This is a genomic window from Tabrizicola sp. YIM 78059, from assembly GCF_004959785.1.
Classification (GTDB): Bacteria; Pseudomonadota; Alphaproteobacteria; order Rhodobacterales; family Rhodobacteraceae; genus Tabrizicola; species Tabrizicola caldifontis.
In genome coordinates this window covers 112413-163788 of record NZ_SJZH01000007.1, presented here as the reverse complement: position 1 = coordinate 163788, position 51376 = coordinate 112413, and the positions used below count along the sequence as shown (strand labels likewise).

At 65.0% G+C, this 51376-nt stretch carries 47 protein-coding genes, 1 tRNA gene, 1 other RNA gene and 2 pseudogenes (1 of these 51 running past the window's edge); 26 read left to right on the top strand and 25 right to left on the bottom strand.

All coding sequences use genetic code 11. The annotated features are described in order from the left end of the window. From EZM81_RS11475 to EZM81_RS11465, 3 genes and pseudogenes are all read left to right on the top strand, one after another. Positions 1-610, top strand: a pseudogene (locus EZM81_RS11475) (recombinase family protein); the annotation flags it as partial. Continuing rightward, on the top strand, positions 610-996 hold the full coding sequence (locus EZM81_RS11470) for a hypothetical protein (protein ID WP_136645793.1): 387 nt from the start codon (positions 610-612) through the stop codon (positions 994-996). The pseudogene EZM81_RS11475 and the gene EZM81_RS11470, both read left to right, overlap by 1 nt. 133 nt (positions 997-1129) lie before the next feature. After that, positions 1130-2935, top strand: coding sequence for a DEAD/DEAH box helicase (locus tag EZM81_RS11465; RefSeq protein WP_136645792.1), 1806 nt, complete (start codon positions 1130-1132; stop codon positions 2933-2935). 824 nt (positions 2936-3759) lie between these two features. Here EZM81_RS11465 and EZM81_RS11460 read toward each other — a convergent pair. Further along, positions 3760-4146 (bottom strand): hypothetical protein, encoded by a 387-nt coding sequence (locus EZM81_RS11460; protein ID WP_136645791.1) that lies wholly within the window; start codon positions 4144-4146, stop codon positions 3760-3762. 94 nt (positions 4147-4240) lie between these two features. Here EZM81_RS11460 and EZM81_RS11455 point away from each other — a divergent pair, with 94 nt between their 5' ends. Genes EZM81_RS11455 through EZM81_RS11445 form a run of 3 tightly spaced genes read left to right on the top strand, consistent with a single transcriptional unit; the run spans position 4241 to position 7412 of the window. After that, complete coding sequence (locus tag EZM81_RS11455) at positions 4241-5815, top strand: recombinase family protein (protein ID WP_211195405.1); 1575 nt, start codon at positions 4241-4243, stop codon at positions 5813-5815. Further along, entirely contained in the window at positions 5815-6723 is a 909-nt protein-coding gene (locus tag EZM81_RS11450; RefSeq protein WP_136645790.1) for a plasmid partitioning protein RepB C-terminal domain-containing protein, read from the top strand. Before EZM81_RS11455 ends, EZM81_RS11450 begins: the two co-directional genes overlap by 1 nt. Next, entirely contained in the window at positions 6720-7412 is a 693-nt protein-coding gene (locus tag EZM81_RS11445; protein WP_248298204.1) for a plasmid partitioning protein RepB C-terminal domain-containing protein, read from the top strand. The genes EZM81_RS11450 and EZM81_RS11445 overlap by 4 nt, the downstream gene beginning before the upstream one ends. On the opposite strand, the gene EZM81_RS11440 is transcribed toward EZM81_RS11445, so the two are convergent. The 6 genes from EZM81_RS11440 to EZM81_RS11415 all read right to left on the bottom strand — a co-directional run bounded on the left by EZM81_RS11440 (position 7413) and on the right by EZM81_RS11415 (position 12611). Then, a tRNA-Ser gene (locus EZM81_RS11440) sits at positions 7413-7502 on the bottom strand. 104 nt (positions 7503-7606) lie between these two features. Beyond that, positions 7607-8092, bottom strand: coding sequence for a hydrogenase maturation protease (locus EZM81_RS11435; protein WP_136645789.1), 486 nt, complete (start codon positions 8090-8092; stop codon positions 7607-7609). Then, positions 8083-9522 carry a Ni/Fe hydrogenase subunit alpha gene (locus EZM81_RS11430; protein ID WP_136645788.1) on the bottom strand — a complete coding sequence of 480 codons (1440 nt, stop codon included), beginning with the start codon at positions 9520-9522 and terminating at the stop codon, positions 8083-8085. The genes EZM81_RS11435 and EZM81_RS11430 overlap by 10 nt, the downstream gene beginning before the upstream one ends. A gap of 10 nt (positions 9523-9532) precedes the next feature. Then, a complete protein-coding gene (locus tag EZM81_RS11425) occupies positions 9533-10093 on the bottom strand; it encodes an NADP oxidoreductase (protein ID WP_169052357.1) in 561 nt (186 codons plus the stop codon). Further along, positions 10090-10797: a 2Fe-2S iron-sulfur cluster-binding protein gene (locus tag EZM81_RS11420; RefSeq protein ID WP_136645787.1), complete on the bottom strand. Its 708-nt coding sequence runs from the start codon at positions 10795-10797 to the stop codon at positions 10090-10092. Before EZM81_RS11420 ends, EZM81_RS11425 begins: the two co-directional genes overlap by 4 nt. Continuing rightward, complete coding sequence (locus EZM81_RS11415) at positions 10794-12611, bottom strand: NAD(P)H-dependent oxidoreductase subunit E (RefSeq protein WP_136645786.1); 1818 nt, start codon at positions 12609-12611, stop codon at positions 10794-10796. The genes EZM81_RS11420 and EZM81_RS11415 overlap by 4 nt, the downstream gene beginning before the upstream one ends. A gap of 260 nt (positions 12612-12871) precedes the next feature. Here EZM81_RS11415 and ftsH point away from each other — a divergent pair, with 260 nt between their 5' ends. Continuing rightward, on the top strand, positions 12872-14689 hold the full coding sequence (gene ftsH / locus EZM81_RS11410) for an ATP-dependent zinc metalloprotease FtsH (protein WP_136645804.1): 1818 nt from the start codon (positions 12872-12874) through the stop codon (positions 14687-14689). Beyond that, on the top strand, positions 14686-16512 hold the full coding sequence (locus EZM81_RS11405; protein WP_136645785.1) for an alpha/beta hydrolase: 1827 nt from the start codon (positions 14686-14688) through the stop codon (positions 16510-16512). The genes ftsH and EZM81_RS11405 overlap by 4 nt, the downstream gene beginning before the upstream one ends. Before the next feature lie 212 nt (positions 16513-16724). Here the strand turns inward: EZM81_RS11405 and EZM81_RS11400 are convergent, their stop codons facing one another. The 7 genes from EZM81_RS11400 to EZM81_RS11370 form a co-directional block, all read right to left on the bottom strand. Beyond that, positions 16725-16973 carry a hypothetical protein gene (locus EZM81_RS11400; protein WP_169052356.1) on the bottom strand — a complete coding sequence of 83 codons (249 nt, stop codon included), beginning with the start codon at positions 16971-16973 and terminating at the stop codon, positions 16725-16727. A gap of 218 nt (positions 16974-17191) precedes the next feature. Continuing rightward, on the bottom strand, positions 17192-17914 hold the full coding sequence (locus EZM81_RS11395) for an alanyl-tRNA editing protein (protein WP_136645783.1): 723 nt from the start codon (positions 17912-17914) through the stop codon (positions 17192-17194). Beyond that, the gene (locus EZM81_RS11390) at positions 17911-20361 is read right to left on the bottom strand and encodes a DUF3772 domain-containing protein (RefSeq protein ID WP_135451011.1); all 2451 of its coding nucleotides are present in this window, start codon (positions 20359-20361) and stop codon (positions 17911-17913) included. The genes EZM81_RS11395 and EZM81_RS11390 overlap by 4 nt, the downstream gene beginning before the upstream one ends. Then, positions 20358-21392 (bottom strand): cysteine synthase A, encoded by a 1035-nt coding sequence (locus EZM81_RS11385; RefSeq protein ID WP_135451012.1) that lies wholly within the window; start codon positions 21390-21392, stop codon positions 20358-20360. Before EZM81_RS11385 ends, EZM81_RS11390 begins: the two co-directional genes overlap by 4 nt. Positions 21393-21443: 51 nt before the next feature. Next, positions 21444-22148 carry a DUF5765 domain-containing protein gene (locus EZM81_RS11380; protein WP_248298203.1) on the bottom strand — a complete coding sequence of 235 codons (705 nt, stop codon included), beginning with the start codon at positions 22146-22148 and terminating at the stop codon, positions 21444-21446. Between the two features lie 135 nt (positions 22149-22283). Beyond that, positions 22284-23678, bottom strand: a complete 1395-nt coding sequence (locus tag EZM81_RS11375) for an aspartate aminotransferase family protein (RefSeq protein ID WP_135451013.1) — start codon at positions 23676-23678, stop codon at positions 22284-22286. A gap of 341 nt (positions 23679-24019) precedes the next feature. Next, positions 24020-24676 (bottom strand): GntR family transcriptional regulator, encoded by a 657-nt coding sequence (locus EZM81_RS11370; RefSeq protein ID WP_136645782.1) that lies wholly within the window; start codon positions 24674-24676, stop codon positions 24020-24022. A gap of 906 nt (positions 24677-25582) precedes the next feature. Between EZM81_RS11370 and EZM81_RS11365 the strand changes: the two genes are divergently transcribed. The 3 genes from EZM81_RS11365 to EZM81_RS11355 all read left to right on the top strand — a co-directional run bounded on the left by EZM81_RS11365 (position 25583) and on the right by EZM81_RS11355 (position 28884). Further along, the gene (locus tag EZM81_RS11365; RefSeq protein WP_136645781.1) at positions 25583-26590 is read left to right on the top strand and encodes a LacI family DNA-binding transcriptional regulator; all 1008 of its coding nucleotides are present in this window, start codon (positions 25583-25585) and stop codon (positions 26588-26590) included. Beyond that, positions 26587-27645, top strand: coding sequence for a sugar phosphate isomerase/epimerase (locus EZM81_RS11360; protein ID WP_135451016.1), 1059 nt, complete (start codon positions 26587-26589; stop codon positions 27643-27645). Before EZM81_RS11365 ends, EZM81_RS11360 begins: the two co-directional genes overlap by 4 nt. Positions 27646-27723: 78 nt before the next feature. Beyond that, positions 27724-28884, top strand: a complete 1161-nt coding sequence (locus EZM81_RS11355; protein WP_248298202.1) for a Gfo/Idh/MocA family protein — start codon at positions 27724-27726, stop codon at positions 28882-28884. A 236-nt stretch (positions 28885-29120) separates the two neighbouring features. Here the strand turns inward: EZM81_RS11355 and EZM81_RS11350 are convergent, their stop codons facing one another. From EZM81_RS11350 to EZM81_RS11330, 5 genes are all read right to left on the bottom strand, one after another. Further along, positions 29121-30029, bottom strand: coding sequence for an NUDIX domain-containing protein (locus EZM81_RS11350; RefSeq protein WP_136645780.1), 909 nt, complete (start codon positions 30027-30029; stop codon positions 29121-29123). Next, positions 30029-30481, bottom strand: a complete 453-nt coding sequence (locus EZM81_RS11345; protein ID WP_136645779.1) for a TrgA family protein — start codon at positions 30479-30481, stop codon at positions 30029-30031. The genes EZM81_RS11350 and EZM81_RS11345 overlap by 1 nt, the downstream gene beginning before the upstream one ends. Positions 30482-30490: 9 nt before the next feature. Further along, a complete protein-coding gene (locus EZM81_RS11340) occupies positions 30491-31705 on the bottom strand; it encodes a cyclopropane-fatty-acyl-phospholipid synthase family protein (RefSeq protein ID WP_135451019.1) in 1215 nt (404 codons plus the stop codon). A 55-nt stretch (positions 31706-31760) separates the two neighbouring features. Then, positions 31761-33173, bottom strand: coding sequence for a deoxyribodipyrimidine photo-lyase (locus tag EZM81_RS11335; RefSeq protein ID WP_136645778.1), 1413 nt, complete (start codon positions 33171-33173; stop codon positions 31761-31763). Between the two features lie 184 nt (positions 33174-33357). After that, entirely contained in the window at positions 33358-34584 is a 1227-nt protein-coding gene (locus EZM81_RS11330) for an aminotransferase class V-fold PLP-dependent enzyme (RefSeq protein WP_169052354.1), read from the bottom strand. 371 nt (positions 34585-34955) lie between these two features. Between EZM81_RS11330 and EZM81_RS11325 the strand changes: the two genes are divergently transcribed. From EZM81_RS11325 to EZM81_RS11275, 11 genes and pseudogenes are all read left to right on the top strand, one after another. After that, positions 34956-36002 (top strand): PotD/PotF family extracellular solute-binding protein, encoded by a 1047-nt coding sequence (locus EZM81_RS11325; protein WP_136645776.1) that lies wholly within the window; start codon positions 34956-34958, stop codon positions 36000-36002. 601 nt (positions 36003-36603) lie between these two features. Further along, positions 36604-36957: a transfer-messenger RNA gene (gene ssrA / locus EZM81_RS11320) on the top strand. A 120-nt stretch (positions 36958-37077) separates the two neighbouring features. Next, positions 37078-37727, top strand: a pseudogene (locus tag EZM81_RS11315) (DUF1194 domain-containing protein). A gap of 81 nt (positions 37728-37808) precedes the next feature. Next, complete coding sequence (locus tag EZM81_RS11310; protein WP_135451024.1) at positions 37809-38549, top strand: phytochelatin synthase family protein; 741 nt, start codon at positions 37809-37811, stop codon at positions 38547-38549. Positions 38550-38559: 10 nt separating this feature from the next. After that, positions 38560-39816, top strand: coding sequence for a chromate efflux transporter (chrA, locus tag EZM81_RS11305; RefSeq protein WP_248298201.1), 1257 nt, complete (start codon positions 38560-38562; stop codon positions 39814-39816). An 81-nt stretch (positions 39817-39897) separates the two neighbouring features. Continuing rightward, complete coding sequence (locus EZM81_RS11300) at positions 39898-40362, top strand: SspB family protein (RefSeq protein ID WP_136645774.1); 465 nt, start codon at positions 39898-39900, stop codon at positions 40360-40362. 3 nt (positions 40363-40365) lie between these two features. After that, positions 40366-40920, top strand: coding sequence for a class I SAM-dependent methyltransferase (locus EZM81_RS11295; protein WP_240784113.1), 555 nt, complete (start codon positions 40366-40368; stop codon positions 40918-40920). Between the two features lie 112 nt (positions 40921-41032). Then, positions 41033-42427 (top strand): class II fumarate hydratase, encoded by a 1395-nt coding sequence (fumC, locus tag EZM81_RS11290; protein ID WP_135450199.1) that lies wholly within the window; start codon positions 41033-41035, stop codon positions 42425-42427. Beyond that, entirely contained in the window at positions 42427-42606 is a 180-nt protein-coding gene (locus EZM81_RS11285) for a DUF4169 family protein (protein WP_136645773.1), read from the top strand. The genes fumC and EZM81_RS11285 overlap by 1 nt, the downstream gene beginning before the upstream one ends. A 276-nt stretch (positions 42607-42882) precedes the next feature. Continuing rightward, positions 42883-43101: a ribbon-helix-helix domain-containing protein gene (locus EZM81_RS11280; RefSeq protein WP_135450201.1), complete on the top strand. Its 219-nt coding sequence runs from the start codon at positions 42883-42885 to the stop codon at positions 43099-43101. After that, positions 43101-44138 carry an alcohol dehydrogenase catalytic domain-containing protein gene (locus EZM81_RS11275; protein ID WP_136645772.1) on the top strand — a complete coding sequence of 346 codons (1038 nt, stop codon included), beginning with the start codon at positions 43101-43103 and terminating at the stop codon, positions 44136-44138. Before EZM81_RS11280 ends, EZM81_RS11275 begins: the two co-directional genes overlap by 1 nt. On the opposite strand, the gene EZM81_RS11270 is transcribed toward EZM81_RS11275, so the two are convergent. The 3 genes from EZM81_RS11270 to EZM81_RS11265 all read right to left on the bottom strand — a co-directional run bounded on the left by EZM81_RS11270 (position 44135) and on the right by EZM81_RS11265 (position 45727). Further along, positions 44135-44767 carry a DUF1638 domain-containing protein gene (locus EZM81_RS11270; RefSeq protein ID WP_136645771.1) on the bottom strand — a complete coding sequence of 211 codons (633 nt, stop codon included), beginning with the start codon at positions 44765-44767 and terminating at the stop codon, positions 44135-44137. The genes EZM81_RS11275 and EZM81_RS11270 overlap by 4 nt on opposite strands. A 30-nt stretch (positions 44768-44797) precedes the next feature. Then, positions 44798-44956: a hypothetical protein gene (locus EZM81_RS18320; protein ID WP_167851001.1), complete on the bottom strand. Its 159-nt coding sequence runs from the start codon at positions 44954-44956 to the stop codon at positions 44798-44800. 75 nt (positions 44957-45031) lie between these two features. Continuing rightward, complete coding sequence (locus EZM81_RS11265) at positions 45032-45727, bottom strand: B12-binding domain-containing protein (protein ID WP_135450204.1); 696 nt, start codon at positions 45725-45727, stop codon at positions 45032-45034. A 157-nt stretch (positions 45728-45884) separates the two neighbouring features. On the opposite strand from EZM81_RS11265, the gene EZM81_RS11260 reads away from it, so the two are divergent. After that, on the top strand, positions 45885-46964 hold the full coding sequence (locus EZM81_RS11260) for a PA0069 family radical SAM protein (RefSeq protein WP_136645770.1): 1080 nt from the start codon (positions 45885-45887) through the stop codon (positions 46962-46964). 41 nt (positions 46965-47005) lie between these two features. Here EZM81_RS11260 and bmt read toward each other — a convergent pair whose 3' ends face one another. Beyond that, positions 47006-48019, bottom strand: coding sequence for a betaine--homocysteine S-methyltransferase (gene bmt / locus EZM81_RS11255; protein ID WP_136645769.1), 1014 nt, complete (start codon positions 48017-48019; stop codon positions 47006-47008). 124 nt (positions 48020-48143) lie between these two features. Continuing rightward, entirely contained in the window at positions 48144-48458 is a 315-nt protein-coding gene (locus EZM81_RS11250) for a DUF1476 domain-containing protein (RefSeq protein ID WP_135450207.1), read from the bottom strand. Between the two features lie 172 nt (positions 48459-48630). Between EZM81_RS11250 and EZM81_RS11245 the strand changes: the two genes are divergently transcribed. The 3 genes from EZM81_RS11245 to purS all read left to right on the top strand — a co-directional run bounded on the left by EZM81_RS11245 (position 48631) and on the right by purS (position 51007). Continuing rightward, a complete protein-coding gene (locus EZM81_RS11245; protein WP_135450208.1) occupies positions 48631-49383 on the top strand; it encodes a phosphoribosylaminoimidazolesuccinocarboxamide synthase in 753 nt (250 codons plus the stop codon). Between the two features lie 96 nt (positions 49384-49479). Then, on the top strand, positions 49480-50736 hold the full coding sequence (locus EZM81_RS11240; RefSeq protein ID WP_136645768.1) for an MFS transporter: 1257 nt from the start codon (positions 49480-49482) through the stop codon (positions 50734-50736). A 31-nt stretch (positions 50737-50767) separates the two neighbouring features. Beyond that, positions 50768-51007, top strand: coding sequence for a phosphoribosylformylglycinamidine synthase subunit PurS (gene purS, locus EZM81_RS11235; protein ID WP_135450210.1), 240 nt, complete (start codon positions 50768-50770; stop codon positions 51005-51007). Between the two features lie 14 nt (positions 51008-51021). Here purS and EZM81_RS11230 read toward each other — a convergent pair whose 3' ends face one another. Further along, positions 51022-51376, bottom strand: partial view of a cytochrome P450 gene (locus EZM81_RS11230; RefSeq protein ID WP_136645767.1) — the end only. The gene runs 1001 nt beyond the window's last position; 355 of the gene's 1356 nt are visible here — the last part of the coding sequence; its start codon lies off the right edge, out of view; the stop codon is at positions 51022-51024.

The window sequence follows — 51376 nt, the reverse complement described above, 5'->3', positions numbered from 1 at the left end:
GGTCTATCTCGGCCTCGCCGTGCACAAGGACGAGGTCTATCCCGGCGAGCACGCCGCGATCATCGACCAGAAGCTGTGGGACGAGGTCCACGCGGTCATCGCCAACAACCGGGTCGCGCGGGCGGCGGTGGCGCGAGCGGCCCAGCCAGCGCTTCTGCGCGGGCTGATCTTCACCGAGACCGGCGCCGCCATGACGCAGCACCACACCAGGCGGAAGGGCAAGCGCTACTGCTACTACACGTCGATGGACGTGATCCGGAAACGCCCCGCAGCCGAACTGCGCGGGCCGCAGCGGCTGCCGGGTGCCATGGTCGAGGAGGCCGTCATCGGCGAAATCTGCCGGATGCTGCGCGCGCCCGAGGTCGCGGCGCGCACGGCGCGGGCGGTGCGGAAGGACCGCCCCGATCTCGACGAGGCCACCGTCGTCGCCGCGCTGGCGCAGTTCGACGACATGTGGAAGGCGCTGATCCCGGCCGAGCAGGCACGCATCGTCCAGCTGCTGGTCGCGCGGATCACGGTGAGCGAGGCGGGCCTCGCCATCGACCTGCGCCATGACGGCCTCGGCGCCATCGCCGCGCTGATGGCTCCGCCGAGGAAGGAGGTCGCCTGATGCCCACGCCCGACACCCTGCGCGTCCACATCCCGCTCGAGCTTCGTCGCCGCGGCGGCCGCCCCCGGATCCTGCCGCCGAAGCACATCGAGGCGGCCATGGGCCGTGGGCAGGATCCGCACCTCCTGCGCGCCATCGGCCGGGCATGGGGCTGGCGGCAGCGGCTGGAGCGCGGCGACGTTGCCACGCTCGCCGATCTCGCCGCCGACGAGGGCCTGTCCGACCGCTACGTCAGCCGCCTCCTGCGCCTCGCGTGGCTCGCGCCGGCCGTCCTCGAGCGGCTGGTTGTCCATCGCGAACCCTCGACGATCAGCATCTACGACCTGTGCTTCGTGGCGTCGCTGCCGTGGGACGAGCAGCCGGGGCGGGTGTTTGATCCTGACTGAACTTTCTGTCGATCAGATCCTTGAAAGAACGCAGATACCGTTCTTCTTTTGATTGCGATGACTTGCGATCCCGCACTATCCTGCCGTCAAGACGGGGCTCGTGCTGGCCCTTTTGCTCCAAGTCGGGATATTGATGGCTATCACTGCGGACAAGATTCTGTCTGCTCTTGAGGACGAGCGAACAGCGGCGCAGCGCGGGCTGCCGTTCAAGGTCTTGTCGTCACGGCGGCAAGCAAATCTTGTCGTTCTTGCCGTCGAACCCATGCGCGATGGACGTTCCAGTGCTGCGCTTGATGAAAGCCTCGAGGGTTCGCGCGCAGTTTGGTCCGGTGAGGCCAGCGGCAGGGGGGAGGTCGTTGTTGTCGACCCCGACAAAGGCGAGTTTGCCCTTCGCTTCGTCCAGGGCCCACCGCCGGACGCGGATGAACGCGTCACACTTTATCCCCAGGACTTCATCACGCCACTCATTGAACTATGGCAGCGGGAGGCAACGAGGAAGAAAGCTGCAGCGGCTCTACGCCGGAGTGAGAAAGAGCCCGCAGCGGAAAGGAAGGCACTTCCCGCCGACTTTTCCATGCTCCGCGCTCGGCAGGAGCAGGCTGTGTCGTTGCCCTTGAATCGCTTGGGATTGCTTCATGGGCCGCCTGGCACTGGCAAGACGTTCACGATTGGGGGCATGATAGCGTATCTGCTTACCAGGTTCAGGAACGCGAAGATCCTTGTCAGCGGCCCAACAAACACGGCGGTTGATTCAGCGCTGATTGCCGCGGATGACTGGCTGAATCGAATTGGGCGTGACGATCTCCGACAATCGATGAAGCGGATCGGTTCCCGTTTCGACACGCAAAAATTCCGCGGTCGTGAACATTTGCTCGCGCAGGGCATCTATGAGGCGTCGCTGGAAATCAGCATGCTGGAGCTCGAGGAGCCTTCGAAGAACGACATCGAGCGCTACGTTGCGTGGAAAGAGAAGCTTGAAGCTGCTCGCGCCAAGCTGAAGACTGATGTCGGGCACATTGCGGCGTCTTCACGCGTCGTCGCAATTACGACCAACTCCCTTTTCCGGCACTTCGACAGCATCGCAAAGCCAGGCGGTGGGGTTTGGCATTTTACAATCGCTGACGAGGCCAGCCAGATCATGTTGCCGGCGGCTCTGATGGTCGCCAGCATCGCGCAATGCGCCACGTTCGCTGGAGATCCGCAACAGCTGGCTCCAATCGTCCAGAGCGACGATCCGTCAACGCAAGCGATCCTCGGCAAGACAGCGTTTGACGTCTTCAAGGATGCCCCCAGCGTCTTCCTCAATGAGCAATCGCGGATGTGCCAAGGCGTCTGCGATATCGTCTCGCACACATTCTACAGTGGCGAGCTCATTGTATGCCGAAAAGCCGCTCGTGATCCGGAATGGAAGCGAGTTCGTTCTCCATGGTATCTCGACGGTCGAGAGATACCGCGTGTGCTCATAGACGACCGCGCAGGCGACGCGAGCTGGTCGAAGAACTACAATGGCAAGATCCGTTTCGCATCCGCCGAGATCATCGCCGCCTTGGTCCACGAGCTGCTCGGATCCTACGTTGACGCGGACGATATCCTGATACTTACACCGTTCCGCGCTCAGCGCGCGCTCATCAGGTCGATGCTTGGACGCCAGGGGCAGAAGGAAGTTCGTGTGAGTACAGTCCATCGAGCACAGGGTAGCGAGCGAAAGATCGTGATTTTCGATCCAGTCGATGCTGGGAGCGCGTTTCTGAACAGCGAGACCGGTCGTCGGCTAATCAACGTTGCCGCGTCCCGTGCTCAAGCGCACCTCATCATCCTCGCTGGTGAAGCCGATCTGCGGAACCCGTTCCTTTCCGCCATATCTGATCGCGCACGACGGCTTTGGGATCGAAACGGTGAGTACGCAAACCCGCTTCGAGTTCGCCTCCGGCAAGCTTAGAGCACCGTCACCGCTACGCGCCATTCGGCCAGCGCACCCACCGGCTGCGCCTCTTGCGTCTTGCGGCTCTGTTCCCCTCGAAGGCGATGGACACAGGGGCCGAAGTTTTGGCGGGGTTGAAACTCAGACCATTGGAAAAGCGTGAAAAAATCCGACCGAACCGAATTCGGCGAGGTTCGCCCCAACAGAGACGGAGCGCCGTTCAGAGCCTGAAGCGGGCCTCGCGCGCAGTCTCGGAGGTTCGCATGGGGGAGGCAAAGCCCTTTAAAAACACGACTATTTCCGCGCCTCGGTNCGCGCGCCGCCTCCTACACCATCACCCGGGGCACTATCTACGCAGATCGCTGCCAGCGCTACGTGCCGTTCAGCCAGCGCACCCAGCAGCTGCGCCTCTCCGGTGTTGCGGCTCTCTTCCCCTCGCAGGCGATGGAAACAAGGGGCGAAGTTTTGGCAGGGTAGAAAATCAGGCCATTGGAAATGCGAGAAAAATTCCGACAGAACCGAATTCGGCGAGGTTCGCCCGAACAGAGACGGAGCGCCGTTCGGAGCCCGGAAAGGGCCTCGCGCGCAGCCTCAGAGGTTCGCATGGGCGAGGCAAAACCCTTTGAAAACACGGCTATTTCCGCGCCGCATGGGGCGCCTGTCCGTGTTCGCGACGGGGGTAATGGCGGAGGGTCGGAACCGCGAGGAATCTCGGCTCAGAAGGCTTCCAAGAATCGCCTTCGGTCCGAGGATTCAAATGGCGGTCTCATCTACACCGAAGGCGATTCTAGATCCTTCGCCGACATGATTTTTGCATTTTTTACCAATCGGGTAAGTGAAAATCACCCCTCGCGGTTCTGGCCATCGGAGCGCATCTCGCGTACCGCCGCGAGCAACTCTTCGATCGCCTGTTCGGCCGCCGCTAGTTTCATCGCCACCATCAGGTCCTGACGCCCTGCCAGCGCAAGGAACGTTCCCAGCACCTCGTCGGAATGCCGGGCCAGCGCCACCAGATGCTCGCCACGCGGGCCGTATCGGCCGGCAAACCAGTTCTTCACCGTCTTCTCGTTCGCCCCCGTCCAGGACGCAACGATCTTGGCGCCCGCCCTGCTGTCCTCATGGGACCGGCGCAGTGCAGCTGCGATTTCGTCGGCGAACCCGTTCTCCGGATCACTCCGACCATATCCGTTTTGTTTCGGAAAGAACTTGCCCTTTTTCGGAAACGACATTCCGGCCTCCCTCGCTATAGATGGATGAGAGGGATTCAGCCCTGGATTCAGGCGGTTCGGATGGATTGGCCAGCGACACCAAGGAGATGGATGTGTGAGCGGTCGTTTGGTGACCAATTCGGGCAAGAGCGACGGTGCGGCCGAGCCGGACGTACCCGCTGTCGCTTACGTCCGGATGTCGACCGATCACCAGAAGTATTCGACCGAGAACCAGTTGGACGTCATCCGCAGCTATGCCGCCGCCCGCGGCCTGCAGATCCTGCGCGTTTTCGAGGACTCTGGGCGCTCCGGCCTTCGCCTCGATGGTCGCGAGGCACTACAGAAACTGATGGGCGAAGTTCAATCAGGCCACGCTGACTTCAAGGCCATCCTTGTCTACGACGTCAGCCGCTGGGGCCGATTTCAGGATGCCGATGAAGGCGCCTATCACGAGCATGTCTGCTCTCGCGCAGGGATCCGGGTACATTACTGCGGCGAGCAGTTCGAGAACGACGGCAGCATCGGCTCGAACCTGCTGAAGACCGTCAAGCGGGTGATGGCTGGCGAGTACAGCCGGGAGCTTTCGGTGAAGGTCTTTGCCGGGCAATGCCGCCTGGTGGAGCTCGGCTATCGTCAGGGCGGCGCGGCCGGATACGGGCTGCGGCGGGTGCTGATCGACGCGCACGGCGACCCGAAGGGCGAACTGTCGCGTGGCGAGCAGAAGAGCCTTCAGACCGACCGCGTCATCCTCGTCCCCGGCCCCGAGGAGGAGCAGCGGGTCGTCCAGCGCATGTACGAGATGTTCGTGCGCGAGGGGCGTCCCGAGCGGGATATCGCGGAGGTTCTGAACGCCGAAGGTCACCGCACCGATCTCGACCGGCCGTGGACCCGGGCGACCGTCCATCAGGTGCTGACCAACGAAAAGTACATTGGGAACAACGTCTTCAACAAGGTGTCCTTCAAGCTGAAGCAGCGTCGGGTGGTAAACCCGCGCGAAATGTGGATCCGGGCTGAGGGCGCCTATCCTGCCATTGTTGATGAGGCGCTGTTCCTGCGCGCCCGGGAGATCGTGGACGCCCGCAGCCGCCATTTCTCGGATGAGGAACTGCTCGACGCACTGCGCGCGATCCTCAAGCGGCAGGGCATGCTGTCGGGGTTGATCATCGACGAGGAGGATGATCTGCCGTCCTCCAGCGCCTATCGCAGCCGCTTCGGCAGCCTGCTCCGCGCCTACAGGCTGATCGGCTACGAGCCGGACCGCGACTACAGCTACATCGAGATCAACCGGGCTCTGCGACAGGCTCATCCGCAGGTGGTGGCCGAGATCATCGCCGGAGTCACGCGGCATGGCGGGCGGGCGGTCCAGGACTCAGATACAGACCTTGTTCGCGTCAACGACGAGTTCACCGTGTCCATCGTGCTGGCCCGGTGCACCGCGACGGCGGCCGGGTCGCTGCGCTGGCGCATCCGCCTCGACACTGGCCTGGTGCCGGACATCACCATCGCCGTACGCATGGACGAGGTGAACGAGGCGCCGCGCGACTATTTCGTGCTGCCCAGCATCGACATGACATTCGGGAAACTGAAATTCGCCGAGCAGAACGGGCTCGCACTTGATGCGTACCGGTTCGACACGCTCGATTTCTTCTACGCGCTCGCCTCGCGGGCAAGGATCGCGGAGGTGGCGTGATGCCCGACGACATGGAGCCGACCAGCCAGAAGCAGGTGACGCTGATCCCGACAAACAGGGTTCGGGTCCTTAATCCCCGCGTCCGCAACCGGCGCACCTTCGAGGCGATGGTGGAGAACATCGCGCGCATCGGTCTGAAGCGCCCGATCACCGTGGCGCCGCGTGCCGGGACCGACCCGCAGGAATACGACCTCGTCTGCGGTCAGGGCCGCCTTGAGGCCTTCATCGAACTGAAGCAGGACCGCATCCCCGCCATCGTGATCGACGCTGACGAGAGCGATTGCCTCGTGATGAGTCTCGTCGAGAACTGCGCGCGGCGGCAGCACAACCCCATCGACCTGATGCGCGAGATCGGCGCGCTCCGCCAGCGCGGCTACAACGACCGTCAGATCGGCGAGAAGATCGGCGTTTCCACCGAATATGTGAACATGATCGCGGGGCTGCTGGAGAAAGGCGAGGAGCGCTTGGTCTCGGCCGTGGAAACCGGGGTGCTTCCGCTGAATCTGGCCATCCAGATTTCCAAGACGGACGCCAAGGGCGCTCAGAAGGCACTGATGGACGCCTACACTCAGAACAAGCTGCGGGGCCGGAAGCTGGCGCTCGTGCGCCGCCTGATCCAGCAGCGCGAACTGCGGGGCCCGCAGATCCACAGCAACCAACTCGGACGCAAGCCTCCGAAACGGGCGCTCACGAGCGAGGGCCTTGTGCGGGCGTATCAGCAGGAGGCGACGCGCCAGAAGCTGCTTATCAAAAAGGCCGAGCTCACCCAGAGTCGGCTGATGTTCGTGCGCGAGGCGTTCCGGAAGCTCTGCGCGGACGAGCATTTCATGACCCTGCTCAGGGCCGAGGGGCTCGAGACAATGCCTGCCGACCTTGCGCGGCCCGTGACCGACGGGGCTCCGGCATGAAGCGCGAAGCACGCGACACCCCGAAGAGCGTCACGCTCGGGTTCGAGGACGACTGCGTCACGCTCCCCATCGATGCGATCCTGCCGCTCCGCGCCCTCGGCAAGTCCGCAAAATCCAGCCGGAAGTATCGGCAGATCGTGGCTTCCATCGCCCAGATCGGGATCGTCGAGCCGCCCGTCGTGGTTCGGAACCCTGACAAGTCCGCCACCTGGTTGCTGCTCGACGGCCATCTTCGGATCGAGGCGCTAAAGGATGCTGGCGAACAGGAAGTGGAGTGTCTGGTCTCCACCGACGATGAGGCCTTCACCTACAACCGCCAGGTCAGCCGCCTTGCGCCGATCCAGGAACACAAGATGATCCGAAAGGCGATCGAGCGCGGCGTGCCCGAGGAGAAGATCGCGCTCGCGCTCGATCTCAACATGAGCAGCATCCGGCGCAAGGTGCGCCTTCTGGACGGCATCTGCGAGGAAGCGGTCGGGATCCTGAAAGACAAGCCCGCGACCGGCGCGGTGTTCGACGCGCTGCGCAAGATGAAGACCATGCGCCAAATCGAGGCGGCCGAACTGCTGGTCAACGCGAACAACTATTCCGTCGCCTACGTGAACGCGATCCTCGCGGGGACGCCGCAGGCCCAGCTGGTCGAGTCGTCCAAGCCGANTGGGCGCCTGTCCGTGTTCGCTACAAGATAATGGCGGACAGTGAGGGATTCGAACCCTCGAGACGGTTCCCCGCCTACACACTTTCCAGGCGTGCGCCTTCGACCACTCGGCCAACTGTCCTTGCGCGTCCTTCTGCCAAGTCGCACTTCCCTTTGCAAGGGACTTCGGCACCTGAACGGCCAGACTCGCTCCATGCGTTTCCAGGCGTGCGACTGATGGCGCCTTTACAAGCCCTTTGCCCGGACCTGCGGTCGATCGTCGGGAGAATTTCCCAGAAGTTCCAGAACCGCCGCCACTGCCTGACCCAAATGGCATCGAGCCTCGGGGCCCAGACCTTCGCGGATCGCACCGAATGCGGTTCCCGCGATGGCGAGAGTGAATGCCGGGGGAACCTTCCCGAACAGCAGCCCGGCAAGATGCAGGGCCACCTCGGGCGTGACCTGATGACTGCCTAGAGTGGCAGTTGGGGTGGTGCCGGTACGCGTCAGTCGGAAAGGGGCGTCCAGATCCATTGCGGCATCAGCGAAGATCACCAGATCATGCGCCGCGATCAGAGCGGCATGATCCACGGTCAGCTGATAATCGATCTCGACCGTGACGCCGGGCAGATGCAGCTCTGCGATGGCCTCGGCCAGGGCGGGGCCGAGGCCATCGTCGCCGCGCGCCGGATTGCCGTAGCCGATCAGCAGGACACGGGCCGCTAAAGGCATTGCGCGGCCCGGTCGATCACCTCACCCCCAGGCCCGACGAGTTCCACCTGCAACGGCATCTGCCCCAGTGCATGGGTGGCGCAGGACAGACAAGGGTCATAGGCCCGGATCGCAACCTCGACGTGGTTCAGCATCCCTTCGGTGATTTTCGGCTGGCCCGACAGATGCTGCACCGCCACCGCCTTCACCGCGCGGTTCATGCCTTCATTGTTGTGCGTCGTCGAAACGATGAGGTTGCAGAAGGTCACCTGATCATGCTCGTCCACCTTGTAATGGTGGATGAGGTTCCCGCGCGGTGCCTCGATCACGCCGATCCCTTCGAAGCGCCGTTCGCCCTTGGCCACCAGATCGGTGCCCTGCAGGTCGGGGTCGTGCAGAAGCTCGCGGATCTTTTCCACGCAATGCACCACCTCGATCATTCGCGCCCAGTGGTTGGCGAGCGTCGAATGGTTCAGCCCGCCCGAGAAGGCCCGCAGCGCCTGATGGGCGGCATCGGCAAGCGGCGTGTCGATGAAGCTGGCCGTGTTCATCCGGGCCATGGGGCCGACGCGATACCATCCGTCCTCGGCCCCAAGGCTGCGGATGAAGGGGAATTTCATGTAGGACCATGACCTTACATCCTCGATGAGGTGCTTGTGGTAGTCGCAGTAGTCCACCATGTCGAAGATCGGGGTGCCTTGCGGGCCCAGCGCGCGCAGCCGACCGTGGTAAAGGTCCAGGGCTCCGTCGCCCTCGCGCACCAGGGACATGTGGTTCGAGGCGAAGTTGCCGAAACCTTTCACCAGTGCGGCATGATCTTCCACATAGCCGCGCGCCAGCGCCAGCGCGTCCTGTGCCCAGGCCAGCATCTCGTCCACCTGCGCCAGGAAGCGATCGCGGGTTTCCAAAGGCAAATTGCGATTGATCCCGCCGGGGATCGCCCCGGTGCCGTGGATCTTCTTGCCCGCCGTAGCCTCGATGATCTCTTGCCCGAACTTGCGCATCTGGATGGCGCGCAGGCCAAGGGTGGGATTTTCCCGGATCACCTCGAATATGTTGCGCCGTTCCGCAGGTGCGCCGAAGCCGAACAGCAGGTCCGGTGCGGAAAGGTGGAAGAAATGCAGGACATGGCTTTGCATCACCTGCCCGTAATGCATCAGCCGGCGCATCTTTTCCGCCGTGGGGGGCAGCACGTCCACGCCTGCGATCTGGTCCATCGCCTTGGCGGCGGCCAGGTGGTGGCTGACCGGGCAGATGCCGCAAAGGCGCTGGACGATGACTGGCACCTCCCACATCAGCCGGCCACGGATGAAGCGTTCGAAACCGCGGAACTCGACGATATGCAGCCGCGCCTCGTCCACGTTGCCGTCGGCGTCCAGATGGATCGTCACCTTGCCGTGGCCTTCCACCCGGGTAACGGGCGAAATCTCGATCAACCGGATTCCTGTCATCACCACCTCTCTAGTCGAAGCGCAGCCGTGCCCGGTCAAAGCCGTGGAATGTTCCGTCCAGAAGGGCGGTCAGCGTGTCGAAGATGATGTCGCCCGAAGGCGCACAGCCGGGGATCTGGATGTCGATGTCCACAATGTCGGAGCAGGGATAGACCTTGTCCAGGATCAGCGGCAGCGCGGGGTCGTTCGGGACATGGCGAGTCAGATTGCGCAGATAGGGTCCGGTCAGATAGGCCTCCTCGAGGCATTCCCGCAGCGGATCGTCCGCATGCATGATCGCGTTGCGCATCGCCGGCAGCCCCCCCATGATCGCGCACTGGCCGAGTGCGATCAGCACATCACAGTTCCGGCGAAATTCGATCAGGGTGTGGACGTTTTCCTCGTTACAGCAGCCGCCCTCGATGATGCCGATGTCGCAGCGACGGGTAAAGGTCTTGAGGTCGGTCAGCGGCGAGCGGTCGAACTCGACCCGTGCCATCAGCTTCACCAGCCTTTCGTCCATGTCGAGAAAGGCCATGTGGCAACCGAAGCATCCGGCAAGAGATACCGTGGCGACGCGGGGTCTGGTCATTTCCGCTTCTCCTCGATCTCGTGCCCGATCAGGCCGTGATCGAAGGCACGCTCGCCGATGGGCGTGCTGAACCCTTCGCCCTTGCGGATGATGCAGCCGACGGGACAGACTGCCATCGCCGCATCCGTCACTGCCGCACCGGTGTGGGCAAGGTCCGGACCGTTCACCGCGACGCGCCGGTGGATGCCGCGGCCGACGTAGCCGAAAACACCCTTGCCGTCGATGTCCTGGCTGGCGCGGATGCAGCGCCCGCATGAGATGCAGCGATTGGTGTCCAGCGCGATGTCGGGGTGCGAGGCATCCAGGGCGCGGCAGGGCTCCAGCCAGGGAAAGCGAGTGGGCTGGGTCATTTCAAGCCGGTAGGCCATGGCCTGCAATTCGCAGTTGCCGCTCTTCTCGCAGATCGGACACAGGTGGTTGCCCTCGTGGAACAGCATCTCCACCAGATCGCGGCGGATGCGGTTGCGGGCCGGTGTGTCGTTCTCGACGTCCAGACCAGGTTCGGCCGGCTGGGTGCAGGCGGCCACGCTGCGCCCCCCTGCCCTGACCGTGCAGACCCGGCAGCCACCCTGATGGCGCAGGCCTTCGTGGTCGCAAAGGCGCGGGATGTAGATGCCTGCGGCATCTGCGGCCTCCATGATTGTCTGGCCAAGCCGGGCCGGCACATCCACGCCGTCGATGCGAAAGGTGAAGGCATCGGTCATTCGCTGAAATCCCTGTCGAAGATATAGGACCGCCGCCTGGCGATGCGTCGGCCGCCTTCGATGGCGGCCTGGATGTCGAAGGTGGCCTTCAGCCCGTCCTTGCGCGGCCTGGTCACCGCCGCCCAGACCAGGGGCAGGTTTTCCAGGCTGGTCAGCACGGGGTTCGGCGATGTCATGCCCAGCCCGCAGCGGCTGGTCTCGATGATCGTGGCCGAAAGTTCCTTCAGATAGGCGATATCAGCCTCGTCAGCCTGCCCCTTGCGGAACTTTTCCACCGCCTTCTTCAGGAAGACGTTGCCCACCCGGCAGGGCGTGCAATAGCCGCAGCTTTCATGCACGAAGAAGGACAGGTAATAGTCCACGATCTCAAGGATGTTGCGGCGGGGCGAGAACACGATCACCGCGCCCCCGGTCGCCAGATCCTCATACCCCAGCCGCCGGTCGAACCCATCCCGGCCGACCATCGTGCCCGACGGCCCGCCCACCTGGACCGCTGCCGCATCCTCGCCCCCTGCCAGCGCCAGAAGCTCGCGCAGGGTCAGACCCCAGGGCAGTTCATAGACCCCGGGCCGCGCGCAATCGCCCGAGACGGAGAAAAGCTTGGTCCCGCGGCTCTTGTCCGTTCCCATCGCCCTGAACCAGTCCGGCCCCCGATCCAGTATGCGGGCGACATGGGCGAAGGTCTCGACATTGTTCACCACAGTCGGGTGTCCCAGATAGCCGCGCGTGACCGGGAATGGCGGGCGGGTCTTCGGCTCGCCCGGCAACCCCTCGCAGGAGGAGATCAGCGCCCCCTCCTCACCGCACACATAGGCCCCGGCGCCAAGCTGTATGCGGATGTCGAAGCCGTCCCCCAGCACGCCCCGCGCCCGGGCAACGGCCAGAGCGTCCTGCAAATGGTCGCGCAGATAGACATATTCCCCGCGCAGGTAGAGGATGCCCTCGCGCCCCCCGATCGCCCGGGCACAGATGGCCATCCCCTCGATGACCAGGTCGGCGCGGTCGGTCAGCAGGACGCGGTCCTTGAACGTCCCCGGCTCGCCTTCGTCGGCGTTGCAGATGACCACCCGGTGATCGTCGGGGGCGCTGGCCGCCAGCCGCCACTTGCGCCCCGTCGTGAACCCTGCCCCGCCGCAGCCGCGCAGTCCACTGGTCTCGACCGCGTCGATGATCGCCGCAGGAGTCATCGCCCGCGCCGCAGCGATCCCGGCGTCTAGCGGCACCGCACCCAGCAGCACCTCACCCGCCTGCCGGATGTTGTCCTCAACCTGCGCCTTCGCCCGCGCCAGCGGCGACAGCCGGTCGTGATCCGCGACCAGCGCCTCGGTCGGCGACAGTCCCTGCCGCAGTGCCCTCATAAGCGCCCGCGCCCGATCCGGTGTCAGCCGCGTGGCCACCAGATCGCCCACCATCGCGGCGGGCGCCTGGTCGCACATCCCGATACAGGGCGTCAGCTCCAGCGACACTGCGCCGTCCGGTGTCGTCTGGCCGACGCGGATGCCGAGTTCCGCTTCGAAGGCCGCGGCCACGGCATCCAGCCCGGCAAAACGATCAACGATATCGTCGCAAAGCCGGATCGGCACCCGGCCCTTCGGCGACAGCGACAGGAAGGAATAGAAACTTGCCACCCCCTCGACCGCGATCCGCGTCAGACCGGTCGCCGCGGCAATCGTTTCCATCGCGGCGGGGGAAATCCAGCACTGCCGGGCCTGCACCCCAAGCAGGATGTCCAGCATCCTGTGCCGGTCGTTGCCAAATCCTGCACAGATCGCCCGGATTGCGTCTTCGGGCAGATCGCCGGGCGCTGTCGTCATAACGGCCTCGTCCAGTCGTTCGGAAAGGCGGCCAGGTCCGACCGATCCCCTCCGGGGCAAGTGTCACTGACGCGGCGACCGGTTGCAAGGATTCCCTCCCCTTGCCCGACGGCCCGCGACGGGTAATGCAGCACAGCCTATCGACATCATTCGGCAGCGTGCATGACCTGAATCAAGGCGGGCCCATCCTTGCGCTTGCGAAACACGGCGGGAGAGTGGACCCTGACCCAGGTGCCGCCGCAGCCGGGATGATGGAACGCATGGACCGCAAGCAACAGCTTCACCTGTGGTATTTCGTGGTCGCCTTTTTCGGCCTTCTCATGGTGCAAGCGTGGCTTTCGCAGGCCTCGGTCACCCAGCGCATCCCCTACAGCACGTTCCTGACCTATCTTGAATCCGGCAAGATCGACCAGGTGACCGTGCGCGCAGAAGAGATCGAGGGCCGATATGTCAACCCGATCGACGGCAACACGCACTTCATAACCAATATCGTGCCGCCGGACCTGACCGAACGGCTGGAGCGATCGAGGGTCGAATTCGACGGCACGGTGCAGAACACCTTCCTGTCGAACCTTCTTTCCTGGCTTCTGCCCATGATCCTGATCTTCGCCCTGTGGAGCTTCTTCCTGCGCGGGGCCATCGAACGGCAGGGCATGGGCGGCATGATGAGCGTCGGCAAGTCCCGCGCGAAGGTGTATGTGGAACGCAACACCGGCGTCACCTTCGATGATGTGGCCGGCGTGGACGAAGCCAAGGCCGAGCTGAAGGAAATCGTGGATTTCCTGAAGGAGCCGAAGAAGTTCGGCCGACTTGGCGCGCGCATTCCGAAGGGCATCCTGCTGACCGGCCCGCCCGGCACCGGCAAGACCCTGTTCGCCCGCGCCATCGCGGGCGAGGCCGGGGTGCCGTTCTTTTCCATTTCGGGCAGCGAATTCGTGGAAATGTTCGTGGGCGTCGGCGCAGCGCGGGTGCGCGATCTGTTCGATCAGGCCCGCAAGGCTGCACCTTGCATCATCTTCATCGACGAGCTGGACGCCATGGGCCGCCGCCGCACCATCGGCGGTTTCGGCGGCGGCAACGACGAGAAGGAGCAGACGCTGAACCAGCTTCTCGCCGAACTTGACGGCTTTGACCCGCGCGAAGGGATCGTTCTGCTGGCTGCGACCAACCGGCCGGAGATCCTAGATCCTGCGCTGATGCGCGCGGGCCGCTTCGACCGGCAGGTCGTGGTGGACCGCCCCGACAAGACCGGCCGGGCCGCAATCCTGCGGGTACATCTGCGCAAGGTTGCAGTAGATCCCGCCCTGGACGTTGATGCGGTGGCCGGGCTGACGCCGGGATTCACCGGGGCGGAACTGGCCAATCTGGTGAACGAGGCCGCGATCCAGGCCACGCGGCGTGGCGGCGACACTGTTACCATGGCCGACATCACCGCAGCACTGGAACGGGTCGTCGCGGGGATGGAACGGAAGGGCCGGCTTCTGAACCCGCGCGAGCGCGAGACCGTCGCCTGGCACGAAATGGGCCACGCCCTTGCCGCGGCGCAGCTGCCCGGCGCGGACCCGGTTCACAAGGTGTCGATCATCCCGCGCACGATCGGGGCGCTGGGTTACACTATGACCAGGCCGACCGAAGACCGCTTTCTCATCACCCGTTCGGAGCTGGAAAACCGCATGGTCATGCTGCTGGCCGGTCGCGCGGCGGAACAGATCCGCTTTGCCGAGGTTTCGACCGGCGCGGCGGACGATCTGGTGCGCGCCACCGATATCGGCAAGCAGATCGTCACGCGCTTCGGGATGCACGAAGCCCTGGGCCAGGCCGTACTGGAACAGGACCGCAGCGGTTTTCTGGGCGAGGACCGCCTCAGCTTCACCCCGCGCGACCATTCCGAGGCCACGGCCCGCGAAGTCGATCTGGCCGTGCGCGACCTTCTGAAACAGGCCTATGACCGGGCGCTTGCGCTGCTCAAGGCTTCGAAGGCCGATCTGGAGGCAGGCGCAAGGCTGCTTCTGGAGCGGGAAACGATTACCCCGGCGGACTTTCCGCCGCTGCTCAAGCCAGAGGCCCAGGCCGCATGACCCGCAGACCCAACCGCACCCGCTCCAAGGCTTCGCCGGAAAAGGCATCTCACCTTCCCGCGGTAATCCCGCCGGACCCGCAGCCCGCGCGCACCGAACCGGACCAGCACCGCCACGCAGCCCTTGACCGGGGCGTGATGGCCAGCATCGCACCCATGACGGCGGGGCTTTCGCCGCATGCCATGATCGATGCCTGGGCTGACTGGGCCATGCACCTGATGCGCGCGCCGGGCCGACAGCTGGAACTTGCGGAAAGGGCCGGGACAAACTGGCTGAAGCTGGCGCGGTTCGCCATGTCGGGGATGCTGGGGCAGACACAGGAAAAGCCCTTCCTTCCGGGGCCCCACGATACGCGATGGCTGCATGAAGGCTGGGACAGGAAACCCTATGCGCTGTGGCAGCAGGGATTTCTGGGCGTGCAGGACTGGTGGCATGCCGCCACCGCACCGCTGCCTGGTCTCAGGCGGCAGAACGCCGAACGCGCGGGCTTCATGATCCGCCAGATGCTGGACACGGTCTCGCCCGCGAACTTTCCGCTCGGCAATCCCGAAATCATCGAGAAAACCATAAAGAGCGGGGGCCGCAACCTTCTGGAAGGTGCAGCGCATTTCATCGACGACGCCTTCCATGTCCTTGCACAGGAGCATCGGCCGGTCCCTGACGAATTCGCCCTGGGCAAGCGTCTGGCCACCACCCCCGGTGCGGTGGTGTTCCGCAATGACCTGATGGAACTGATACAGTATTCCCCCACGACCGAAACCGTACGGGCAGAGCCGGTGCTGATCGTCCCGGCCTGGATCATGAAATACTACATCCTCGACCTGTCACCGGAAAATTCCTTCATTCGCTGGCTGGTCAGTCAGGGATACACGGTCTTCTGCATCTCGTGGTGCAACCCGACGGCCGAACAGGCGGATCTGTCGCTGGAAGACTATAGGCGACAGGGGATCATGCAGGCGCTTTCGGTGATCAACAGCATCGTTCCGGGGCAGAAGGTCCATGCCAACGGCTATTGCCTTGGCGGCACGCTGCTGGCCATCGCAGCGGCCACCATGGCGCGGGATGGCGACGACCGGCTGGCCTCGGTCACGCTTCTGGCCGCGCAGGTCGATTTCGCGGAAGCCGGAGAGCTTCTGCTGTTCCTCGACGAAAGCCAGGTTGCGTTCCTGGAAGACATGATGTGGTCGCAGGGCTACCTCGACCGGCCGCAGATGTCGGGCGCCTTCGCAGCCATCCGGTCAGAAGATCTGATCTGGTCGCGCGCGGTGCGCCGCTATTGGCTTGGCGAACCCGATCTGCCAACAGACATCGGTGTCTGGGTCAACGACACGACCCGGATGCCCGCACGGATGCATTCGGAATACCTGCGCGGGATCTTTCTGGAAAACCGCATCTCGGCCGGAAGGTTTGCCGTCGAGGGCAAGGTGATCGCGCTGAAGGACATCGACGTGCCGATGTTCGTCGTGGGAACCGAAACCGACCATATCGCCCCGTGGAAATCGGTCTACAAGACTGCGCTCTTCACCGATTGCGACCTGACCTTCGTTCTGACCAAGGGCGGCCACAACGGCGGCATCCTGTCTGAGCCCGGCCACAGGGGACGGCACTACCGGATCGGCCACCGACCGGCCGGCGGGCACTACATGGGCCCTGACGCATGGCTGGAACTTCACGATCCGAAGCCCGGCTCTTGGTGGCCGGAATGGGCGGCATGGCTGGACGCACATTCTGGCGAGATGGTGCCGCCGCCAGAAACCGGTGCTGCCGGGGTGGGCCTGCCCGTCCTTGCACAGGCGCCGGGCAGCTATGTCCTGCAAAGCTGAGCTGGCGGCGCGTCAGCGGTTTCCGGCTACCGCGCCGATCGCCGTCAGGCCCCCAAGACAGGATGCATCGGCGAGATGGCGGGTTCGATCCGCTGTCCGGTCTGCGCATCGAAAAGATGCACCTGCCTGGATGCGGCCTTGGCCGCCCGACCGAGGCCGCCGTCGCCGCCACCCCGGAGCCTCGCGTTAGACCCTCGGCACCCCCGCGACTTTCAGCGCATGGCCGATGTCTTCCCCCACCGCCACGTGTGGATGAGGGCGTGGCCATGGAATACCATGGCGCAGCCGCGTTCGCGCGGTTCGAGGTGGTTCACCACCTGCCCCGCGATGGCGATCTCGCCCGCCATGACCTCTTCCAGCCCGGCAATCAGGTGCAGGAGCGCGGACTCGCCGCTTCCCGAGGGTGACGACGGGCTTGCCATTGCGGCTGGCGATCCCTGCCAGCCCAAACCGGTCGCCATCCAGCACCAGTGCCTCTACCAAATGCTGAAGGTGAAGATCGCGTGGGGTCCAATGCAGCCAGTCGCAGTGGGCAGGAAGACCCGCACGGTCCGGCGCTGCGCCAGGACCGGCAAGGACAGTCGTGGATTTCCTTCCGCAGATGATGGGTCCGGAGGAAAGCTGGCCAAGGCCTGTGATGCCCGGATGGGCCTCAGGCTACATTTCGACGACGGGCAGCCTAGTCGGCCAGATGGATCGAAACGCGCCGGTTCTGGCGTCCCTTGTTCTCGATCTTGCCAATCGTCACGCGCCCGATTTCGGCCGTGCTGGCGACATGGGTGCCACCGCAGGGTTGCAGATCGATCTGGTCCACGCCTGCGCCGATGCGGATCAGCCGCACGCGGCCCTGTCCCATCGGCGGGCGGACCGACATGGTCTTGACCAGCCCGGGGTTAGCCTCCAGCTCCTCGTCCGTGATCCAGTCCTCGGTCACGGGCAGGTCGCGGGCGATCAGGCTGTTCAGTACGCCCTCGATCACTGACGGATCGCCGGGCGGATCAGGCATGTCGAAGTCCAGCCGCCCGCGGTCGGCGCCGATCTGCCCTCCGGTCACCGGAAGGGGGATCACCACCGACAGAAGGTGAAGGGCGGTATGGACACGCATGTGGCGATGGCGGCGGGTCCAGTCCAGCAGCATCCGCACCGGCGCGCCGATGGGCGGCATCGGCATGGCCTCGGCCGGAACCAGTACCACGCGGCCACCCTCGGCCCTCAGCGTGGTCGCAATTGTCATCCGGCCTCCGTCCCAGTCCAGCACGCCGCTGTCACCGGGCTGGCCGCCGCCCGTCGGGTAGAAGACCGACCGGTCCACCACAAGACCGCCCTCGGGCGTATGATCCACAATCCGGGCATCGGCGGCTTGCAGATAGGGGTCGGTGCGAAACAGAAGTTCGGTCGTCATCCGCTGTCGTCCTTAGGCGGCTCGGGGGGCATCCTGGGCGCTTCTGCCTGCGGCTCGGGCAGGACGGGCGCAGAGGGCTTGCCGGGCGGCGTCTCGCCACGCAGCACCATGAGCGCCTGCGTGATCTCGTCGATGTTGCGCAGCGACACGTCGGTCTGGGCGAAGGGAATCTCGATACCCTCCTGCGCAAAGCGTTCGACGATCTGATGGTTGATCTCGCTGCGCACCGACAGCGAAAAGTTCACGTCGCGCAGGATAAGCCGGATCTCGAACTGGATCGCATCGGTGCCAAAGCCCATCAGCACCACCATGGGCGGCGGGTTCAGCACGGCCAGCGGCTGCGCTTCGGCAATCTCTCGCAGGATGCGTTCGACCTTGCGGGTATCGGACCCGAAGGCCACACCCACCGGCACGATCAGCCGCCCCGACAGGTTGAAGCGCGTCCAGTTCGTAACCTGCCCGGTGATCAGGTCGGCGTTCGGCACGATCACGTCATTGCGGTCGAAGGTTTCAATCCGCGTGGATCGCACACTGATCGCCCGCACCCGCCCCTGGACGCCGCCAACCTCGATCCAGTCGCCTTCACTTACCGGACGCTCGACCAGCAGGATGATGCCCGAGATGAAATTCGACACGATCTGCTGCAGACCGAAACCGATACCGACCGACAGGGCACCCGCAACGATGGCCAGGCCCGACAGGTCGATCCCGGCCGAGTTGATCGCGATCAGCGCCGACAGGAAGATGCCGACATAGCCGACGCCCGCGACCAGAGCAGTCTGGCCGCCGGAATCCATGCTGGTCTTGGGCAGGATCGTGGTGCGCAACGCGCCCTGGAACAGCCGTGTCAGCATGTAGCCGATCAGGAAGATCGCGGCGAAGATCATGAAGTCTGTAGGCGATATCCGCGTATCACCCAGTTGGAATCCTTCGGTGAACCGGGTCCATAGCTCGGTCAGGTCAGAAAACCGTGCGCCCCAGATCAGCGCAAAGACTGGCAGCGAGGCAAGCGACATCACGAAGCCTGCCAGAACAGGCACCAGCGCGTCGCTTGCCTGTTCGTCTGCCTTCACGATCAGCGCCCATACATCGCCGATCAGACGCTGCAATATGAAGAGAAGAGCCACCAGCGCCAGCGAGAGCATCGCCGGATAGATCATCGCTGTCGCAGCCTGCACATAGCCGAATCCCGCAAGCACAGGCCCGACTAGGCCGATGACGGTCAGCCCTCGGGCGAACAGCAGCAGAAGGCGCAGCACATAGCTGCGCTCGTCGACATCCCTCGCCTGTCTGAGCAGGCGCCCCATCCGTATCAGGATCAATCCGCCTGCGACCAGGATCGGGAAGGACATCACCGCCGTCGTCGCATCGGAATAGGCCTGAGCATCCATCGCGGCCGAACGAAGCATTTCGGCCGCCAGGGTCAGGCCCATAAGCACTGCCAGGAACCGTCCCTCGGCCCGGTTTTCCGGCGGCATCGGCAGAACCGCACCCTCGCCCTGCACCCGGGGAAAGGCACGCGCCCCCAGCCAGGCCGCCCCGAAGACGACGAACCCCATGACCGGCAGGGCCTGCGTGATGGACAGGCCGATCTCTCCAAGAAGGTTGCTGGCAACCAGCGCCCGGGACAGGGCAATCGTCCCCAGAGTGGGCAGGATGATCTCGCCCAGCGAAGCCAGCAGGGACCAGACCTTGCGGCCGCGCACCGAAGCACCGGCCTGCAGGTGTTCGGCAAAGCGTTCGACCCAGCGGCGAACATAGACCACCAGGGCCGCGGCCACGATCAGCAGAACAAGGATCAGCGGCAGATTGTCGTAAAGATGCGCCCGTGCCTCGCGATCAGCCCAGGCTGTCGCGACCTCGTCCCATAGTCGAAGAAGCGTGTCAGACAGGCCGATCGCCGCCTCGGGCCAGATGCCCGGGTTCACCGGAGAGGGCCAGAGCTGCAACAGCTGGTCGGCCTGGCGATCGCGCAGGATGCGGTCAATCTCGCGGATCAGGCCGTCCGCGCGGCGGTAGGCTTCTTCCGCCGCGATCCCCGGGGCCTGGGCCTTGACCAGCTGCGCGGCCAGTTCCTGCCGGCGGCGAGAAATCTCGTCCGCCTCGGTCTCGCCCTCGGCTGGTGCCGGGCCCAGCGCGGCGATCTGCTCGCGCAAGGTGGCGATGCGCGAGGAATTGGCGTTCTGTGCCGTCAGCAGGGCCGAGCGCCACTTGGCCAGCTGGCCGCGGATTTCCTCCAGCCTTTGGTCCGAGGTGCGGCGTTCGGCAATCTCGGCCTCGGCCCTGGCGGCGGTGCGTTCCCAGTCGTCATAATTCAGGTCTGTACCGTCCAGCGCCGTCTCGACCCCGGTAATGGGGATCGCGCTGGGAGAGGTCTGCGCCAGCACCGCCCCGACGGGCAGGATGAGTGCCAGCGCCAGGAAAAGCGCCTGAAGGGCCTGCCTCATGCGTCCTCGAACACGGCCGGAAGCGGCCGGGCCGGACGATCCAGCCAGCCCGGCACCGGCAGGCCCTTTTCACGCAGGAAGGTCGGATTGTAGATCTTCGACTGGTAGCGGCTGCCATAGTCGCACAGGATGGTGACGATGGTCTTGCCAGGTCCCATCTCGCGCGCCATGCGGATTGCACCGGCGATGTTGATGCCGGTGGATCCGCCCATGCACAGACCCTCTTCCATCAGCAGGTCGAAGATGATCGGCAGCGCCTCGCTGTCGGGGATGCGGTAGCTGAAATCGGGCCTGAACCCTTCAAGGTTTGCAGTGATCCGACCCTGTCCGATGCCTTCGGTGATCGAGGAACCGGGCGCTTCCAGCTTGCCGGTCGTATAGTAGCTGTGCAGCGCTGCCCCCTCCGGGTCGGCAAGCCCGATCTTCACCCCCTTCGGCTGCAGGGCGGCGGCCACGCCCGCAAGCGTTCCTCCCGAACCCACGGCGCAGATGAAACCGTCCACCTTGCCGCCGGTCTGTTCCCAGATCTCGGGTCCGGTTGTCTCGATATGCGCCTGGCGGTTCGCCACGTTGTCGAACTGGTTTGCCCAGATCGCGCCGTTGGGCTCGGTCTTGGCCAGGGCCTCGGCCAGCCGGCCCGAGTAACGGACATAGTTGTTGGGGTTCCGGTAGGGCGCGGCAGGCACCTGCACCAGTTCCGCCCCGGCCAGCCGAAGCATGTCCTTCTTTTCCTGACTTTGCGTTTCCGGGATCACGATCACCGTGCGGAAGCCCATGCTGGCCCCCACCAGAGCAAGGCCGATCCCGGTATTCCCCGCCGTCCCCTCGACGATCGTGCCGCCCGGCTTCAGGTGCCCCTTCGCCACTGCATCGCGGATGATGTAAAGCGCCGCCCGGTCCTTGACCGACTGGCCGGGGTTCATGAACTCGGCCTTGCCCAGGATCGTGCAGCCGGTGATTTCGGAAGCCTTCCTCAGCTTCAGCAGCGGCGTGTTTCCGATCGTGTCGGCCAGATCCTGATGAATGCGCATGTTGGCGGTCCTTCCTTGGTTTCCAAGGTTTAGGGGCGCCGCCCGGCAAACTCAAGCCGCGGCAGCAGGATCGGCGCCGAAGAAGCGCCTTGCACCCGGCAGAAGGACGATGCCCAGGATAAGGATGGACACAAGACACCAGATTGCCGGCGCCTCGTTCGGATTGTCTGTCAGAAGGTTCGCCGCTACCGGCCCGACCAGCGCGTGAAACAGGGCAAACCGCCAAAGGCCGTAGAACAACGGCATGACAAAGATCGCCAGCACATATGCCGGAAAGCCGAAGTTGGTGCCCAGCCAGCGGTCGGGGCCGCCGAAGATGTCGCTGTAGGGCAAGGTCCAGGCCAGATGCCAGTTGCCGCTCATGGTGCACAGCACCTCGCCACACAGCGGCTGGCCGGTCGTGCAACGGTCAAGACCGGGCCAAGGCACCATCTGGACCAGCATCAGCACCGAGAACAGCACCGCCAGAGCCATCACCCGGCGTCGTGTGCCGTGGGCGATTCCCGGGGCAAGCCAGGCCAGCATGAAGGCATTCAGCACGACAGGCTGCAGCACGATGTGCAGCATGGACAGGGCCGTGACCGCCCGGTTCGCCGGTGTTCCGCACTGGTCGATCACCAGATAGCCAGCCAGTTGCAGCCCCTCCATGGCCGCAAAATACAGAAGTGTCAGCGGCACCGCCGCCGGGTCGGCGCGCCGTGCCGTGAAGGCCGCCGCAGCCACGCCCACGGCCGCCATGCCGGCCGTGACTTCCATGCCCCAGCACATCGCGGTGCCCTCCCCTTCGCTACAGCATGACGCGCGAGGGCGCAGAGTGCAAATCCGCAGTCGCGTTCTTATTCGGAAACAGGAAACAGGCGAGGAGCGGGCGTCACCGGCGCCGCAGCCTTGTCAGGCCGCGACGAACATCCCTTCTGCCTTCAGGCTGGCATAGCTTTCGTCCAGGCTTTTCCGCGCCCGCTCGATCAGGATGTCGATCTCGGCAGGGGTGATGACCAGCGGAGGCGAGATGATCATGCGGTCGCCGACATGGCGCATGATCAGGTCGTTGGCAAAGCAGCGCTCCCGGGTACGGAAGCCCACCGTCCCGGGCTCGGAAGCGAACTTCGCCCGCTTTTCCTTGTCCGGCGTCAGCGCGATCGAACCCATCAGTCCGACCAGCTTCGCCTCGCCCACCATCGGGTGATCGACCAGGGCTTCCCAGCGCTCCTTCAGATAGGGGTGTGCCACGTCACGGACATGCTCGATGATCTTTTCGTCCTGCATGATGCGCAGGTTTTCCAGCGCGACCGCGCAGGACACCGGATGGCCGGAATAGGTGTAGCCGTGGAAGAACTCGCCCGCACTACCCACGACATTCGCCACCTCGTCGCAGACGATGCTGCCGCCGATCGGGGCATAGCCCGAGGACAGGCCCTTGGCGATGGTCATGATGTGCGGCTTGATGTTGAAGGTCTGCGACCCGAACCAGTTGCCGGTGCGCCCGAAGCCGGTGATGACCTCGTCAGCGATCAGCAGGATGCCATACTTGTCGCAGATGCGCTGGATTTCCGGCCAGTAGGTCTTGGGCGGCACGATCACGCCGCCCGCGCCCTGGATCGGCTCGCCGATGAAGGCGGCCACGTTGTCGGGCCCGACCTCGAGGATCTTCCGCTCCAGTTCCTGGGCGCGGACATAGCCGAACTCGTCCTCGGTCATGTCGCCGCCCTCGCCCCACCAGTAGGGCTGGTCGATGTGCTCGATCCCGTCGATCTTGCCGCCATGGGCATGGATCGGCTTCATGCCCCCAAGGCTGCCGCCGCCCATGGTCGAGCCGTGATAGCCGTTCCAGCGCGCGATGATGATGCGCCGCCAGGGCTTGCCCATCACATCCCAGTAGCGGCGGACGAGGCGGATGTTGGTGTCGTTCGCCTCGGACCCCGAGCTGGCGAAGAACACATGGTTCAGATCGCCCGGCGCAAGCTTCGCGATCTCGGCCGCAAGCGCAATCGCCGGCACGTGGGTCGTCTGGAAGAAGGTGTTGTAATAGGCCAGCTCTTCCATCTGCTTGGCCGCCACGCGGGCCAGTTCCTTGCGCCCGTAGCCGATGTTCACGCACCACAGGCCCGCCATGCCGTCGATGATGCGGTGGCCCTCGCTGTCGGTCAGCCAGACGCCCTCGCCGCGCGTGATCACCCGCGCGCCCTTTGCCGCCAACCCCGCCTTGTCGGTGAAGGGATGAAAGTGGTGGGCCGCGTCCAGGCGCTGAAGCTCGGCGGTCGGCAGGTGGTTGGTGATCATGTTCATTACGCGGCCCTCTTGGAATCGGCAGGGCGCAAGGCCCCGACTTGAATGCAGGATATGATCAAATGCGCGGCGCTTCAAGAAATTTGATCAAATTGATCGTGCGCGTTCCGCGCTCCCCTTTCCTCTCGTCGTCGGGCCTTCGCCCTCCTTCTCGGCCTCGCAGGCATTCTGCCCCCTAACCCCCTGAGAATATTTGGAAAAGAGCAAGAACATCTGCTCCTCTCACAAATACTTCCGGCGGCCCGGGGTGGCACCCCGACTGCCGAGCCGGTTCAGCCGAAGGCTGAGAGGCGAGACAAACGGCTTGCGCCTGCCAATGCGCCCGCTTTCGCGCCTGCGGTTCAGGGCGCCTCGGTCAGGGCCTGACGCACATGATCGACACCCTGCTGGATGTCCCGCTCGATGGCCTTGGCCAGTGCGGTCGCATCGCGCGCACGCATCGCGGCGATGGCCTCGCGGTGCAGGTCCGGGGCCGCCTCTCGGCCGTAGCGGTCGATCACGGCGCGCAGGGACGGTCCCGCCCGCAGCCAGAGCGAACGGGCAAGGTCCAGCAGGACGGGGGCCTCGGCAGCCTCGTAAAGGGCGAAGTGGAAGGCATGGTTCGCCGCGAGATAGTCGGGCAGGTTCCCGGCCTCGATCGCGCGGTTCACCTTCCCGTCGATCGCCTCGAGCCGGTCGATCTGCGCAGGTGTCAGGCGAGCGCACGCCAGTTCTGCCAGTCTCGACTCGATGGCAAGGCGGGCAAAGGCCACCTGGTCCAGAAGGTCAGCCGACAGTTCCGGTACGGCCACGCGGCGGTTGCCCTGGGGCAGCAGCGCGCCCTCCGCCGTCAGCCGCCGGATCGCCTCGCGCACGGGGGTCATGCCGGCGCCCAGATCGGCGATCAGCCCCTGGATCGTGACCGGGGCCCCCGGCGCCAGATGACCGAAAAGGATCATGTCGCGCAGCCGCGCGTAGGTGACCTCGTGGCTGGGTATCTTCCGGTTGTCCGCATCCATCGGGGTTACCTCTTACTTTCTCCCTTTATGACGCCTGATTCCGCGGGATCAAGATGTGATCAAATCCCGTGGTCATGGTGCAGGCAGGGCATCTTCATGCCGCAGCAGCAGACCTTTCACCCGCACATCCAGCCGGCTGGTCCGACGCAGCAGGCGCCACCATCCGCCGGCTTACCGGCTGGCAGCCTCGGTGATCCGGTACAACCGCATGGCATGCGAAGGCCGGGGCTGATGTCGTCGGCCCCTTAGAGGCGGATCTCCGGCCTTCCAGCTTTCCCCGAACTTACGGTAGCGCTGGCAAGGGAACCGCGGGATGCCTCCGCCCGGCAAGGAGGCGCCCGGACAGGCTCTGCAGGATCACCAGCGCGCGGCGCCTCATGCGGCGAAAGCGCGGGAGGGCGGCTCAGGTTGTGGTCAGAATCACAACCTTGCCTGCCTCACCCGATTTCAGGCAGTCGCCTGGCCCCGCCACCGCCATGATATTCATGCGCAAGGCGAGCTTCGGCCGCCTCCTGCGATTGCCAGGTTCAGGCAGTGGCCCCTGCCTGCTTCGAAGGCCGAGACCAGCACGGAACCGACGCGGACAGCAAGGCCGTCAGCCTCGTCCGCTTCATGTCTTAATTTTCGCGCTTAATCGTTATGGCCATCAGCTGGAACATTTCAGTCGCTCGGTCAGCGGAACTTTCCGCTTGTCGGCCCTAGAGGTCCAAGATTTCATTCACCAATGGAATCGCACCGACAGCCGCCTGGAAGCAGACCTGCGCCGCGACCACCGCGCAGCGCCTGGATGCAAGGCAGTTACCCGGCAGAATCCGCGAGCGACCTCTGGAACAGAACGGCCGGCGAACGCCTGCGGGTCGCACCCGTTGAGCTGGGCCGGGCGTCCGTCAGCCGCCAAAGCGCCGGATGTCGGCCGTGACCATGCCGCCTGATCCGGCAGGTATTGCAGCCCCCGCTGCGGAGCCTGAACGCCCCACGCTGAAGGCCATCGCCGCCGCGACCGGCCTGACCGTCGTGACGGTCAGCAGCGCGCTGAGGGATGCGCCTGATATCGGGGAAAACACCAAGCGGCGCGTGCAAGAGACTGCCGAACTATTGGGCTACCTCCCGAACTGCGTCAGTGAGCGCCTGCGCACGGGCAAGACCGATGTCATCGCCCTGGCCCTTTCGACGAAGGCAGACGTGATGAACCATACCTCGAGGCTGATCTGTTCCATCGCCGATGGGCTGCGCGGCACGGCCTACCACATGGTCGTCATGCCCCATTTCCCCGATCAGGACCCGATGGACCCGATCCGCTACATGACCGAACACGGCTTTCCCGTCACGACCCACGGCCGGACGGACATGTGCCTTGATAACCCCTATTTCGACTTTGACAACGAAGCCTTTAGTTGCCTTGCGATACGCACGCCGTCCCAGCGCGGCAGGCGGCGGCTGATGCTGGTCGCCCCACCCCGCTCGCATCTCTATGCCCGGCACATGACCTGCGGCTTTTCCGACAAGGCCGCCCTTCTGTGCCCGCCCTTCGAGCTGGCCGAGCGTGTCACCTCGGACAGCGCTGGAGACGCGATCGAGGAGGAAGTCACCCGCCGCCTTGCCGAACCGGACCCGCCGGAAGGGCTTGTAGTAGGTTCGACCACCGCCGCGATGGCAGTCATCGCGGGTGCCGAGCCGACGGGTCGTGTGCTTGGGCGGGATTTCGACGTCGTGGCGAAAGAGGTCATCCCGATCCTGCGTCGCTTCCACCGCGACATCCTGATCGTCCGCGAGGACGTGGGCCGTGCCGGGGATTTCCTGGCCCGGGCCCTTGTGGCAACAATCGAGAAACGGACCCTTGCGGACCGACAAGGGCTTGAAATGCCCGAAAGGGTGGAATGGGGGCCCGGCCCCCGAAAGGGAGGTATACCATGAAGACGATCAAGGGCCCTGCCCTGTTCCTTGCCCAGTTTGCGGGCGATGCTGCGCCGTTCAATTCGTGGACGTCGATCACCGCCTGGGCGGCCGACTGCGGTTATGTCGGCGTGCAGGTGCCCAGCTGGGACGGCCGGCTGTTCGATCTGGAAAAGGCCGCCGTGTCAAAGGATTACTGCGACGAATTCAAGGGTATTGCAGCCGAGGCCGGGCTTCAGGTGACGGAACTTTCCACCCATCTGCAGGGCCAGCTGGTTGCGGTACATCCGGCCTATGACAAGGCATTTGACGGCTTTGCGGCACCATCGGTGCGCGGCAACCCGAAGGCCCGGGCCGAATGGGCGGTGGACCAGGTGAAAAAGGCGCTTAACGCAAGCCGCAACCTTGGCATCACCGCCCACGCGACTTTCTCTGGTGCGCTGGCGTGGCCCTATCTCTACCCCTGGCCGCAGCGCCCCGCGGGGCTGGTCGAGGAAGCCTTCGACGAACTTGCCCGCCGCTGGCTGCCGATCCTGAACCATGCCGAGGACTGCGGCGTGGATATCTGCTACGAGATTCACCCCGGCGAGGATCTGCACGACGGCGTCAGCTACGAGATGTTTCTGGACAGGGTGAAGGGGCATGCCCGCGCCAACATGCTGTACGACCCAAGCCATTATGTCCTGCAACATCTTGATTATCTTGAACATATCGACATCTACCACGACCGGATCAAGATGTTCCATGTCAAGGATGCCGAGCTGAACCCGACCGGCCGGCAGGGCGTTTATGGCGGGTTCCAGTCCTGGGTGAACCGTGCCGGGCGCTTCAGGTCCCCGGGCGACGGGCAGGTGGATTTCGGTGGCATCTTCTCGAAACTGACGCAGTATGGCTTCGATGGCTGGGCCGTGGTCGAATGGGAATGCTGCCTGAAGCACCCCGAAGACGGCGCCCGGGAAGGTGCGGCCTTCGTCGATGCGCACATCATCCGGGTGACCGAGAAGGCCTTCGACGATTTCGCCGGCGCCGGCACCGACCGCGCCGCCAACCGGCGAATGCTGGGGCTTGGCGACTGAGCGTGGAGGCGGGGGGTTTCACTCCCCCCGCACCCCCTGTGGGATATTTGCGAACGGAAGAAGGACAGAGGGAGAGACATGCCCATCGACGCCGCCCATACCGCCCGCCCCGAACGTCTGCGCCTTGGCATGGTTGGCGGGGGACGCGACGCCTTCATCGGCGCGGTCCATCGCATCGCCGCGCGGATCGACGACCAGTACGAGCTGGTCGCCGGTGCCTTTTCGTCGAACCCGGAAAAGGCGCTTGCCTCGGCCGCCGACCTGGGCGTGCCGCGCGCCTACACGAGCTTTGCCGAGATGGCCGCGAAGGAGGCCCGGCGCAAGGATGGGATCGACGTGGTCGCGATCGTGACGCCCAACCACATGCACGCCCCCGTGGCGATGCAGTTCCTCAAGCGCGGGATCCATGTGATCTGCGACAAGCCGCTGACCGCAACGCTGGCCGAGGCGAAGAAGCTGGCGAAGGCGGCCGAAGACTCTGGCGTCGTCTTCGCGCTGACCCACAACTACACGGGCTACCCGATGATCCGGCAGGCCAAGGCGATGATCGCGGCCGGGGAACTGGGCGAGCTGCGCGTGGTGAATGTCGAATACGTGCAGGACTGGCTGACCGAACCGGTCAACAACAAGCAGGCCGAATGGCGCACCGATCCGGCGCGCTCGGGCGCGGGCGGGTCCACTGGCGACATCGGAACGCATGCCTTCAACCTGGCGAATTTCGTGACCGGGCTGACACTGCACAAGCTTGCCGCCGACCTGACCGCCTTCGTCCCAGGCCGCAGGGTCGATGACAACGGCCATGTGCTGCTGCGCTACAAGGGGGGGGCCAAGGGCATGCTGTGGTGCAGTCAGGTTGCGCCCGGAAATGAAAACGGGCTGCGGCTGCGTATCTATGGAACAAAGGGCGGGCTGGAATGGGCGCAGGAGGATCCGAACTATCTGTGGTTCACACCCTTGGGCCAGCCAAAGCGCCGGATCACGCGCGGCGGCGCTGGATCGGGGCCCGAGGCCGCGCGCGTCACCCGCGTGCCGCCCGGCCACCCGGAAGGCTATCTGGAAGGCTTCGCCAACATCTACAGCGAGGCCGCCCGTGCCATCCGCGCCGCCAAGGCCGGCGAACCGGTGCCGGAGGGCACCACATTCCCCGGCCTCAAGGAAGGGCTTGAGGGCGTGGCCTTCGTCGATGCCTGTGTGCGGTCATCGGCCCGGAATGGCGCCTGGGTGAGCCTGAACCTGTAGGGTGGGTCGATGATCGATGGCTTCGTCACTTCTCGCCGGGGCCTATGACGGGAAAACGAAGCCGAGCTGCGAGGGGTTCCGTGCCCGGCGCCGGGCATGGCTATGCCTGAACGCCGGCCGATCCGCGGCGGAAAGTCCACCATGCCGTCCCCGTACCGGCGGGGATGGCGGGCGCTGCACCGCCACAGGGACGGAAACCGAAATCGCAATGACTTCAGATTTCACCCTGACGATCTTCAGACATTGCGCAAGCTTACGTCTGACCGCAGCCGCGCCCTCTCGCGCTGGAGCCAGAGGGCCGTCAGGATCAGGGGAGCATTGCCGATCTCGCCCTTTGCCACTGCGTCCATCAGCCGATCGAAAGGGACGAGTTGCCCCCGGATGTCCTCGGCCTCGTCCTCTTGGCCGAAGATCCCGGCCACCCCGTCCGGCAGGTCGCAGAGCGCGATGAAGGAATAGACGAACTCGGTGACCGCGCCGGGCGAGGGGTAGTAGTCGGCGACCTTTTCCAACCGGCCGAGCACAAGGCCCGCCTCTTCCACCGCCTCGCGTCTTGCGCACTCCTCGGGCGTCTCGCCCGGATCGATGCGGCCCGCAATCGCCTCCAGCTGCCAGGGAAGCGGATCGCCACGCCCCAGTGGCCCGACCCGGAACTGTTCCACCAGAAGCACCCTGTCGCGCAGGGGATCATAAGGCAGCACCGTGACCGCATCGCCCATGACGAAGAGTTCGCGCCGGATCGGCGGGCACATGGACCCGTCGAAGCGGCGGTGGGTCAGTTCAAGCACCTCAAGACCGAAGAAACCGGCATGAACATGACGACGGGCGCTGACGCTTGCCTCACCGCTGCCAGTTCGCAGGATCCGCCCGGCCGCATCTGCGGCGCGAACCCGGCCTGCTGCCGCGACACGCAAGGCACCCAGCCTGCCCCGCATCACCTCGGCCGGGATCTGACCAAAGCCTGACATGACAGCCTGGGCCAGCGCCAAAGCCTCTGGCCCGCCCGTGCCGAGGTCCAGCACCGACCCGCCAGCGGCCGCAACCGGGACCAGCCCCATCACTTCGGCATAGTATTCGGCCCGCCCAGGCTCGGTCCCGACCAGCGCCCTGAGCTCGGGATCTCCCTTCAGCCGTAGCCCCGTCATCAGCGCCAGCGGCGGTTTGCGTTTTCGGTCAGCACCCCGGCGATGCCCCCACCGACGACCATGACTGCCATCACGCCCACCGACAGCAGCGCCTGCGATCGCTCCATCATGCGGCGAAAGACGTCGATGATCGCCTCCATCGGCCCGTCATAGCGCATCCGCACCGATTGCTGCAGCATTTCGTATATGCCGAACAGCAGAAGCGCGAAGAAGACCAGAACGATCACCGTCTTCCAGCCCGAACCAATTGCCTCGAGATAGCCCTTGCCGACCGACGGGCCCATCACGCGCCAGCCGACGATTGCCCCCAGCAGACCCGTCAGTTCCCGGAAGAAGCCGACAGACTGTGCCTCCGGCATGTTCGGCACATAGGCGTTGGCAATCAGCCAGCCTACGACTGCAAAACTGACTGCGGCCATGGCCTTTGCGCCGGTCGGCATCGGGGTCGCCATCTGCTCACCTCAGGTCGGTCGCGTCACCGTAATCTGCGTCACATCGCAGTTTCCACCCTGGAAGGCACCCGCGCAAGAGGCGAGGTAGAAGTCCCACATCCGCTTGAAGCGGTCGTCGAAGCCGAGCCGTTTGACCTCGGCCCAGCGTTCGGTGAAGGTTTCGTGCCAGCGCCGCAAGGTCAGGCTGTAGCTTTCACCGAATTCGATAGAATCCCGGACCTTCAGACCTGCCTTCTCTACCTCGGCCCGAAGGACGGAAGGCGCCGGAAGCATGCCGCCAGGGAATATGTACTTCTGAATGAAGTCGACGCCCTTGCGATAAAGATGCCAGCGTTCGTCGGCAATCGTGATGATCTGCAAGGTGGCGTTTCGGCCAGGCTTCAACCGCTGGCGCAGCGTGTCGAAATAGACCGGCCAGTATTTCTCGCCCACGGCCTCGAACATCTCGATCGAGGCGATGCCGTCATAGATGCCTCGCTCGTCGCGGTAGTCCTGCAACTTGATCTCGACCCGGTCCGACAAGCCTGCCTTCGCGATCCTTTCCACAGCATAGTCATGCTGCGCCTGGCTGATGGTCAGACCGGTGACGCGCAGGCCGCGCTCTCCCGCGGCGTATTCGGCAAAGCCCCCCCAACCGCACCCGATTTCCAGAACGTGATCGCCGGGCTGTACACCGATCCGATCAACCATGCTGGCATATTTGCGCCGTTGCGCGGTTTCCAGGCTTTCCTGCGGGTTCTGGAAGATGGCCGAGGAATAGGTCATCGTCTCGTCCAGCCACAGCCGGTAGAAATCATTACCCAGATCGTAGTGATACTGGATGTTCTTCCTGGCCTGCCGTCTGGTGTTCGATTGCAGCCAGAACCGCAGCCGCTCATAGGCCCGGACAAGGCCAAGCCCTGGATAGCTGTCGCCGACCGGGTTGTTCGCAGGCCGCTGGATCAGGTCAAGAAAGGCCTGCAGGTCGGGCGTTGACCACCAGCCATCCAGGTAGGCGTCGCAAAAGCCCAGATCACCCTCGCGGATCAGACGGGCGAACAGATCAGGGTGATGCACCACGATCTCGGCCGCCAGGCCCGGAGCCTTGCCTTCGATGCGGAACCGCCGCCCGTCGGGCAGCACGAAATCCAGTCGCCCCTCACCCAGCCGCGAGGCCACCTCGAAGGCTTTGGCGAAGTAGCGCGGCAGGCCGGCCTGGCCCTTTACTGTCGTCAGGATGTCCATCGACCCTCCCCAAGGTCATCATCGCCGTTCACTTTCACCAAAGCAGCCGCCGCACTCAAGCCTTTCGTGTTGCATATGCCGCTAGGGCACGCGCGCGACCTTCGGCAAGGTCAACCAACGGCGCAGGATAGGGCGCCTTCGGGTCCAACCCCCACGACCGCGGCACAGCCTGGAAAAAGGCCAGCGCCTCTGGACCAGGCGCGCGCGAAAGTTCCGCGACGAAGCGGCGGCGATAATCGCCCCCGGGATCGAACTTCTCGGCCTGGCCGGCAGGGTTGAACACGCGGAAATAGGGGGCCGCATCGGGGCCGCAGCCTGCAACCCATTGCCAGCCCATCGCATTCGCCGCCGGATCCCAGTCGGTAAGGCAGTCGGCGAACCAGTCGAGGCCAAGCTTCCAGTGCGTCAGCAGATGCTTGGTCAGGTAGCTGCCGGCAATCATCCGCGCCCGGTTGTGCATGGTGCCGGTGACATACATCTCGCGCATTGCCGCATCGACGAAGGGTTCGCCGGTCATGCCCATGCGCCAGCGCTCTGCCTCGGGGTTGTCGCCGCGCCAGGGGAAGTCGTCCCATTCCGGCTTCCAGTTCCTGGTAGTGATGTGGGGCGTATGATGCATGAGATGGTAGCTGAACTCGCGCCAGGCGAGTTCACGCAGGAAGCTTTCCGCACCGGCCTTGCCCTCGTCCCGGGCCCGCAGGCCGGCATGCCAGACCTCGCGGATGCCGATCTCGCCATAGGTCAGGTTCTCGGACAGGCGCGAGGTTCCTGCCACCGCGGGAAAATCCCGCATTTCGGCATAGCGATGCACCGGCCCCGCCAGGAACGCCGCCAGCTTTTCCCGCGCCGCCGCCTCGCCCACAGATTGATGGGGCAGCACCAAAGATGCGCCGCGGTTCATCGCCGCGCCAAGCCGCCAGTCCTCAAGCCGATCACCTGCCGGACTGCTCTTGGCTGCCCGCAGGCGTGTCGGTGCCGCCTCGGGGGCGACCACGGCAAGACCGCGCATCGCTTTCCAGTAAGGCGTGAAGACGCGGTAGAATCCCCCTGCCCCGGTTTCGATCTGCCATGGCTCATGCAGAAGATGTCCGGCGAAACTGCGCGCCTCAAGCCCGGCAGCCTTCAGCGCGGCCTTGACCGCAGTATCGCGCGCGACCGATGCTGGATCATACAGCCGCGACCACCATACCCCGCCGGCGGCAGTCTCTTGCACAATGGCGCGCAGCACCTCCAGTGCCGGTCCCCGCCGCAGGACGAGCCGCAGTCCCAACCCGTCGAGGGCCCTTGCAAAGGCCGCGACCGCCAGCCCCAACCGCCACTTCGGCGCCGCGCCCAGCGCCTCCGTTTCCGGGTCGAGGATGAAAACCGGCACGACAGGCCGGCCCGAGGCCGCCGCCGCCGCAAGCATCGGCTGGTCCGCCAGCCGCAGATCGCGGCGGAACCAAAGGATCAACGTGCTGTCAGACATGCCCCGAACTTTCCAATGCTTAGGCTACGCACTGAAAACGGATCCAGATCAGGTTGCGGGCAAACTCTTTCTCTTCTGCTCAGGGGGTGTGGGGCGTCATGACCCCATCGCCGATCCTGCCGCGCATCGCGCGCAAAGGCGGCAGGCACGTGGGCCTGCGCGCCCTTTCCTTGCCGGATCGATGCTACAGCACCCGGTCCAGCGCCGCGATCAGGCGCCCGACCTCTTCGGCGCTGGTGTAATGCACTGCGCTCATCCGCAGGACACCCTTGTCCAGGTCGATCCCCAGTGCCTGCAGGGGCCGCACGGCGTAGAAATCGCCTGCCCAGCAGGCGATACCGTGGCGGCCCAGCTCTTCGCTGACCGGTTCGGCAGGTCGGTCCAGTTCTACCGCGACGGTGGGGGCGCGGCGCGCGGCGTCACGGGGCCCAAGCAACCGCAAGTCGTTGCGCTGGCCAAGATAATCCAGCAGGGGCTGGATGACCGCCACTTCCTGCGCCCGCATCAGGTCGTGCACACCACGGTTTCGCGCAGCCGCTTCGCCCGTGATGCCGTGCCGCGCGGCCAGAGCATCTATGTAGTCCGCCATGCCGGCACAGGCCGCAACCTGGGCATGGTCGGGCCCGGCCGGGGTATGACGTTTGTAAAGCACCCCATGATTGAAGAAGTGCGCCTGCCCCGGCAGCTCGAACCCGAAGTCCTCGCGGATCACCATGATCCCCTGATGCGGACCATAGGTCTTGTAGGCCGAGAACAGATAGACGTCGCATCCCAGTGCCGGAATGTCCGGAAAGCCGTGGGGGGCATAGGACACGCCGTCCACGACCGTCCGTGCCCCTGCCGCCCTGGCCATGGAGCAGATCGCCGCCACATCGTTGATCTCGGCGATCACGTTGGAGCAGTGCGGGAAGCAGACAAGCTTCACCTTCCCGTCCGCCAGCAACCCGGCCAGAGCCTGCGGGTCCAGCGATCCGGTCCCCCGGTCGATCTGCCATTCCCTGACTTCGATCCCCTCGTCGGCCAGGCGCCGCCAGACGCCGGAATTGGCCTCGTGGTCCTGGTTCGTCACAACCACGGCGCCGTCCGTGCCCGCCAGCCATTTCCGTACCGCCTGCGCCAGCACATAGGTATTCGCGCTGGTGGAAGGGCCGAAGGACACCTCCTGGCGCGAAACCCCCATCATCGCGGCCAGCCGGGTCCGGGCCTCGTCCATCTCGGCCCCGCCGGCCTGCGCCCCCGGATAGGGCCCATAGGGCTGTACCTTCCGGTCACGGTAGAAACGCGTCAGCCGCTCTACCACCTGGATACAGGGGTAGCTGCCCCCGGCGTTTTCGAAAAAGGCGTGGGTGGACAGGACCGGCGACGAAAAGGCCGGAAATTGCGAACGAACGAAATCGAGATCCAGCGCCACGGGGCGGCCTCCTGCATAGGGCCGCCGACCGGGGACACCCGCGCGCGACAGGCGGGATATCCCGGTCCGCGGCAGGTCTTCCAGCCAGATCCGCCGATTTTTCCCGGCGGACCAGTGGCGGCGTTCAGCCAGCCACGATGAGACGCCTAACATTCCGGTCGCGCAACCGCAAGTCCGGCTCCTGCCGGGGCAAAGCTGCCCGAATTTGCGACAGATGACGCATTTTTCCGCGTCACCACAGCCGGCATGCGCGTTTGCCCTCTTGTTCTTTCCGCGTCCAGCCGCCACCTTCCGCATGTCGGGCCGCCTTCCCGGACCGCGCGAGCCAACACAAGGCGCCACCGAATGGCCGCCACTACAGAGGAGTGACGATGTCTCGCCTGCCCATTAGCCTTCTAAGCGCCGTGTCGGTGCTGTCGCTGTCTGCGGCGGCGCATGCAGCCGACCCCGAACTCACCGTCCTTGACTGGGCGGGCTGGGAAATCGACGGGATGCTGCAACCCTATGTCGACAAGCATGGCCAGAAGCCGACCTATGTGTTCTTCGCCGATGACGATGAAGCCTTCCAGAAGGTGTCTTCCGGCTTCAAGGCCGATGTCGTCCACCCCTGCGCCGCTGCCGTTCCGCGCTACATCGAAGCGGGGCTGATCGAACCGTGGGATGTTTCGAGAATTCCCGAATTCGCGAATATCCCGTCGCGCATGGCCGATGCCTTCAGGGACGATCAGGGCGTGTGGTTCATTCCGACCGACTACGCCTACACGGCCATCGCCTACAACGCCGAGACGGTGCCGGCCGAGGATGTGGCGACCGTCCAGGTCTTTGCCGACCCGAAATATGCCGGCCGCATCGCATTGCCCGACAATACCGATGATGTCTGGTCGCTGGCTTTCATGGCGACCGGCACCACATCGTGGGAAAATGTTACCGACGAACAGTTCCAGGCTGCGGCCGACTGGCTGCGCAAGGTGCATCCCAACGTCCGCGCCTACTGGGCCGACCCTTCGGAACTGTCGCAGCTGATGGCGTCGGGCGAGGTGCAGGTTGCCTGGTCGTGGAACGACCCTGTCGCGATCCTGCAATCGGAGAACTTCCCCGTGGGCTTCAACCGCGCTCCGGCCGAAGGCGCGGCCACCTGGTTCTGCGGCTTCGTCAACATGAAGAACGGCCCCGGCTCCGAGGACAAGGCCTATGACCTGATGAACTCGCTGCTTGCGCATTCCTCGGCCCAGCCGCTTCTGGATGCGATCGGCTACGCATCGGCGAACGACGCGGCCATGGCCGAGATCTCGCCTGAGGCGCTGGCTGCTGCCTTCGTCGATCCGATCAGCACGCCGCTGTTCGTGCAGGATCCGCCCTCGACCGCGATGCGCGACCGGATGATCGAGGAATTCGAGATGATCAAGTCGGGCTTCTGAAAGCCCTGCCGCTGGGGCTGTCAGGCGCATGAAACAGGACGCCCGGGGAACACCCGGGCGTCCTTTTTCAATGGTGCGGCATCGGTTTCCGGCGGTTTCCGATGCTGCCGTGATGGACCCGGCATCAGCGAAGGTGCCTTGGGGAAGCCGGAACGCCGGACATTCACTTCAACGTCTGCGACCCCGATGACCCCGGATCGGCAGGTCTGGAAGTTGCCCAGCATGGCCAGGCAGGCCGAAGCCCAGATGCCAAAGGCCAGCCTCGGCCGCGCGGCGGATAGAATCAGACCGGTTGTCGGTGCCGACCCTCACGCGCGCCGATCGTCAGGCCGATGGCACGGCCGAATGTGGAGGAGAACACCAGCGTCTCGAGGTTCTGGCCGATCTCATCACCGTGCAGCCAAGGTCCGCGGGGCGAGGCGCCGGATGTTCAAGCTCTGCCCATCCTTAAGGGCTGCCTGCCTTAGGGGCCATGCCGGGACGGCGCCGATACCCGCTGTCGGTGATCGACTTTCATCCGCACGCCCGGTTCGCAAAGGTTGCACACCTGCATGGCCACCCCTGCCACTTGCATGAACATGGTTGCAGCCACGACACACCCCGCCTTGCGCAGCCCGCCCCCTGCCCCTATATGTGATGCCGTCGGGGGTGACCCCGACTATGGCGATAAACGCACCTGTAATAATCGGCTCGGACCCGGGGGCGGTACCCGGCGGCTCCACCAGACACCCGGCGTTGCGGGGGCATGGGGCCGAAATAGGATCGACGAACGACCAAAGAGGCCAGCTTTCGCCCGGTGAGCTACCACCGTTATCGGTGCATGAACACAGTTGCCAACGACAACCGTGCTCCGGTGGCGCTGGCTGCGTAAGCGGCTCGCAAAACCAAACCTAAGTCCTTCCGCTTAGCCGCGTAAGGCGGGGTTCGCAGGTACCTGGCAACAGAAACCTGCACCTTCCTCCTCCTCTCCCCGCTCCTCGATCGCCTCCGGCGTCTCGTCACCCCCGTCCGCGAGGAGTGACAAAGTCATCGACGAGCGGCTTGCCAGGACCCGCCCCCGCCGCCATCCTGCACCATGCTCCGCGCGGCCCTCCTCCTCTGCCTGACCGCCCCGCCTGTTCTCGCCTGCGAGACCGCACTCCTCTTGTCCATCGACGTCTCCGGCTCGATCGACCGGCCGACTACCGGCTTCAGGCCGGCGGGCTCGCGGCCGCCCTGTCCGATCCCGGCGTCATCGAAGCCCTGGTCCGGGATCAGGTCGCGCTGGCCGTGGTCCAGTGGTCCGGCGTGGCCGAGCAGGCGCTGGTCCTGCCCTGGGCGCGCATGCTGTCCGAGGCCGACGTGACCCGCTTCGCCGCCCGGGCCGGGGCGATGCCGCGCGCCTTCTCGGGCTCGGACACCGCCGTGGGCGAGGGTATCCGCTTCGCCGCCGCGCAGTTCGCCGCCGTGCCCGACTGCCACCGCCGCGTCAGCGACATCTCCGGCGACGGTCAGGAAAACGCGGGCTTCACCGATGCCCGCGCCCGGGCCGAGGCGGTTGCGGCCGGCATCACCATCAACGCCATCGCCATCGAAGAGCCGGGCCCCGCCATCCCGATCACCACCTGTTACCGGCGCTGGATCATCTCGCCCGGCGGCTTCGTCGTCACCGCGCGCGGCCTGCAGGACTATGCCGAAACCCTGCGCCTGAAACTCTTGCGCGAACTCGCCCGGCCGATCGGCTAATCCCCTGCCTTGCCTTGACCGGCACCCGTTGCCTGCATCATCCTGCCACCACGTCGTGCCGCGCCACCCGAAGGACATCTGATGCGCTTCCTTTCCACGTTCGCCAGCGCTTCCGTCGCGCTCGCGCTGTCGCCGGCCATGGCCGAAGAGCCACACCCAAAGCTGGGCCCCGATGCCGTTCCCGTGACCACCGATCACGCCTATCTGCGCACCGCGCCGGCCCCGGATTACTGGGCATTCTCGCCTTTCGTCAAACCGCAGTTCACCTCTTCGGCCTGTTCCATTGCCAGTGTGACTGCTGCGGTGAACGGGCTGGCGGGGCTGCCGCCGCTTGCCGAGGATGCGGTCATGACCCAGCCCGCGCTTTTGGAGGCCACCGGCATTCCCGAATGGGCCGCTCTTTCGGCAGAAGGCGGCGATGGCGTGACCTTCGCCCAACTCGAGCAGTTCACGGCCGCCGCAGCGAAGGCGCGGGGTCTGCCGCTCAAGGTCTCGAGCTTCAGACCCTTGGCCGAGGACGCGGCGACACTGGCGGATTTGCGCGCACGGCTTGTGGTCAACGAGGCCTCGGCCGATGACGTGGCGCTGGTCTATTTCAACCAGGGCGTCGTCACCGGCGACTGGGACGGGCCGCACATCAGCCTGATCGGCGCCTATGACGCGCAGAGTGACCGGGTGCTGATCCTCGAGGTCGATCAGGAATGGTATATCCCCTACTGGACGCCGCTACCGGTGCTTCTGAAGGCGATGCTCAAGCCGACCTCGGCCGAACATGGCCCGCTGGAAGGCGAAACCGGCGGGCTCGTGATCCTCGCCAGATAAGCCGCGCATCGTGACCCCCTCGCTGCCCGAGCTGACACGCACCTTCGCGCGGATCGGCCTTCTTTCCTTTGGCGGACCCGCCGCACAGATCGCGCTGATGCACCGGGTCGTGCTTGACGAGAAACGATGGGTCACCGAGGCCGACTGGCTGCGCGCGCTATCCTTCTGCATGCTGCTGCCGGGGCCCGAGGCGATGCAGCTGGCCACCTGGATCGGCTGGCGGCTGCACGGCGTGAGGGGCGGGCTGATCGCCGGTGGGCTATTCGTCCTGCCTGGCGCAGCCGTCATGCTTGCGCTGTCGCTGATCTACGCGGCAGTCGGGGATGTGCCGCTGGTTGCTGCGCTGTTTGCCGGCATACAGGCCGCAGTCATTGCCATCGTGATCGAAGCGCTGGCCCGCGTCTCGCGCCGTGCTCTGAAGTCGCGCGAGGCCTGGCTGATCGCGGCCGCAGCCTTTGTCGGACTGTTCCTGCTGAAGCTTCCCTTCCCTATGATCATCCTTGCTGCTGCGCTATGGGGCTTTCTGCGCACTCCCGCCGGCGACGGGAACCCCGACGTGACGGCTGCACCACCGATGCTTGCCCGGTCCTTGCGGGTTGCGGGGGTGTGGCTTGCAATCTGGCTGTTGCCGCTGGGCGCACTCTGGGCCCTTGCGCCCGAACGCATCTTCGAAATCGGCACCTTCTTCTCGAAGCTCGCTGTCCTGACCTTCGGCGGGGCCTATGCGCTTCTGGCCTGGATGGCGCAGGAGGTGGTCGAAGACCGCGGCTGGCTGACCCTGACACAGATGATGGACGGGCTGGGCCTTGCGGAAACCACACCCGGCCCCCTGATCCTGGTGAACCAGTTCGTCGGGTATCTGGCCGCGCATCAGGTGGGGGGCTGGACCATGGGAATTGCAGGGGCTGCGGTAGCGCTGTGGATGACCTTCGTTCCCTCGTTCCTGTTCATCTTTGCAGGTGCCCCCTTCATCGACCGGCTGACCCACCTGCCGCGCCTGTCCGGCGCACTGGCCGCCATCACGGCTGCGGTGGTTGGTGTCATTGCCAACCTTTCGCTGTGGTTTGCGCTGAACGTGCTGTTCGCCAGCGTGCCCGAGGCAACCATCGGCCCCATCCACCTCATCTGGCCCGACCCCGCCAGCCTGCGCCCGCTGCCCGCGCTGATTGCTGCCGGCGCAGCCGTGGGGCTGCTATGGCGGCACTGGCCGCTGGTCTGGGTGCTTGCCCTATCGGCAAGCGCGTCGGCACTAGCGGCGCTTTTGTGATTGCCCATTGGCAATCCGCCCGCCGCCCCTTTCCTTGTTCCCCGAATCCCCTATGCTGCATCCAATGGGAAAGGACGGGACATGGCGCGCTCGATCGACTACGGAACCCTAATGCACCGGGCCATGCGCGGTCTGATCCAGACCGTGCTTGCGGATGTGGCACGAAACGGGTTACCCGGCGCGCATCACTTCTTCATCACCTTTGACACCACGCATCCCGACGTGGCCATGGCCGACTGGCTCCGCGAACGCTATCCGTCCGAGATGACGGTCGTTCTGCAGCACTGGTTCGAGAACCTCGAGGTCGGCGACGACAGCTTCAGCGTGACGTTGAATTTCGGCAACCAGCCCGAGCCGATGGTGATTCCCTTCGATGCCATCCGCACCTTCGTGGACCCGTCGGTTGAATTCGGGCTGCGATTCGAGACCCAGCCCACCGACGATGATGACGAGGACGACAACGAGGAAGAGGACATCGAGGCCGAGGACGAGACCCCCCGTCAGGACGCCGAAGTGGTCTCACTCGACAAGTTCCGAAAGACCTGAACCGTGACCTCTGACCTTGCATTGTTCCGCCGACGCCTGCTGCGGAACCCGAGGCAGGTTTCCGCCATCACCCCTTCGTCGCGCACGCTGGCCCGGGCAATGACCCTGGGACTTGGGCCGCACAGCGGTCGCGTGGTCGAGTTCGGACCCGGAACCGGACGGTTCACCGAGGCGATCCTGGCCCGCGGCGTGCGCCCTGAAGACCTGACCCTTTTCGAACTTGACGAGGAGTTCGTCGAACATCTGCGCGAAAGGTTCCCGGGCGTCACGGTCCACCGCCTGCCCGCGCAAGAGGCCCCACGGCTGATCGAGCCCGGCGTATCGACCGTGATCTCGGGCCTGCCGCTTCTGTCGATGCCGTCCGAGGTGCGCGAGGGTATCGTCGATGCCGCATTCCGCATTCTTGCCCCGCGCGGCCGCTATGTGCAGTTCACCTATGGCCCCCGGCCGCCCCTGTCGCCCGAAACGATCGCAAGCCTGGGCCTGACGGTGGACAAGGGGCACAAGGTCTGGGCAAACCTTCCCCCCGCAACCGTCTACCGCTTTCACCGGAACTGAGGCAGGCGTCGGGCAATCCCGTTGAAGGGCGCGACGGTATGCGACGGTATGCCAATTGATTTCACCGCCCCCCGGCGCTATGCGGGACACGAGAGTTTGCGAGGAGATTCCGATGACCGCGACCCGTACCGAGACCGACAGCTTCGGCCCGCTCGAGGTTCCCGCCGACAAGTACTGGGGCGCACAGACCCAGCGGTCGATCATCAACTTCCCCATCGGCTGGGAACGCCAGCCTGTCCCGATCATCCGCGCGCTCGGGGTCATCAAGAAGGCCTGCGCGCTGGTAAACATGGCGCAGGGTGACCTGGACCCGACGCTGGGCAAGGCCATCGTGGCGGCAGCAGAGGAAGTGATCGAGGGCAAGTTCGACGACAACTTCCCTCTGGTCGTGTGGCAGACGGGCTCCGGCACCCAGTCGAACATGAATGCCAACGAGGTGATCAGCAATCGCGCCATCGAGATGCTGGGCGGCGTCATGGGCTCGAAGAAGCCCGTGCATCCGAACGACCATGTGAACATGGGCCAGTCCTCTAACGACACTTTCCCCACCGCAATGCATGTGGCCATCGGCATGCACACGCGCGACGTTCTCCTGCCGGGGCTGGAAAAGCTGGCGAAGGCCCTGTGGGCGAAGTCCGAGGAATTCAAGGACATCATCAAGATCGGCCGGACACATACGCAGGACGCGACGCCGCTGACGCTGGGCCAGGAATTCTCGGGCTATGCCACCCAGGTGGACCGGGGGATCGAGCGGGTGAAGCTCTGCCTGCCTCATATCTACGAACTTGCACAGGGCGGGACGGCGGTGGGCACGGGGCTGAACACCCGCGTGGGCTTTGACAAACGCGTCGCGGCCGAGATTGCCACGATCACCGGCCTGCCCTTCGTCACCGCGCCGAACAAGTTCGAGGCTCTGGCTGCCCATGACGCGATGGTGATGTTCTCGGGCGCACTGAAGACGGTGGCCGGAAGCCTGTTCAAGATCGCCAACGACCTGCGGCTTCTCGGCTCGGGTCCGCGGTCGGGCCTGGGAGAGCTGATCCTGCCGGAGAACGAGCCGGGATCCAGCATCATGCCGGGCAAGGTGAACCCGACCCAGGCAGAGGCGCTGACCATGGTCTGCGCCCATGTCATGGGCAATGATGCGGCGGTGGGCTTTGCCGGCAGCCAGGGCCATTTCGAGCTGAACGTCTACAACCCGATGATGGCCTACAACGTGCTGCAGTCGATCCAGCTTCTGGGCGATGCGGCCGCAAGCTTCACCGACAACATGGTGGTCGGGATCCAGGCAAACCGGACGCGGATCGAGAAGCTGATGAAGGAAAGCCTGATGCTGGTCACGGCGCTGGCGCCCACGATCGGCTACGACAACGCGACCAAGGTCGCCAAGACCGCGCACAAGAACGGCACGACCCTGCGCGAAGAGGCCATCGCCCTCGGCTTCGTCGATGGCGAGACCTTCGACCGCATCGTGCGGCCCGAAGACATGATCGGCCCGAAGGGCTGATGGCCGAAGTCGTCAACCTCCGCAACGCACGCAAGCAGGCGGCCCGCAAGGCCGCCCGCGCCGCGGCGGATGCGAATGCAGCGAAGCACGGTCGCACCAAGGCCGAGCGTGCGCTTCAGACGGCAGAGGCCGAGAAGGCCGCAAGAACCCTCGAAGCACATCGGCGCGAGAGCGAGTAACCGGGCGTTGGCCCGGCTATGACAGGCTGTCGGCAGGAAGGCGCCCGATGCCACACCCGCCTTTGCCTGTCACGTCGCAGGAATGGATGGGCCAGATGTTGTCCAGCCGGACGGCACCCGACGGAGGCTTGGTCGAGAATGCGGGGCATCTCGTGGCGTTCTGCAAATCCCGAGAGGCTCTGATCCGCCTTTCACCCCGGGTTTCCTTTGCAAGAAACGTGGCAAGATCCTTGCTTGGGGATTTTGCACCACCGCTGCATCCGCTAGCCTTCCATCATGACCAGCCGCCCTGCCAAGCATTCGCTCACCCTTCGCGGCCACCGCACCTCGGTCTCGCTCGAGCCCGAGTTCTGGGAGGCCTTCCGCGCCATTGCCGCCGAACGGCAGACCCCTCTTAACCTCCTTGCCGCCGAGATCGACGCCGCCCGGCGCGGCGACGAGGGGCTGGCCTCTGCAATCCGCGTCTTCTGCCTGAACCATTACCGAGGATCCTGATGCGCGCCGCCGTCCTTCGCGCCTACCGCGAGCCGTTGAGTCTCGAAACTGTCGCCGACCCTGTCTGCGAGCCGGATGGCGTGGTGGTGCGAACCCTCGCCTGCGGCATCTGCCGCAGCGACTGGCACGGTTGGGTCGGCGAACACCCCAAGGTGAAACCTGGCGACATCCCTGGCCACGAATACTGTGGCGAGGTGGTCGACGCCGGCCCGCTGGCGACGTGGCGCAAGGGCGACCGTGTGATCGCCCCCTTCATCCTCGCCTGCGGCGCCTGTCCAGAATGTCGGTCCGGTCAGACAACCACCTGCCGCAGCCAACGCGTCCCGGGCTTCGGCGACCGCGGAGCCTATGCCGAATATGTCTCGGTTCCACATGCACATAACCTGACCCGTCTGCCCGAAAGCCTTTCACCCGACCTTGCAGCTGGCCTCGGCTGCCGTGTAACCACAGCCTTCCATGCCCTGACCGGGCGCGCTGCGCTGCAGGCCGGGGAATGGCTTGCCGTCCACGGGACGGGTGGGATCGGCCTTTCCTGCCTGCTTGTCGGCAGGGCGCTCGGGGCAAGGGTAATCGTGGTCGATGTGGTGCCCGACAAGCTGGCCCATGCCCTCGGCCTTGGCGCCGAAGTGGCCCTGGATGCCCGCGAGGGCGATGTTGCCGCGCGAATCGTCGAAGCCACGCAGGGCGGTGCCCATGTCAGCGTTGAGGCACTGGGGATCGAGGCAACGGCCAATGCCTCGCTGAGCTGCCTGCGCCCGCTTGGCCGTCATGTCCAGATCGGCCTTCCTGTCGGGCACACCGCCAGCATGCAGATCGACATGAACACGCTTTACATGCGCCAGCTGTCGATGTTCGGCACGCGCGGCATGCCAGCCTGGCGCTACCCCACCCTGCTTTCGCTGATCGAGTCCGGCCGCATCGACGTGCGCCCGATTGTCGCCCGCAGAGTGCCGCTGTCACAGGCGACAACGGAATTGCAGGCCTTCGACGGCCCCACCGCGCCCGGTGTCGCGGTCATCACCGATTTTTCAACCTAGCTGGCAACACGCGCCAGCGTCCTTGCCAGGTCGCCATAACCGGTCAAGCGCCGCTCGTAGGCCAGCCCCAGCCGTGCGGCACAGTCCTGCGCCTTTGCATCCAGCGCGGGGTCATCAAGCTGCGCCAGATAGACCAGTTTGCGGTAATTTCCGAAATAAATGTCCCGCAGTTCGGGGTGGCGGTCCAGACCCATGGGCTTCCAGACAAAGGCATCGAACTGGCGCACCAGAAAATCCGTAAGATAGAAGGCATCGAATTCGGTTTCGGCACGGGCGGCAAAGGCGGCATTGCCCTCGAAGAAGGCATAGCAGTGCGGGCCTTCTACCATACCGACCCCCAGCCGGTCGCAGGCCGCCTTCAGCAGACCACCCGTCCCGCAATCGGCATAGACGACGAAGATCGTCTCATAGCGCCCCTGCGCCGCAATGACCGCCGCCTCGACGGCTGGGATGATCCGGTCCGGCCACAGGTGCAGCTTGGCGGGCAGGCATTGCAGATCGATATGCTCCCAGCCGTTCGCTGCCTTGAGGGCCAGGATCTCGTGCGCAAGGGCACCACACGCCACCAGAAGGATGCGCCCCGTGTGGTTGGGCGCAAGACCGGATTCGGAAAGGGTCAGATCATCCATCGGGCACCTTCATCGGCGCCGGGGGGCGCCCTAACGGCTGACCCGGGTCCAGGTCAGGATCACACTTGCCGACAGAGCCGCGAACATCAGCGCCACCAACGGCAGACCAGAGCCAAAGGCAAGCCATAGCGTCAGACCCGCCGCAACCAGCACCAGTGCAATCAGCCCAAGAAAATGCGTCAACGGCATGGCTTGTCCCCCTGCGCATCAATCTGCGCCCTGCTGGGGCTTTGTGCAAGCCCCGGCAGGATCACGGAGCCGCGCTCAGGCGTTCAGCTGGTTGTGCTTGCGCGCAACGAACTGCTTGGCGGTCTCGACCGCAACCGCAGCGTCGCGGCAATAGGCATCCGCGCCGATGGCCTTGCCGAATTCCTCGTTCAGGGGAGCACCGCCCACCAGCACGATATAATCGTCGCGCAGGCCCTTTTCCTTCATCGTGTCGATGACGACCTTCATGTAGGGCATGGTCGTGGTCAAGAGCGCCGACATGCCCAGGATGTCGGGCTTTTCGGTCTCCAGCGCCTCGATGTATTTCTCGACCGCGTTGTTGATGCCCAGGTCCACCACCTCGAAGCCGGCGCCTTCCATCATCATCGCCACCAGGTTCTTGCCGATGTCGTGGATGTCGCCCTTCACCGTGCCGATCACCATCTTGCCCATGCGCGGCGCGCCGGTTTCGACCAGCAGGGGCTTCAGGATCGCCATCCCCGCCTTCATCGCGTTCGCGGCAAGCAGCACCTCGGGCACGAAGAGGATACCGTCACGGAAGTCGGCACCAACGATGGTCATCCCCGCCACCAGCGCCTTGGTCAGCACGTCATAGGGCGCCCAGCCGCGCTCGATCAGGATACGCACGCCCTCCTCGATCTCTTCCTTGAGACCGTCATAGAGGTCGTCGTGCATCTGAAGCACAAGCTCGTCGTCCGAAAGTTCGGAGAGGATGATTTCGTCGTCGGCCATTGCGGGCGCTCCAAGCGGAAGTGTCTGACTCGTGCATGGTCGCAAAGCGACCGCATCACTATTCGGCAAGCGACATACACCGGATGAAAGCCGACAGAAAGCCGTCGCGGGCAGGAAAGTTGTGGCGCCTGTTCCGCATATGTTCTAGTTTCGTCACATGAGCAACAGCATCCTTCCTGGCCACCGTCTGCGCGGTCGCGGCGCAGACAGCAATCTCGCCGGCCGGTTCGAGGCGACCCGGCGCGTCGCCTTCGACGACGGCTGGGACATCGCCGAGGAAGAACGGACCGTTCGCACCGAACTGCGAGAAGAGCGCTCGCGTTCGGCCATCACCTGGCATAAGTCGCCTGACCTGCCCTTCGACCGGTCGATCAATCCCTACCGCGGCTGCGAACACGGCTGCATCTACTGTTACGCGCGGCCGTCGCATGCATGGCTGAACCTGTCACCGGGGCTCGATTTCGAGACGCGCCTCATTGCGCGGCCCGGCATCGCTGCCGTGCTGGAGGACGAGCTGCGCAAGCCCGACTACCGTGTGCAGCCGCTGGCCATCGGCACCAACACCGACCCCTATCAGCCGGTGGAACAGGACAGCCGCATCATGCGGCAGATTCTGGGGGTGCTGGCCGCCTTCCGCCACCCGGTCTGGATCACCACGCGCGGCACGACCGTCGAACGCGACATCGACCTTCTGGCCCCGATGGCGGCCGATGGTCTGGCGGCGGTGTCGATCAGCGTCACCACGCTTGACCCCGATCTTGCCCGCCGGATGGAACCGCGGGCACCCGCCCCAAAGCGGCGGTTGCAGATGATCGAGCGGCTGGCCGGCGCGGGCATTCCGGTGCGCATCCAGGTCTCGCCCCTGATCCCGGCGCTGACCGATCACGAACTTGAGGCAGTGATGCAGGCCGGACGCGACGCGGGCGCGCGCTTTGCCAATTCGATTCCCCTGCGTCTGCCACTGGAGGTGGCCGATCTCTTCCGCCGCTGGATCCAGACGACCTTTCCCGACCGCGCGGCGCGCGTCATGGGCAGGGTGCGCGAATTGCACGGGGGCAAGGACTACGACCCTGCCTTCGGCACCAGGATGCGCGGTCAGGGCCTATGGGCCGATCTCATACACCGCCGCGCTGAACTTGCGCGCAGGCGGCTCGGGCTGGGCAGCGGGCTTCCGCCCCTGCGCACCGACCTTTTTGCCCCGCCCCCCAGGGCCGGCGACCAGCTTGCGCTGTTCTGAGCGGTCCGGCCTGACGCAGCCTTATCGGATCTATCCAGGCCCTAACCCCTCCGTCCGCGCCGTTCGCGGCGGGGTTCGCCCGAGGTATCGCCCGTCCCGTCCGAGGCCGAGGAGAATGCACCCAGTTTCGCCGAGATGTCTTCCAGCGTCGGGCGCGGCCCCTTCGGCCGGGTTTCAAGGGCATGACGCATGGCCTTCAGATGCTCGGGCATCGTGCCGCAGCATCCGCCGATGATCCGGGCCCCGGCATCGCGGGCAAGCACGGCATATTCCGCCATAAGTTCGGGTGTGCCATCATAGTGAATGTGGCCATCGTGATACTTGGGAATACCTGCATTGCCCTTGGCGATCACCGGCCGCTGCGTTCCGGTTGACAGGAAGCCCAACACAGTCCGCATCAGGTCAGAAGCACCCACACCGCAGTTGGCACCGAAGGCAATCGGCGGGTTCGGCAGTTTCTCGACCAGATCCACCAGCGCGGCCGATGTCACACCCATCATTGTGCGGCCCGCCGTGTCGAAGCTCATCGTGCCGCACCATGGCATGCCGGCCCGCGCCGCCGCCTCGGCTGCGGCGCGGAATTCCTCGGGGGCGCTGATCGTCTCGACCCACAGGACATCCACCCCGCCCTCCTTAAGACCCTCTGCCTGTTCGTGGAAGATCTCGACCGCCGTCGCGTGGGTCAGTGTGCCCATCGGCTCGAAGATCTCGCCCGTTGGGCCCATCGACCCGGCCACCACCACAGGTCGCCCCGCCTGGTCGGCGATCTCGCGGCCAAGCTCGGCGCCGATCCGGTTCAGCTCCCGCACCCGGTCCTGCGCATTGTGCAGCTTCAGACGCGCGGCATTGCCGCCGAAGGTGTTGGTCAGGAACAGGTCCGACCCTGCCTCGACCGAGCCAAGATAAAGCCTGCGGATGTTATCGGGGCGGTCGGTATTCCACAGTTCGGGCGGCTCGCCAGAGGAGAGGCCCATGTTAAACAGGTTCGTTCCGGTCGCGCCATCGGCCATCAGCCAGTCGCGTTCGCCAAGCAGGCGCGAAAGCAGGTCGGTCATGGAAAGCGTCCTTCGGTTGGCCGGGTTCAGCCCCCAATGCCATGCACCCGGACCCGACGCAAATTCATATTGCGCATGAAATGATGGCGCCCGCCTCAAGTTGCACAGGGCGGGCGCAGAGGGATCAGATCTCGCTCAGCAGCTGGGCCTTGGCCACGGGCATCAGCTCCTTCAGCTTGGCGCGCACCTCGTCGGCGCTGGCCTTGCCGGCCAGATCGGCGACGACCTTGCGCACCACGTCCTCATCGCCGGCTTCCTCGAAATCGGCTTCGACGACCTGCATGGCGTAGGCCGTGGCTTCGTCGCCGGTCTTGCCCATCAGTTCCGCTGCCCAAAGTCCGACCAGCTTGTTGCGCCGCGCCTCGGCGCGGAACTGCATTTCGCTGTCATGGGCGAACTTGGCCTCGAAGGCATGCTCGCGTTCGTCGAAGGTGGTCATGGGCTCCCCCGGGCATGGACTGTTTGTCCCTCATATGCCCCTCGACCGGCCCTGCCGCAAGCCCCCTTCTCCCCCTCGTGCCTTGCGACAGGGCGACCCATGGACTATAGGCCAAGGGAACACCCCCCACGGGGTCCCCTACCCTTTTGCGGGACCCTGAAACGGAGACGGCATGGCACGGCGCAAGAAGGTTTACGAAGGCAAGGCCAAGATCCTTTACGAAGGCCCGGAACCTGGCACGCTGATTCAGTATTTCAAGGACGACAGCGCCCCCACCGTAGCAGCCCCGGCCACGCTGGAGGGCAAGGGGGTGCTGAACAACCGCCTGTCGGAATTCTTCATGTCCGGTCTGAACCAGATCGGGGTACCCACGCATTTCATCCGCCGGCTGAACATGCGTGAACAGCTGGTGCGGATGGCCGAGATCATTCCGCTGGAAGTCATCGTGCGCAACTTTGCCGCAGGACCGATGACCGCGCGGCTGGGCATCCCGGAAGGCACGCAGCTGCCCCGCCCGATCGTGGAATACTACTATAAGGATCCACGGCTGAACTCTCCGATGGTCGCAGAAGAGCATATCGTTGCCTTTGGCTGGGCCAGCCAGCAGGATCTTGACGACATCGTGGCGCTGGCCTTGCGGGTGAATGACTTCCTTTCCGGCGTGATGATGGGCGTCGGCATTCGCCTGGCAGACTTCAAGATCGAGGTCGGCCGCATCTGGGAAGGCGATTTCATGCGTCTGATCGTCGCCGACGAGATCAGCCCCGACAGCTGCCGGCTGTGGGACATGCGCCTTCCCGAGCGCCCTGACGGAACAGTGCCAGACCCGCAGCCACTGGCTGATGTCTATACCGAACTAGCGCGTCGCCTGGGTGTGCTGCCCTCGAACGTCACGCATACGACAAAGCCCACCCTGATCAACTGAGGGCGCAGACCGAAATCGCGTTTTCGGGCATCAGGGTCTTGTCCCCGTGCGGACCGGGCCAGGATCTGCGGCGTCAAAATACCGGAAAGCCCCGGAATGACCGACTACATCGCCTTCCTCCGCCAGAACCTGCGCTGGCTGATGGCCGGCTTCCTGCTGACCTGGGCCTCGAGCTTCGGCCAGACCTTCTTCATCTCGGTCTTTGCCGGAGAGATTCGCGCGGCCTTCGACCTGTCACACGGGGCTTGGGGCGCGCTTTATGCCGGGGCCACGATGGCCTCGGCGGCGGTGATGATCTACTCGGGCGGGCTGACCGACCGGTTCCGGGTGCGGCACATCTCGCTGGTGATCCTTTGCGGGCTGGCGGCTTCGTCGCTGCTGATGGCCACGGCGCCGGCGGTCTGGATGCTTTGGGTCGCGGTGTTCCTGATGCGGCTGACGGGTCAGGGCATGATGGGCCATACAGCCATGGTCGCCATGTCGCGCTGGTTCGCGGCAAGTCGCGGGCGGGCAGTCGCCTTTGCCGGGCTTGGCGTTGCAGCGGGAGAGGCGCTTTTGCCGATCACCGCCGCCAGCCTGATGTTGCTGATCGACTGGCGCAGCCTGTGGCTTCTGGCGGGGCTGGTGCCGATCGTGCTGATGCCGGTGCTTCACGTGCTGCTGCGGCAGGAACGAACGCCACAAAGCTTTGCCGCCGAACAGCATTCGGCCGGCATGGGCGGGCGGCACTGGACGCGGGGCGAGGTCCTGCGCCACTGGCTGTTCTGGCTGCTGGTTCCGGCAATCCTGGGGCCGCCGGCATGGATCACCGCCTTCTTCTTCCACCAGGTTCACCTGGCCGAGGTGAAGGGCTGGGCCCATGTCACGATTGTCGCGCTCTTCCCTGTGTTCACCATTTCGGGCATTGCCAGCATGCTGGCCACCGGATGGGCTGTGGACCGCTTTGGCGCGGCCCGGCTGGTGCCGGTCTATCTTTTGCCGCTGGCCCTGGGGTATCTGGCCATCGCCCATGCGACGACACCGGGCGCGGCCGCCGCAGCGATGGTGCTTATGGGGCTCTCGGTCGGGGCGAATGCAACACTTTCCACTGCGATCTGGGCCGAGTTCTTCGGCAACGCCCATCTGGGCCGGATCCGGGCGATGACGGGCGCAGTCATGGTGCTGGGCAGCGCGATCGGACCCGGCGTGACCGGCCTGCTGATCGATGCGGGGCACGACCTGCCCGAACAGGCAGTCTGGATCGCGGGATATTTCCTGCTTGCGGCAGTGCTGGCCGGCAGCGGTGCCCTTGTCGCGCAGCGGTTGCTTCTGGCGGATGACGCGGGTCTTGCCCCCTGCGCGCCCCTTCGCTAAGGACGAGCAACCCACTGCGCCGGAGGCCCCGATGAAAGCTCGTGTCACCGTCATGCTGAAGAACGGCGTCCTTGACCCGCAGGGCGAGGCCGTGCGCCATGCGCTGGGGTCTCTGGGGTTCCAAGGCGTGACCGGCGTCCGCCAAGGCAAGGTGATCGAACTCGACCTGGCCGAGACCGACGTTGCGAAGGCCGAAGCCGAGGTAAAGGCGATGTGCGAGAAGCTGCTCGCCAATACCGTGATCGAAAGCTACCGGATCGAGCTGCTCTGACCGCAGCCGCCCTGTCAGGGCATCAGATCGGCGTCGTCCCGACGCGTGACCCGCAACCAGATCCCGTCTTGCGCCCGAACCGTCAGATGTGCCACCGGCACCGGAACCCGGTCGGGCAGCGCCTGGAAGTGATAGGCGCGGATCAGATGTGCCAGCATCAGCGTGCCTTCCAGCATCGCGAAACCTGCGCCGGGGCAGACGCGCGGGCCGCGCGAAAATGGCAGATAGCCATCCCGTGCCGCATCGCGTGCCTCGCCTGACCATCGGTCGGGATCGAAATCGTCCGGCCGGTCCCAGATGCGTTCGTGCCGATGCAGATGCCAGGGGCTGATGACAACCTGCGCCCCGGATTTCACCAGCCTGCCGCGG

Bases quoted from the DNA above. Each gene is read 5' to 3' on its own strand.
- EZM81_RS11470 (WP_136645793.1), top strand. From the start codon at position 610: ATGCCCACGCCCGACACCCTGCGCGTCCACATCCCGCTCGAGCTTCGT.
- EZM81_RS11465 (WP_136645792.1), top strand. From the start codon at position 1,130: ATGGCTATCACTGCGGACAAGATTCTGTCTGCTCTTGAGGACGAGCGA.
- EZM81_RS11460 (WP_136645791.1), bottom strand. From the start codon at position 4,146: ATGTCGTTTCCGAAAAAGGGCAAGTTCTTTCCGAAACAAAACGGATAT.
- EZM81_RS11450 (WP_136645790.1), top strand. From the start codon at position 5,815: ATGCCCGACGACATGGAGCCGACCAGCCAGAAGCAGGTGACGCTGATC.
- EZM81_RS11435 (WP_136645789.1), bottom strand. From the start codon at position 8,092: ATGCCTTTAGCGGCCCGTGTCCTGCTGATCGGCTACGGCAATCCGGCG.
- EZM81_RS11430 (WP_136645788.1), bottom strand. From the start codon at position 9,522: ATGACAGGAATCCGGTTGATCGAGATTTCGCCCGTTACCCGGGTGGAA.
- EZM81_RS11425 (WP_169052357.1), bottom strand. From the start codon at position 10,093: ATGACCAGACCCCGCGTCGCCACGGTATCTCTTGCCGGATGCTTCGGT.
- EZM81_RS11420 (WP_136645787.1), bottom strand. From the start codon at position 10,797: ATGACCGATGCCTTCACCTTTCGCATCGACGGCGTGGATGTGCCGGCC.
- EZM81_RS11415 (WP_136645786.1), bottom strand. From the start codon at position 12,611: ATGACGACAGCGCCCGGCGATCTGCCCGAAGACGCAATCCGGGCGATC.
- ftsH (WP_136645804.1), top strand. From the start codon at position 12,872: ATGGACCGCAAGCAACAGCTTCACCTGTGGTATTTCGTGGTCGCCTTT.
- EZM81_RS11405 (WP_136645785.1), top strand. From the start codon at position 14,686: ATGACCCGCAGACCCAACCGCACCCGCTCCAAGGCTTCGCCGGAAAAG.
- EZM81_RS11400 (WP_169052356.1), bottom strand. From the start codon at position 16,973: ATGGCGACCGGTTTGGGCTGGCAGGGATCGCCAGCCGCAATGGCAAGC.
- EZM81_RS11395 (WP_136645783.1), bottom strand. From the start codon at position 17,914: ATGACGACCGAACTTCTGTTTCGCACCGACCCCTATCTGCAAGCCGCC.
- EZM81_RS11390 (WP_135451011.1), bottom strand. From the start codon at position 20,361: ATGAGGCAGGCCCTTCAGGCGCTTTTCCTGGCGCTGGCACTCATCCTG.
- EZM81_RS11385 (WP_135451012.1), bottom strand. From the start codon at position 21,392: ATGCGCATTCATCAGGATCTGGCCGACACGATCGGAAACACGCCGCTG.
- EZM81_RS11380 (WP_248298203.1), bottom strand. From the start codon at position 22,148: ATGGAAGTCACGGCCGGCATGGCGGCCGTGGGCGTGGCTGCGGCGGCC.
- EZM81_RS11375 (WP_135451013.1), bottom strand. From the start codon at position 23,678: ATGAACATGATCACCAACCACCTGCCGACCGCCGAGCTTCAGCGCCTG.
- EZM81_RS11370 (WP_136645782.1), bottom strand. From the start codon at position 24,676: ATGGATGCGGACAACCGGAAGATACCCAGCCACGAGGTCACCTACGCG.
- EZM81_RS11365 (WP_136645781.1), top strand. From the start codon at position 25,583: ATGTCGGCCGTGACCATGCCGCCTGATCCGGCAGGTATTGCAGCCCCC.
- EZM81_RS11360 (WP_135451016.1), top strand. From the start codon at position 26,587: ATGAAGACGATCAAGGGCCCTGCCCTGTTCCTTGCCCAGTTTGCGGGC.
- EZM81_RS11355 (WP_248298202.1), top strand. From the start codon at position 27,724: ATGCCCATCGACGCCGCCCATACCGCCCGCCCCGAACGTCTGCGCCTT.
- EZM81_RS11350 (WP_136645780.1), bottom strand. From the start codon at position 30,029: ATGACGGGGCTACGGCTGAAGGGAGATCCCGAGCTCAGGGCGCTGGTC.
- EZM81_RS11345 (WP_136645779.1), bottom strand. From the start codon at position 30,481: ATGGCGACCCCGATGCCGACCGGCGCAAAGGCCATGGCCGCAGTCAGT.
- EZM81_RS11340 (WP_135451019.1), bottom strand. From the start codon at position 31,705: ATGGACATCCTGACGACAGTAAAGGGCCAGGCCGGCCTGCCGCGCTAC.
- EZM81_RS11335 (WP_136645778.1), bottom strand. From the start codon at position 33,173: ATGTCTGACAGCACGTTGATCCTTTGGTTCCGCCGCGATCTGCGGCTG.
- EZM81_RS11325 (WP_136645776.1), top strand. From the start codon at position 34,956: ATGTCTCGCCTGCCCATTAGCCTTCTAAGCGCCGTGTCGGTGCTGTCG.
- EZM81_RS11310 (WP_135451024.1), top strand. From the start codon at position 37,809: ATGCGCTTCCTTTCCACGTTCGCCAGCGCTTCCGTCGCGCTCGCGCTG.
- EZM81_RS11300 (WP_136645774.1), top strand. From the start codon at position 39,898: ATGGCGCGCTCGATCGACTACGGAACCCTAATGCACCGGGCCATGCGC.
- fumC (WP_135450199.1), top strand. From the start codon at position 41,033: ATGACCGCGACCCGTACCGAGACCGACAGCTTCGGCCCGCTCGAGGTT.
- EZM81_RS11285 (WP_136645773.1), top strand. From the start codon at position 42,427: ATGGCCGAAGTCGTCAACCTCCGCAACGCACGCAAGCAGGCGGCCCGC.
- EZM81_RS11280 (WP_135450201.1), top strand. From the start codon at position 42,883: ATGACCAGCCGCCCTGCCAAGCATTCGCTCACCCTTCGCGGCCACCGC.
- EZM81_RS11275 (WP_136645772.1), top strand. From the start codon at position 43,101: ATGCGCGCCGCCGTCCTTCGCGCCTACCGCGAGCCGTTGAGTCTCGAA.
- EZM81_RS11270 (WP_136645771.1), bottom strand. From the start codon at position 44,767: ATGGATGATCTGACCCTTTCCGAATCCGGTCTTGCGCCCAACCACACG.
- EZM81_RS18320 (WP_167851001.1), bottom strand. From the start codon at position 44,956: ATGCCGTTGACGCATTTTCTTGGGCTGATTGCACTGGTGCTGGTTGCG.
- EZM81_RS11265 (WP_135450204.1), bottom strand. From the start codon at position 45,727: ATGGCCGACGACGAAATCATCCTCTCCGAACTTTCGGACGACGAGCTT.
- EZM81_RS11260 (WP_136645770.1), top strand. From the start codon at position 45,885: ATGAGCAACAGCATCCTTCCTGGCCACCGTCTGCGCGGTCGCGGCGCA.
- bmt (WP_136645769.1), bottom strand. From the start codon at position 48,019: ATGACCGACCTGCTTTCGCGCCTGCTTGGCGAACGCGACTGGCTGATG.
- EZM81_RS11250 (WP_135450207.1), bottom strand. From the start codon at position 48,458: ATGACCACCTTCGACGAACGCGAGCATGCCTTCGAGGCCAAGTTCGCC.
- EZM81_RS11245 (WP_135450208.1), top strand. From the start codon at position 48,631: ATGGCACGGCGCAAGAAGGTTTACGAAGGCAAGGCCAAGATCCTTTAC.
- EZM81_RS11240 (WP_136645768.1), top strand. From the start codon at position 49,480: ATGACCGACTACATCGCCTTCCTCCGCCAGAACCTGCGCTGGCTGATG.
- purS (WP_135450210.1), top strand. From the start codon at position 50,768: ATGAAAGCTCGTGTCACCGTCATGCTGAAGAACGGCGTCCTTGACCCG.